Source organism: Kitasatospora phosalacinea (assembly GCF_000717185.1).
Classification (GTDB): Bacteria; Actinomycetota; Actinomycetes; order Streptomycetales; family Streptomycetaceae; genus Kitasatospora; species Kitasatospora phosalacinea_A.
In genome coordinates this window covers 1-57,671 of the sequence record NZ_JNYE01000035.1, presented here as the reverse complement: position 1 = coordinate 57,671, position 57,671 = coordinate 1, and the positions used below count along the sequence as shown (strand labels likewise).

Sequence of the window (57,671 nt, the reverse complement as noted above, 5' to 3'; positions counted from 1 at the left end):
CGACGGGGGAATCGGCGTACACCCGGGCGATGTCCGCCTCGATCGCGTCCTGCAGCAGGCGCAGCGGGCGCCACAGGCTCTGCTCGGTGGGGTCGGGGGTGGGGGCGTCAGTGTCAGTGTCAGTGTCAGGGACGGGGACGGGGACGGGGACGGGGGGCAGGGTCGGCTCGGTCACGGGGGCGATCGTAACAGTGCTTGTATAAGTGCTGTTGCGTTTCGTCTCAGGGGGAGGCGGCCGGGCGGGGCGGATCGGCGCCGTCCCCGGGGAGGGGGCTGCCGGTGCGGACCAAGGTGGTGTAGGGGGCGGTGGCGATGCGGGCACCGGGAGGGAAGGGGACGGGCTGGTCGGGGACCAGGTCCTGCCAGGTGGCGGTGTCGGCGGGCCGGTGGCGGGCGCCGATGTCGGTGGCCCGGACGGTGACGGTGCCGTCCCGGAAGGAGACCACCAGGGGGACGCTGTCGGGGGAGAGGGCGAGCGGGAACGAGGCGCCCTCCTCGACGGTGAACTGGGCCGAGCAGAACTGCTGGGCGACGGCCTTGAGGTGGGCGAGGAGCGGACGGGGGCCGACCGGGGTCAGCGGGGTGCGGTGCTCGGCGCAGACGGCGGCTCCCGTCGGGCCGATGCCCGGCAGCGGCGGCGGCGTGGGGCCGGTCGCGTAGCGGGTGCAGAGCGGGATCGGGCACCGCCAGTGGCGCCGGGCGAGGTGGTCGGGGGAACCGCCGAGGAAGGCGGGCCGCTCGACGGCGGGCCGCGGCACGAGTCGGACGATCCGGTCGGGGTCGCTGCGGGGTTCGAGGCGGGAGACCCACGGGGGGACGCGGGGGCCGGTGGGGGTCGGGGCCGGTGAGATCAGCGGTAGGTCGAGGAGGGCGGCGAGTTCGGCCAGGCGTTCCTCGGGGGAGTCGGAGGTCTCGACCAGCTCGTTGTCGATCCAGCTGCGGACGGCCGCGCGGTCCCGCCGGTTCAGGGCGTCCAGGGAGGAGGGGTCGATGACCGCGTGGACGCCGGTGGCCGGGTTCTCGCGGTGGGCGATCAGGGCCCGGAGCGTCGCGTAGACCTGTGCGACGAAGTCGGGCGGGCGGGAGCGGACCAGGGCGGAGAGGTCGAGCAGGGCGTCGGCGGCGCCCGGGACGGTGCTCAGGGCGGCCTGGACCCGGTCCAGCTGGGTCGGGTACGGGGTGGAGCGCGGGGCGCCGAGCCGGTCCAGCGCGGCGGTCGCCGCGACCGACCACCAGCGGCTGCCCGCGGTCAGGGCGAGGTCCAGGACGAGGCGGTAGGCGTCGGCGGCCCGGGAACGGTCGCTCTCCTCGAAGGACGCGCCCTCCTCGGCGGCCTCCAGGATCTCCGCCTCGTTCCGGCCGGGGTGGAGCCGGACCGTGTCGTCCGGCGAGAAGGAGAGCGTCCTGACCAGCAGGACGCGGGCCCGGGCGGCGACGAGGGTGCGGAGGAAGTCGTCGGGCAGCGGTCGACGGGAGAGCAGGACCAGGAGCAGGCGGTCGCGCTGCTCGGACAGGCGGTCCAGGGTGCTGTCGTGCGTGCGGGAGCCCAACAGCACGCTGAGCCTTCCCCACAGCTGGTCGGGGTGCAGGCCGTCGGTCTCGACGACGACCGGCCGGATGTCGACGGCGAGCCACTGGAAGCAGCGCAGCAGCGTGGCCAGTCGCAACTGCGGGGTCCGGGCGACCTCCCGGGGGAGGTCGTCCCTGCTGCCGTGGCCGAGCCAGGACATCAACTCGTCCAGCAGGAAGGAAGGTTCGCGGACCAGCGTCTCGGGGGCGAAGAACGGCAGGACCTGCTCCGCGGCGTCCGCCGGGAGGCCCTCCCCGGGCGGCGGGTCGAGGGAGTCCAGCAGGTCGGCCTTGGTGACGGGCGGGGCGGCGCCGTCGGCGATCCCGGCGATCCGGGCGGCCAGCGCGTGGACGAAGCTCCGGCCGGAGGGGCCGCGGCGGAACAGGAGGGTCAGCAGCGGGCGCCCCGGCGGCGGGGCGGGCGGTTCGGTGCGGAGCGGCTGCTGGTCGACGATCAGGAGCAGGCGGCCGAGGCGGCCGAAGGCGCGGCGGAACTCCTGGAGGGGGACGGGGCGCACCTGGCGGCCGCGGACCGCGGCGAGGCCGTCCGGGAGCAGCAGTTCGGCCTGCTGGCCGAAGGCCGCCATGGAGTGGCCGGTCAGGTAGACCACCACCAGGTCGTCGGGGCCGAGCCGGACGTCCTGCGCCCAGCCGCGCAGCAGCTGCACCGCCTGCTGGTCGCCGCTCAACTCGGGCTGCCGGTAGCCGAGTCGGCCGAACGCGTGGGCCAGCAGGGCGACCCGCTCGAACAGGACCGCGGAGTGGGGCTCGTCCCCGAGGGAGACGGCGACGCCGACGACCGACAGGAAGAAGCGGCGTCCGGCGGTGGTGGACCCGGCCCGTGCCGGGACGGTCGTGCGGGCCCAGGGGCGGGTGTCGGCGGGGAGGGCGAGCGGGCCCGCCGGGTCCGGGAAGGCCGCGGTGAAGCGGGAGCCGACCTCCGGGCGCCGGGTCGCGAGGTGGGCGGAGACGGTCGCGACGACCTGCTCGGCCTCGTCGCGGCGCAGGGTGGCCAGCAGGCGCTCCCGGACGCCGGGCGCGAACTCGTAGGCGCGCTCCAGGGGTTCGGCGGCGGACCGGCCGGGGACGGCGTGCAGGATGCCGCTGAAGACGATCTCGGCGAGGTCGGCGGGCGGGCTGTCCGGCAGCATCGCGGACTGCACCAGCCGCATCACGCCGAAGTTGAGCGGCACGGTCGCCAGCAGCGCGGCGAGCCGGAAGACCCGGGGCTGCGCCTGGGCCAGGAAGGAGTCGAAGTCGCCGACGGGCAGCGCCAGTTGGTGCACCGCGCTCGGCCCGGGACGGCCGCCGGGGCGGCCGTCGGGGGCGAGCAGGACGGCGGGCGCGTCGTAGGCGTGCGGCCCGGCGACGGCGCGGGCCCAGGGGGCCAGCCACTCGGGGGTCAGGCCGAGCACGGGGACGGCGAGGGTGCCGGGCGGCTGCGGGGGCGGGGCCAGGGCGTACGGGGTGAACCGGGGGTGCGGATCGGCCGGGGCGGTGGTGCGGAAGCGGCCCGGCTCGGGGGCCAACGCGGTCTGCGACCACAGGTGTTCGGGCAGGGTGTGCAGCACGGCGGTCGGCCCGGCCAGGGCCCGGCGGCGCAGCGCGGCGCGCAGCCGCGGACCGGCCCAGTCGGGGTGGACGCCGTCGGTGAGGACGAAGGTGGCGGTGCGTCCGGGACGGGCGGTGCCGGAGCCGGTGCCCTCGCCCGGGAGGTCGGGGCCGGTGAGGTGGTGCAGCCGGACGTCCCGGAAGAGGCCGGAGGCGGCCAGCAGCGCGAACAGCTCGCGGGCCAGCGGCTCCCAGAGCGCCGCGCTGTCGCCGCGCGCGTCCACGACCAGTCGCGCGCCGAGCCAGCGGTCCAGGTCGGGCACCAGGACGGGCCACCAGCGCGGGTCGCGGGAGAGCAGCTCGGCGGTCGCCTCCTCGTCCAGCACGGTGCGGTCGGCGGACGGCACCCGGCGCTTCAACGGCCGCAGCGCGCGCGTGAGTTCGCGGCGGCGGGGCAGTGCGTGGGCGGTGCCGACCCGGATCGGCGCGGCGGGGAGCGGCGGGGCCGGTGGCGGAGTGCGCGGGGTGCGCGGGGCGTCCCGGCCGGTCGTCCGGCGGGAGTCCGGGGTGGAGTTCGAGGCGGGGGCCGGGTCGGGGTTCGGGGCGGGCAGGTGGAGCGGGCGGTCGCGGGTGGGCGGCGGGTTGCGCTCCGGGGCCGGGCCGGGCGGGGCGGGGGTGTGCGGCGGGCGGGCGGAGCCCTCGGCGTCCGCGGGGGTGCGGAGGAGCGGCGGCCCGTCCGGTCCGGAGCGGGGCGGTCCGTCCAACTCAGCGTACAGCCAGAGCAGTTCGGCCAGTTCGCGTCCGGTCGGGGCGGGGTCGTCGGTGAGGTCGGTGAGGTCGGTGAGCAGCGCGGCCAGTCGGCGGACGGCGTCCCGCTCCGGGCCGGGGGTGCGGGCGGTGGTCACGGCCGACCGGGCGCGGAGTCGTTGAGGTGCTGCATGACCAGGTCGACCAGACGTTCCCGGTCGGCTCCGGCGGCACCGCCGGACGGGCTCAACAGATAGACGGCGTTGAGGAGTTGGTCGGTGGAGAGCTCGCCCGTCGCGGCCCGGGCGAGGAACGCCCCGACGGCGGCCTCGGCGGCCGCGCCCGCACCCGGCAGGTGGGCCTCGACGATCGCGCGCAGCCGCTCGCCGTCCTGGTGCGCGGACGGCAGGTGCAGCCGGATGCAGCGGCGCAGGAACGCGGGCGGGAACTCCCGCTCCCCGTTGCTGGTGAGGATCACGAACGGGAAGGCCCGGCACTGCACCGACCCGCGGGTCACCGACACGGCCGCCCCGCCGTCGTGCGGGCGCACCGCGACGGTCGGCTGCTGGTCGGCGGCCCGGGTCAGCTCCGGGATCTCGAAACCGCCCTCCTCGAACACGTCGAGCAGGTCGTTGGGCAGGTCCAGGTCGCCCTTGTCGATCTCGTCGATCAGCAGCACCCGGGGCAGCGCGTACGGGGCGAGCGCGGTGCCGAGCGGGCCCAGGCTGACGTACCGCCCGAGATCGGCGAAGGGGGCGGACGGGGCGGGCGGGGGCGCGCCGGGGTCGGAGGTTGCGGCGGCGGGCGTTCCGGGGACGGGCGCTCCGGCGAGGGCGCCGGCGGGGGGGTGGTGGCGGGCCAGGCCGGCGTCCTCCAGGCGGCCGAGCGAGTCGTACCGGTACAGGCCGTCGCGCAGCGTGGTGCGGCTGTTGACGGACCAGCGCAGCACCGGCCCCAGGCGCAGCTCGCGGGCCACCGCGTCGGCCAGGGTGGACTTGCCGACGCCCGGATCACCGCTGACCAGCAGCGGACGGCGCAGGTACAGCGCGGTGTTGACGGCGTCGACGGTGCGCTCGTCGGCCCGGTACGCGGCCCGCCGGGGCAGGCGCCGACGGCCGCCGCCGACCGCGTCGCGGTCCACCCGGGCCAGGGCGCCGTCCGCGCCGCCGTCGAACTCCCGCCAGGGCGGCGGGGGCGGCAGGTCGGCGATCCGGTCGTGGGGTTCGTCCACGCCCTGGTAGATGCGCCAGAGGGTCATCGGGGAAGTCCTTCCTGGGTGCGGGGAGAGGGGACGGAAGGCGGCCCTTCCACGGTGGTGGGCGGGACAGTGGCGGCGGGTTGAGCGGTGGTGGGCGGGACGGTGCTGGCGGGTTGAGCGGTGGTGGCGGCGGGTTGAGCGGTGGTGTCGGCGGGTTGAGCGGTGGTGGTGGCGGCAGGGGCGAGGCGGGTGCGCGGCAGTTGGCGGGCCGGGTCGTCCCAGAGCAGGACCACCTGGTGGCCGAGCGGGGCGTCCTGACCGTCCGGGGCGGCCTGACCGTTCGGGGCGGCCGCGTGCTCGGGTTCGTGCAGTTCGGCCTCGTTGCGCAGGTCGTACACCCGGTCGGGGAGGGAGTCCCGGTGGGTGCCGGTGAGCGCCTTGCGGGCCGCGCGCAGGAAGCGGCCGTCCGGGCAGTCGCCCCGTCCGGGGGCGGCGCAGCCGGTGGTGCAGGCGTCCTGGTCGAGCGGGCGCGGGTCGCGACCGCGCTCCCACAGCATCACCGGCACGCCGGAGGCCACCGCCACCCGGAACGCCCGGGACAGCGCCTCGCCGCGCGGGGCCCCGGCCAGGGCCAGTGCGGTCAGCCCCGGGTCGGTGTTGAACGCGGCGTCCAGCGCCCGGGGGTGCTGGCGGCCGCGCCCGCACACGCACACCAGCGTCCGCTCCAGCGGTTGGACGTCCAGCCGCTCCCAGCGCCTGCGCCAGGCGTGGTGCAGCCGGGGCTCCTGGTGGCGCTCCAGCGGGCGGACCACCAACTGGTGCTTGCGCCCCAGCGTCCACCAGTCCAGCCCCGGCCACAGCCGCCAGTCCGCGTAGTCCTCGTCCAGCGCCTCGTGCGGCAGGACGAGTTCCACCAGCGCGGCCCGCTCGGTCCCGTCCAGCGCCTCCACCACCTCGATCTGCGGCGGCAGCAACTCGGCCAGCAGGGACAGCGCCTGAGGGAGCGTCAGCTCCCCGGACTCGGCCCCGGCCGGGACGATCTCCTCGGCGCTGCGGAACTGCCACACCATCACGTGGTACCGGGTGCGGTCGCGCAGCGAGTGCCGGACCCGGCCGATCACCGAGGGGCGCACCGGGCCGCCCGCCGCACCTGCTCCGACGGCCGCTCCGGTGGGCGTCGCACCGCGCGGGTCCTCGTCGATCCGCTGCCGGGCCGCCTCGCCCCGGCCGGTCTCGCCGGCCCGGATCAGCAGCCGGTCGCGCAGCCCCCGGGCCACCGGCAGCTGGGGCGGCAGGGAGCACACCAGGTCGGCGCAGTAGGCGAGTTCGGGCGTCAGCCGGTCGCCGCCGAGGACGATCCGGGCGGCCAGCTCCAGGTACGCGTCCCGGCGGTCCAGCAGCGGCAGGTCCGGCTCCGGGGTGCCCGGCGGGGCGGCGCGCAGGAACGCGGCCCGCAGCTCGGCGGAGGTGTCCGCGGGCAGCTCGGTGAGCAGCGCCAGGAACGCCCGGTCCGCGGAGCGTTCCGCGCCCGCGCCCGCCCGCTGCCCCTCGGCCAGCGCGTCGGCGAGCGAACGCCACCGGTCGTCGGCGGCGTGGAAGCGGTCGTGCGCGCCCAGCACCCGCCGGTACACCACCGGATCGAGCAGCCGCAGCGCCGACACCGGCACCCCGTAGCCGCCCATCGCGCTGTCCTCCTGCCGGGTGGCCTTCACCACCGCGGCCACCCCGCCCGACCGGTGGCTGAGCACCGGCCCGCCCGACAGGCCCCGGTTGACCTCGCCCGCCACCAGCTCCAGCAGCGCCCGCCCGAACGGACCGGTCCGCCCGCCGGTGTCCAGCACCGCCGTCCGGGGCCCCAGGTCGAGGGTGAAACCGGTGGCCGTCACCTTCGTCCCGGAGGACGGCGACTCCGGATCCAGCCACACGCACGGGTGCCCTACCGGCGGGTCGTCCACCTCCAGCAGCGCCAGGTCCGGGTACGGGTACAGCGCGTACGGGGAACGGTCGGCCGCGGACTCGTCCGGCGCGGCCGCCAGCACCGTCGCGCCGTACGCCGCCGCCCCGTGCTCGACCCGCACCCGCGCACCCGCCGTGCCGCCCGCCACGTGCGCGCAGGACAGCACGTAGCCGGGCGCGACGAAGAAACCGCTGCCGTCCGTCCGGCCGCTCACCCGGACCCGGCAGTGCTCCAGCAGCGCCTGCAGGGCGGTCAGCGGATCGCTGGAGTGCCGCATCACGTGCGCGGGGCCCGCCGCGCTCAGGCCCCGGCGGCCGGGTCGGCGGGGGTGGGGGCGTCGGCGGTGGACTCCCCAGCGGTGGACTCCCCGGCGGTCGGTTCCCCCTCGGTCGGTTCCTCGGCGGCGGGCTCCCCGGCGGGCGGCTGTTCGGCGGACGGGCCGTCGGCGGTCCACTTCAGGGCGACCTTGAAGGTGGCCTTCCCGCCGACACCGGTCAGCGCGGCCACCACCCCGCCGCGCCCGGCGGCCAGCTCCAGCCCGAACTCCACCGACACCTCGTCGGGCCGGACCGCCGCGACGGCGCTGCGCACGTTGGCGGCGACGGCGTGCAGCGATTCCTGCAACCCCTCCAGCCGGGTGGCGAGTTGGTCGCCCAGCCCGCTGTCGCGCGGCCCCGACGGGCCGTCCACCAGCGCCCAGACCGTCTGCCCGTCCGGCATCGCCAACTCGATCAGCTGCTGCTGCATCTCCCCGCCCTCCCCAGGTCGCCGCTCCCCACGGCGGCCCCCATGCTAGAGCGTCCGGCCGGTCGATCCGGGCCGACCGGCCGGAATTCGTCCTGCCGGGTACGGAGGGGCGGGTTCGTGCGGTCGGGACGGCGCGGTCGGGGCGGCGCGGTCGCGCAGCGGGGCCGCGGCGTAGCGGAGCCGACCGGGCGGTCAACTCCCTTCGGGCGGAAGGCCGGAGGGGGCGCGGCGGTGCGACCCCGGGGCCCGGCCGCGGGCGCTCGGAAGACAGCTGCGAAGGCGAACCCGGAGGCGTGGCCGGGGCGGGCGGCGACGGTGTGCAGCGGGGCGCCGGTCTCCCGGAGCGGGCGGGCCGCGCTGGTCATCCGCCACCAGGTCAGGTGGCGCAGCGGCGGCAGCGCGGGCGATCTCCGCGGTGGTGCCGGGGGGCGAGGCGCTGCTCGTGGTGTCGCCCACGGTTCGTGGTCGGGCCATGGCGGCGGCGCCGCGGATCGGGCGGCCCGCCCGGGCGGAGTCCCCCCGGGGGCGCGGCCCCGCCCCCGGGGGAAGTGCGAACGGGCTTCAGGAGAGCGGGAGTTCGGCCTCTCTGGTGCCCGCGGGGAAGGAGTGCAGGCGGCCCGCGTGCCGGAGGTTCCAGGGCTTGGGGCTGTCGGTGGAGACGAGCAGGCGCCCGCCCTCGCGGCGGACGGTGAACCGGGCGGCGGTGCCGGTGCCGGAGCTCTCCGGGACGGCCACCTCGCGCACGGCGCCGTCGGCGAAGGCGTGCACCAGCAGGGTGACGCCGTCGGCCCAGTCGGAGACCGGGCGGGTCTCGTCGGCGGCGAGCGGGACCACCGAGTCGGGGCGGGCCAGCAGCGGGAGGGTGTCGAAGCCGTGCCGCTCGCGGACCCAGCGCGGGCCGGTCACCTCGTCCCCGGTCAGCACGTTCGTCCAGACGCCCTCGGGGACGTAGTACTCCACGGTGCCGTCCTCGGTGAACACCGGCGCCACCAGCAGGTCCCCGCCGAGCAGGTACTGCCGGTCCAGCGGGGCGACCGCCGGGTCGCCGGGGAACTCCAGCAGCATCGCCCGCATCACCGGCGTGCCGTGCAGGTGGGCCTGCTGGGCGGCGTGCTGGAGGTAGGGGGCGAGGCGGTGCTTGAGCCGGGTGAAGGCGCGGGTGACGTCCACCGCCTCCTCGCCGTAGTCCCACGGCACCCGGTACGACTTGGAGCCGTGCAGGCGGCTGTGCGAGGAGAGCAGGCCGAACTGCACCCAGCGCTTGAACACCGCCTCGGTCGGGGTGCCCTCGAAGCCGCCGATGTCGTGGCTCCAGAAGCCGAAGCCGGACAGGCCCAGCGACAGGCCGCCGCGCAGCGACTCCGCCATCGCCGTGAACGTCGACTCGCAGTCGCCGCCCCAGTGCACCGGGAACTGCTGCCCGCCCGCCGTCGCCGACCGGGCGAACAGCACCGCCTCGCCCTCGCCGCGCTCCTCCCGCAGCAGCTCGAACACGGCCTCGTTGTACCGCTGGGTGTACAGGTTGTGCATCTGCTCCGGGTCGCTGCCGTCGTGCCACACCACGTCGGTGGGGATCCGCTCGCCGAAGTCCGTCTTGAAGCAGTCCACGCCCTGGTGGAGCAGGCGGCGCAGCCGCTCGGTGAACCAGGCGGTCGCCGCCGGGTTGGTGAAGTCGACCAGCGCCATGCCCGGCTGCCACAGGTCCCACTGCCAGACCGTGCCGTCGGTGCGCCGGACCAGGTAGCCCTCGCGCAGGCCCTCCTCGAACAGCTCGGAGCGCTGCGCCAGGTACGGGTTGATCCACACGCACAGCTTCAGGCCCTGCTCCTTGAGCCGGGCCAGCATGCCCGCCGGGTCCGGGAAGGTGTCCGGGTCCCAGACGAAGTCGCTCCAGTGGTAGCCGCGCATCCAGAAGCAGTCGAAGTGGAAGACGCTCAGCGGGATGCCGCGCTCGGCCATGCCCCGGGTGAACCGGGTGACCGTCGCCTCGTCGTAGTCGGTGGTGAAGGAGGTCGACAGCCACAGGCCCAGCGCCCACGCGGGCGGCAGCGCGGGACGGCCGAGCAGGCCGGTGTAGCGCGCCAGCACCTCCTTGGGGGTGGGGCCCTGGAAGACCAGGAACTCCATCGACTGGTCCTCGACGCTGAACTGCACCTGTCCGACGGCCTCCGAGGCCACCTCGTACGAGACCCGCCCGGGGTGGTTCACCAGCACGCCGTAGCCGCGGCTGCTCAGGTGGAACGGGACGTTCTTGTACGCCTGTTCGCTGCTGGTGCCGCCGTCGGCCTGCCAGATGTCCACGGTCTGGCCGTTCTTGACGAACGGGGTGAACCGCTCGCCGAGGCCGTACACCGACTCGCCCACGCCCAGGGCGAGTTGGGCCACCATGTGGTGCCTGTCCTCGGCGTCGACGGCGAAGCCGAGGCCGCGGCCGCCCAGTTCGGTGAGCACCTCGCCGTCGGACAGGAACTGCGCCTTCCACGGGCCCTCGGTGTCCACCCGCAACGTCAGCGAGCCGGAACGGAGTTCGACCGCCGAGCCGTCCCGGACGACCTTCCCGGCGCCGTCCGTGCGGCCCACCAGCTCGAACCCGCCGCCGGGGCGCACCGATCCGGCGTGGTGGGTGAACCGGACGGCGATCACGCCCTCCGCGGGGGAGTGGCAGTCCACGGTCAGCAGCGGGGAGTTGAGCGTGTCGGCCCGGTTGGTGACCCGGCGCAGCGGCGCCCAGAGGGTGAACCGGTCCGGCTCGGTGCGGACGTCGGCGACCTCGGCGGCGTAGCGGTTGGTCACGCCCGGGCGCATCAGCCAGTAGCCGTCGGTGAACTTCATCGGGGATCTCCAAGCGGAAGGGCGGGAAGCGGGGGCGGCAGGAGGCGGGGTGCGGCAGGAGGCGGGGGCGGCAGAAGACGGGGTGCAGCGGGAAGCGGGTGCGGCGGGGCCGCGTCCACGGCGGTCAGGTGCCGTGGACGCGGCCCCGCCCGGCCCCGGGCGTGCGACCCCGGGGCGGCGGGCGGCCGTCGCTCAGGCGACGGTGAAGGCGGCGAGCCGGACCGGCCCGCGCAGGACGACCCGCAGGTCGTGCACGCCCTCCGGCGCGCCGGACAGCGCGGCCGCGACGCCCTCCCAGGCGTACCGGCTGCCGGTGGACGGGACGGCGAGGACGGCGAGCACCTTCCCGTCCACCGAGAACTCCAGCTCGGCGGCGTCCGGGCCCTCCAGGGCGACCTCCGCCGAGACCTCCGCGGCGCCGGTCAACTCGACGGCGCAGAAGAGGAGTTCGGCATCCTGGCCGGCGGGGGTGACGGCGTCGCCGCTCTCCCGGGTGGCGTCGACCAGGGCGATGCCCCGGTGCGCGTCGAAGTCCGCGGCCGCGGTGCGCCGGCCGAGGACGGTGCGGGGCGCGGGGGCCGCACCCTCGACGGTCAGCTCGGCGGTGGCGCGGACGTCCTCGGCGGAGGCCGCGGCGAGCAGCTGGTAGCGGCCCGGGTCGACGGTGAACGCGCCGGTGGCGACGTCCCAGTGCGCCAGGTGCGCGGCGGCCGGGAGGTCGAAGACCAGGCGGCGGCTCTGCCCGGGCGCCAGGGTGATCTTCCGGAAGTCGGCGAGCCGGCGGCGCGGCGCCTGGTAGCGGGCCTCCAGCGGGCGCACGTACAGCTGCACCACCTCGGTGCCGCCGCGGGTGCCGGTGTTGCTGACCGTCAGCGCGGCCCGCACCGTGCCGTCCTGGCCGAGGACGCTCTCCTCGACCTCCAACTCGCCGTAGGCGAAGGTGCCGTAGGACAGGCCGTGGCCGAACGGGTAGCGCGGTGCGGCCTCGTGGTACTGGTACGTCCAGCCGGCCTGGATGATGTCGTAGTCCAGCGGGTGCGGCAGCTCGTCGTCGCCGCGGTACCAGGTCTGCGGGAGCCGCCCGGCCGGGTCGGCGTCGCCGAACAGCACGTCGGCGAGGGCGTGGCCGGTCTCCTGGCCGCCGTGCGAGCTCCACAGGACGGCGGGCAGGTGCTCGTCGGCCCAGTCGACGGCGTACGGGTAGCTGCTCATCACGATCAGCGCGGTGTCCGGGCGGACGGCGGCGACCGCCTTGAGCAGGTCCTCCTGGGCGGGCGGCAGGGCCAGGCCCCGGCGGTCCACGGTCTCGCGGCCGTGGATCAGCGGGTGGTTGCCGAGCACGACCACGGCGAGGTCGGCCGCGGCGGCCGCGGCGACGGCCTCCGCCCGGCCGTCGCGCAGCAGTTCGCGGGTGAAGCGCTCGGCGTCGGCGGCGTCCTCGGCGGTGACCGCGAGGGTGCCGGCGGCCGCGTACCGGCCGGTCAGCACGGACTGCAGCAGCACGGTGCCGCCCTCGGCCCCGCCCCCGCCCTCGGCCTCGACCAGGCGGAAGGTCTCGTGCACGTCCCAGCTCTTGATCACGGCCTGGTCGGCGAGCAGCGAGCCGTCCTCCTTGACGGAGAGGAACAGCCCGTTGTCGACGGCGCGCAGGGTGAGCACGCCCAGGCCCCAGTCGCCGAGGTCGAAGGCGGTGCCGTTCAGCGGCTCGCCGGTGGAGGCGGCCCGCAGCAGGACCCGGTCGATGCCCTCGTGCACCGTCAACTCGCCGCCCGCGGGGGCGAGTCGGGCGCGCAGGCCGTCGGCGACGGTGACCGCGTAGGGCAGCGTGCCGGAGTACCAGTCCTCGAACAGCGCGTCGCCGTGCGGGCCGATCACGGCGATCTTCTTCGTCGGGTCGGTGAGCGGCAGCAGGCCGCTGTTCTTCAGCAGGACGGTCGACTCGGCGGCGGCCCGGCGGGCCAGCGCGCGGTGCGGGGCGCTGTCGACGACCTCGGCGCCGATCTGCGCGTACGGGTCCAGCTCGGGGTCGAACTCGCCCATCCGGAAGCGGAGTTCGAACTGGCGGCGGACGGCGAGGTCGATGTCCTCCTGGTCGATCAGGCCGCGCTCGCGGGCGTCCCGCAGCCGGCCGATGACGGTCTCGCTGTCCTCGCCGTGGTCGGTGAAGGAGTCGATGCCGGCCTTCAGCGCGGCCGCGTGGCCCTCGGCGTGGTCGTCGAAGTAGAGCTCCGGGTCGACCAGGTTGGAGGGGGCCTCGGCGTCGGAGACCACGAACAGCTCCCGGCCGGTCGGCTCGGCCCAGCGGCGCAGCTCGGTCTCCAGCAGCGGCGAGACGTGGCAGGGGCGGCCGTTGACCAGGTTGTACGCGGCCATCACCCCGGTGGCCGCGCCGGAGGCGACCGCGGGCCGGAACGCGGCCAGGTCGTACTCGTGCAGGACGCGCGGGCGCAGGCCGGAGGAGCTGGTGCAGCGGTCGTCCTCGTTGTTGTACGCGAGGAAGTGCTTGAGCACCGGGGCGGCCCGCAGGTAGGTGGGGTCGTCGCCCGCGAGGCCGCGGCAGAACGCCTCGCCGAGGCGGGCGGTGTGCACCGGGTCCTCGGAGTAGCCCTCCTCGTTGCGGCCCCAGCGCGGGTCGCGCAGCAGGTTCAGCACCGGGGCCCAGGCCTGCAGGCTGTTCGGGCCGCGGTCGGGGGCGATGGCGGGGGAGCGGTGGTGGTGGAAGGCCCGCAGTTCGATCGAGGTCGCCTCGGCGACCGCGCGGACCAGTTCCTCGTCCCAGCTCGCGCCGAGGCCGACGGCCTGCGGGAACGCGGTGGCGACGCCCAGCCAGGAGACGCCGTGCAGGGCCTCCGCGCCGGTGCGGAACGCGCCGATGCCCAGGCGGGGCACGGCGGGGGCGTACTGGTGGAGCATCGACAGGCGCTCGTCGGGGGAGAGCCTGGACAGCAGGTCGTCGACGCGCTTGTCCAAAGGAAGCGCGGAATCGCGGAACGGGTACCGCTCGGCCGGGGTCTCGGCGGCGGACGGGGACGGGGAACTCAACGGGCTCACCCCAGGATGATGGTGCGGTGCGGTCGGTCGTCGAAGCGAATCGACGCTGACACGAAGCGACGGGTGTGTCAACTCCCGCTAGCCATGGGGAAAACGAATTTGTCCAGGCACTTGTCTAACCGGAAACGTGTCGTTAGTGTCGCCGCAACATCAAGCGCTTCGACAGTCAAGCGCTTCGACAGCGCCCCGTGCAGGGCGCCGCGGAAGGGCCTCCCCACCATGAGAACCGAGCTGAACCGCAGATCCTTCGTCACCGCCGCCGTCTCCGTCGCCGGAGCCGCAGTGATGACCCCCCTGCTGGCCGCCTGCGGGGGCGGCGGCTCGAAGCACAAGACCGGCGCCAACTCCGCCGACGGCGTCAAGTCGGCCCTGCCGGCCTTCGCCTCCAGCACCTCGGTGAAGCCGGACATCCCCTCGGTCTCCGGCGCGGACGGCGCGGTCACCGACCCCGGGTTCCTCACCTACCCGGCCAGCCCGGTCGCCACCGTCACCGGCGCGCCCGGCAAGGGCGGCAAGTACACGGCCGTCACCCCGCTGTGGGGCACCGTCCCGCCCTCGGACAACTCGTTCTACGCCGCGATGAACAAGGCCCTCGGCACCACCATCGAGATGAAGCCGGCCGACGGCAACAACTACGACACGATCATCCCCACCATGACCGCGGCCAAGAAGCTGCCGGACTGGATCCAGCTCCCGACCTGGTGGAACCCGAACTTCAACGTCGGAGAGCTCGCCGCCACCCAGTTCGCCGACCTCACCCCCTACCTGGCCGGCGACAAGGTCAACAAGTACCCGAACCTGGCCGCCATCCCCACCGGCGCCTGGCAGGCGGGCATCTGGGGCGACAAGCTCTACGGCCTCCCCTCCTTCTCCACCGGCTTCTCCATCGCGGGCACCACCTTCTACCGCCGTGACCTCTTCGAGGCCAAGGGGATCACCGCGGACCAGGTCAAGACCCTCGACGACCTGATGAACCTGGGCAAGGAGTTCACCGACGAGAAGGCCGGCACCTGGGCCTTCGACGACGTGTGGACCTACCTCTTCCCGTTCTTCGACGTCCCCAACAAGTGGAAGCTCGTCGACGGCAAGCTCGTCCACAAGTACGAGACCCCGGAGCTGCTGGAAGCCCTCGACTGGCACTACAAGCTCGCCACCTCCGGCTACCTGCACCCCGACGCGATCGCGGGCAACAACGCCGACGCCAACACCCGCTTCTACGCGGGCAAGACCGTCATCCAGGGCGGCGGCACCGGCGCCTGGAACCTCGCCGACAACCTCTCCGGCACCGCCGCGACCCCCGGCTACCGCCGCGGCTCCTTCGACTTCCTCACCGCCAAGGCCGGCGCCACGCCCAAGCTGTTCATGGGCTCCTCCACCAGCATGATGAGCTACCTCAACGCCAAGCTGAAGCCCGAGCAGATCGAGGAGCTCCTCGCCGTCGCCAACTACCTGGCCGCGCCGTATGGCTCCGCCGAGTACACGATGGTCAACTTCGGCGTCGAGGGCACCCACCACACCCGGGTCAACGGCGTGCCGACCTTCAACGACGAGGGCAAGAAGGACGTCCAGGCGCAGACCTACCCGTTCCTGGCCACCTGCTCCTCGGTGATCTCCAACCCCGGCGCCGACCAGGTCACCAAGGACATCGCCGCCTTCCAGGCCGCGAACGTCAAGTACCTCTACAAGCCGCTGTTCTGGAACATGAACATCTCGATGCCGCAGAACATCGCGACCGCCGACGCCGGGCAGGCCGTCGAGGACACCATCAAGGACTGCTACCACGGCAAGAAGAAGGTCTCCGACGTCCAGGCCGCCATCTCGACCTGGAAGTCCGGCGGCGGCGACCGCCTCAAGCAGTGGATGACCGACAACGTCCTGAGCAAGTACGGAACGGGTCAGTGAGCACGGCGCGATCGGAGCGGGGCAAGAGCACCACCCGGAAGAACGGTGCCGTCCGGCTGAACTGGCGGGTCAGGCTGCGGCGGGACAGGACGCTGCTGCTGATGACCGTCCCGGCCGTGGTCCTGCTGCTGATCTTCAACTACGCGCCGCTGTTCGGCCTGGTCACTGCGTTCCAGTACTACGACCCGCTGATCGGCGTGCGCGACAGCGAGTGGGCCGGCCTCGCGCAGTTCCAGCAGCTCTTCCACGACCCGCTGTTCTGGGGGGCGCTGAAGAACACCCTCTGGCTCAGCCTGGTCCAGCTGGTGCTGTTCTTCCCCGTTCCGATCGCGCTGGCCCTACTGCTCAACACGGTGCTCAGCGAACGGCTGCGCAACTTCATCCAGTCCGTGGTCTACCTGCCGCACTTCTTCTCCTGGGTGCTGACCATCACGATCTTCCAGCAGATGTTCGGCGGCGCGGGAGTCCTCAACCACTTCCTGCGGCAGAACGACATCGCCCCCTGGGACATCACCACCAACCCGCACACCTTCGCCCTCCTGGTCACCTCGCAGGCGATCTGGAAGGAAGCCGGCTGGGGCATCATCGTCTTCCTCGCCGCCCTGGCCGCCGTCAACACCGACCTGTACGAGGCGGCCGCCGTCGACGGCGCCGGACGCTGGCGCCGGATGTGGCACATCACCCTGCCCGGCCTGCGCGGCGTGATCGTGCTGATGCTGGTGCTGCGCCTGGGCAACGCCCTGACCGTGGGCTTCGAGCAGTTCCTGATCCAACGCCAGGCGGTCGGCCACGAAGCCGCCGACGTACTCGACACCTTCTCCTTCTACTACGGCATCGCCACCGGCAACTACAGCTTCGGCGCCGCGGCCGGCCTCTTCAAGAGCGTCATCTCGCTGCTGCTGATCTGGGGCGCCAACAAGCTGGCACACGCCTTCGGCGAGGACGGGTTGTACCGCAGATGAGCCAGACACCCACCACCGTCCGCGAGGACGCCGCGACGACGGCGACCGCCGCGGCCAAGCCCCGCCCGGCCCGGACCGGCCGCCCCCGCGCCCGGGCCGGGCGGGCCCCCTGGGAAGAGCCGCCCACCGTCATCGGCCAGGGCGCCAAGGGCCTCACCCTGGCCGGCGTGATCGCCGCCGTCGCCGTCCCGCTCTGGATCATCGGACTGACCAGCATCTCCACCCCCGGCGCCGTCAACCGGGCCGGCGGGCTGGTGATCTGGCCCGACGGCGTCACCTTCGACGCCTACCAGCAGATGCTCAGCGACGGCACCGTCCGCACCGCCCTGATGGTCAGCTTCGCGATCACCATCGTCGGAACCCTGGTGTCCATGATCGTCTCGGTGACGGCGGCCTACGGCCTCTCCCGCTCCGAGTCCTTCGCGCACCGCCCGATCCTGACCCTGCTGATCGTCACCATGTTCGTCAGCGGCGGCCTGATCCCGACCTTCCTGGTGGTCACCGGCCTCGGCGGCTACGACCAGTGGTGGGCGCTGATCCTGCCCAGTGCCGTCTCGGTGTTCAACATCCTGGTGCTGCGCTCGTTCTACTCCACCACCTCCGCCGACCTGATCGACGCCGCCCGGCTCGACGGCGCCGGCGACTGGCGGATCCTGTGGTCCGTGGTGCTGCCCACCTCCCGGGCCGTCACCGCGGTGATCGCCCTGTTCTACGCGGTCGGCTACTGGAACTCGTTCTTCAACGTGATGCTCTACATGCCGACCTCGGCCGAGAAGTGGCCGCTGCAGTACGTGCTGCTGACCTACGTCAACCGCGGCAACGGCCTGCCCGGGTCCCTCAACTCCGGCTTCGGCGCGGCCAACGCGCAGACCGCACCGCTCACCCTCCAGATGGCGGTGGTCGTCCTCACCCTGGTGCCGCTCCTCATGGTCTACCCCTTCATGCAGAAGCACTTCCGCACCGGCGTCCTCACCGGCGCCATCAAGGGCTGACCGCAGCGGGAACCGCGCACGACCCGGCGTCAGTAGTCTGGCGCCGCACGGGGCCGCACACCCCACCGACCAGGAAAGCAGGAACCGCACCCATGGTGACTCTCGCCGACGTGGCCCGGCACGCGGGCGTCTCGCCCAGCACCGTCAGCTACGTGCTCAGCGGCAAGCGCTCGATCTCGGAGGCCACCCGCCGCCGCGTCCAGCACGCCGTCGAGGAGCTCGGCTACCACCCGAACGCCGGAGCCCGGGCGCTCGCCGGACGGCGCTCCCACATCATCGCGCTCGTCGTGCCGCTGCGCACCGACGTGTACGTGCCGATCATGATGGAGATCGCCGTCTCGGTCACCATGGCGGCCCGCCAGCACGGCTACGACGTGCTGCTGATCACCAACGACGAAGGCCCCGACGGGGTCCGCCGGGTCGCCGCCAGCGGCCTGGCGGACGGGGTCATCCTGATGGACGTCGAACTCGACGACGAGCGCATCCCCGTCCTGCGCGAACAGGGCATCCAGGCCTCCATGATCGGCCTGCCCGCCGACAGCACCGGCCTGTCCTGCGTCGACCACGACTTCGCCGCGGCCGGCGCCCAGTGCGCCGACCACCTCGCCGACCTCGGCCACCGGGAGGTCGCCTTCATCGGCTACGCCCCCGCCGTCTACCACCGCCACGCCGGCTACGCCGAACGCACCCTGACCGGATTCCGGGAGCGCGCCCTCGAACGCGGCCTGAGATTCCTCCACCGCCCCTGCGAGGGCACCTACGAATCCACGGCCGGCACCCTGGCCCGGATCCTCGCCGACCGCCCCGACACCACCGGCTTCGTGGTGCAGAACGAGAACGCCATCGGCCCGCTGCTGCAACTGCTGCCCACCAGCGGACGCACCGTCCCCGAGGACGCCTCGGTGGTCGCGCTCTGCCCCGAACAGCTCGCCGAGCAGTACGCCCCCGGCCTGACCGCCGTCACCGGACCCGCCCAGGAACTCGGCCGGGTCGCCGTCGACCAGGTGATGCGCCGGATCGCCGCCGCCGAACGCGGCACCGACCCCGAGGACGAACTCGTCCTGCTCGCGCCCGTCCTGACCCCCCGCCAGAGCAGCGGCCCGCTGCTCGCCCCCGTCCCGCCCGCCCGAAGGAGGTAGCGCCGCCCGTGACGGCCAGCCGACTCCGCAACCCGGTGGTCCCCGGCTTCCACCCCGACCCGAGCGTCTGCCGGGTCGGCGAGGACTACTACCTGGCCTGCTCCAGCTTCGAGTACCACCCCGGCGTGCCGATCCTGCACAGCCGCGACCTGGTGCACTGGCGGCAGGTCGGCAACGCCCTCGCCGACCTGCCGCTGCCGCCCGGCACCCCCTCCTCCGGCGGCGTCTACGCCCCCACCCTGCGCCACCACGGCGGCCGGTTCCACCTGATCACCACCGAGGTCGGCACCGGCAACCTGCTGGTCACCGCCGAGGACCCGGCCGGGCCCTGGTCCGCCCCCGTCCGGCTGCCCGACGTCCCCGGCATCGACCCCGACCTCGCCTGGGACGAGGACGGCACCTGCTGGTGCACCGTCGCCGGCGTCGCCCAGCTGCGGATCGACCCGGCCACCGGCAAGGCCCTGGAGGCCCCCCGCCCGCTGTGGTCCGGCACCCGGCAGGCCCCCGAGGCCCCGCACCTGTACCGGATCGGCGACTGGTGGTACCTGATGATCGCCGAGGGCGGCACCGAACGCGCCCACAGCGTCTCGATCGCCCGCTCCCGCCGCCCCGACGGCCCCTTCGAGGCCTGCCCCGACAACCCGCTGCTCACCCACGCCGGAAGCCACAGCCCGATCCAGAACACCGGCCACGCCGACCTGGTCCAGGGCCCCGACGGCAGCTGGTGGGCCCTGCTGCTCGGCGTCCGCCCCCGCGGCGGCACCCCCGGCTGGCACCCGCTCGGCCGCGAGACCTACCTGACCCCGGTCAGCTGGGTCGACGACTGGCCCGTCATCGCCGAGGTGCCCGTCGAACTCCCCGCACTGCCATGGCCGTTGCACCCCTGGCCGGCCGAGCCGACCCGCGAGGACTTCGACGGCCCGCTGCCCCCGCAGTGGCTCTCCGTCCGCGACCGCCCCGCCGCCCGCGTCACCACCGACCGGCGCCCCGGCTGGCTCACCCTGCAGGCCCGCGACGGCCACTTCGACGGCACCTTCACCGGCCTCCGCCAGCAGCACCACGCCGTCCGCGCCCGCACCCGGCTCGACACCACCGACGGCACCGGCGGCCTCGCCGTCCGCCTCGACGACGAGCACGCCTACACCGTCGAGGCCGACGGCCGCCACGTCCGGGTCCGCAGCCACCTCGGCGGACAGGCCACCGTCGTCGCCGAACGCGAACTCCCGCACCACGACGTGGTGCTGCGCATCGAGACCGCCCCCGCCGCCGAGCGCGGCCCGCGCACCGGCCCCGACGCCGTCGCCCTCGGCCACGAACGGCCCGACGGCACCTTCGCCGCGCTCGCCACCCTGGACGGCCGCTACCTCACCACCGAGGTGGCCGGCGGCTTCACCGGCCGCGTCATCGGCCTCTACGCCGCCGACGGCACCGCGCACTTCGACTGGTTCGAACTCCGGCCCACCGGCCAGGACGACTGAACGACGGGAACACCCCCATGCCCGACCTGAACGACGCCACCCGCGGCCGCATCCTCTACGGCGGCGACTACAACCCCGAGCAGTGGCCCGAGGAGACCTGGCAGGAGGACGTCCGCCTGATGCGGCAGGCCGGCGTCACCAGCGTCACCGTCGGCGTCTTCTCCTGGGCCCGCCTCGAACCCGCCCCCGGCGCCTACGACTTCGACTGGCTCGACCGCCTGCTCGACCTGCTGCACGCGCACGGCATCGGCGTCGTGCTGGCCACCCCCACCGCCTCCCCACCCCCGTGGCTCGGCCACCGCCACCCCGAGACCCTCCCGCAGGCCGAGAACGGCACCACCGTCTGGTACGGCTCCCGCAACCAGTTCTGCGCCTCCTCCCCGGAGTACCGCCGCCGCGCCGCCGCGATCACCGAACGGCTCGCCGCCCGCTACGGCGCCCACCCCGCGCTCACCATGTGGCACGTCAACAACGAGTACGGCACCCACTGCTGGTGCGACGAGACCGCCGCGCACTTCCGGCGCTGGCTGCAGCACCGCCACGGCACCCTGGAAGAACTCAACTCCGCCTGGGGCACCGCCTTCTGGAGCCAGCACTACGCCGAGTGGGACGAGATCCTGCCGCCCCGCCAGGCCCAGTACATCCGCAACCCCGCCCAACTGCTCGACTTCGCCCGGTTCACCTCCGACGCCCTGCTGGAGTGCTACACCGCCGAGCACGCCATCGTCGCCCGGCACAGCCCCGCGATCCCCGTCACCACCAACCACATGCCGTTCTGGCGCGGCCAGGACGGCTGGGCCTGGGCGAAGCAGCAGGACGCCGTCGCCCTCGACATCTACCCCGACCCCGACCACGCCCTCGGCGCCCAGCACGGCGCCCTCGTCCAGGACCTCGCCCGCTCGCTGGCCGGCGGCCCCTGGATGCTGATGGAACAGGCCACCGGCGCCGTCAACTGGCGCCCCGTCAACCGCCCCAAGCCGCACGGCCTGACCCGGCTCTGGTCGCTGCAGGCCGTCGCCCGCGGCGCCGACGCGATCTGCTTCTTCCAGTGGCGCCAGTCCCGGCAGGGCGCCGAGAAGTTCCACTCCGCGATGCTCCCGCACTCCGGCCCCGGCCACCGCACCTTCCGCGAGGTCACCGAACTCGGCGCCGACCTCGACCGGCTCGGCCCCGCCGTCTCCGGCACCCCCGTCGCCGCCGACACCGCCCTGCTGCACGACTGGGACGCCTGGTGGGCGAGCGAACAGCCCGGCCGCCCCTCCGAACTGCTCGACTACCAGGAGAACGTCACCGCCTGGCACCGCGCCCTGTGGGAGGCCAACCACACCACCGACCTCGCCCACCCCGCCGCCGACCTGACGCCCTACCGCCTCGTCGTCATCCCCTCGCTGTACCTGCTCACCGACGCCGCCCTCGACAACCTCGCCGCCTACGTCCGCACCGGCGGCACCCTGGTGGCGGGCTACTTCACCGGCGTCGCCGACCACCAGGACCGGATCCGCCCCGGCGGCGTCGACGCCCGGCTGCGCGAGGTCCTCGGCCTCGCCGCCGTCCACCAGTGGTGGCCGCTGAACGCCGACGAGACCCTGCACTGCACCACCGCGGACGGCGACACCTTCGAAAGCACCCTGTGGGCCGAGGAGTTGGAGACCGCGGGGGCCGAGACCGTGGCCCGCTACCGCGACGGCGAACTCGCCGGACAGCCCGCCGTCACCCGCCACGCCCACGGCGAGGGCACCGCCTGGTACCTCTCCACCCGCCCCGCCCCCGACGCCCTGCGCGCCCTGCTCACCCGCGCCGCCCGCGAAGCCGGGATCCGCCCGGCCGCCGAGCACCTGCCCGCGGGCGTCGAGGCGGTCCGCCGCGGCGACCTGCTGTTCCTGCTCAACCACGGCCCCCAGCAGGTCAGTTGCGACCTGCCCGGCCGCTGGGAGGACCTGCTGACCGGCAAGTCCGGCACCGGCACCGTCACCCTGGAGCGCCACGGCGCCGCCGTCCTGCGCCCGACCGTCCAGGGCCCGGCGGCTCCGAGCCCGGCTGCCCAGGGCCCGGCTGCCCAGTGGCCGGTCGTTCAGGGCCCGGCTGCCCGGTGAACGCGCAGCGCCCACGAGGCAGTTGGGAACCCGCCCCGGCCGCCCGCTGGGAGGACGCCTTCCTCACCGGCAACGGCACCCACGGCGCCATGGTGCACGGCCGCACCGACGACGAACTGATCGTCGTCAACCACCACCTGCTGGTGTGCCCCAACGGGGGCGAGGACGCCCTCGCCCCCGACCTGGCCGCCGAACTGGAGCAGCTGCGGGACGCCGTCCTGGCCGGCCGCGCCCGCGAGGCCGTCGCCCGCCACGTCACCGGCCCGCTCCAGTGGGTCCGCCCCTTCCACCCCGCCCTCGCCCTCCGGCTGCGCCGCCCCGCCGCCCCCGTCGGCGACTACCGCCGCGAGGTCGACCACCGCACCGGCCGGGTCACCACCCGCTGGGACGGCCGCCGCGCCGAAACCTTCGCCTCACGCGCCGACGACCTGGTCGTCCACCGCGAAGTCCGCACCGGCACCGTCGAGTTGACCCACCACTGGCAACTCGACGGCGCCCCGGCCGACTCGGCCGTCCGCACCACCGCGAGCAGCGAACCCGGCGGCGCCGTGCTGCGCACCGACGTCCGCTACCCCGGCGGCTCCGGCCACGGCTACACCTGCTGGACGCACGTCCGCACCACCGGCGGCACCCTGCGCACCGCGGACGCCGCCGTGCACGCCGAGGGCTGCGCCGAAGTCCTGCTGCTCACCCGCGTCCACCCCTGGGAGGACCCGCAGCCGCCCGCCCTCCCCGACCGCCCGTACCCCGAACTGCTGGAACGCCACCTCGCCCGGCACACCCCCGCCTACGACCGGGTCGCCCTCGACCTCGGCGCCCCCGAGGAGCACCGCGCGCTGCCCGGCTCCGCGCTGCTCGCCGACCCCGCCGCGCACCGACCCGCCCTGCTGGAGCGGCTGTTCGACGCCGGGCGCTACCACCTGCTCAGCTCCGCGGGCGTCCTGCCGCCCCGGCTCACCGGCCTGTGGACCGGCTCCTGGGACACCGCCTGGAGCGGCGCCCTGACCTGCGACGCCAACCTCAACCTCCAGGTCTCCTCCGCCGCCGCGGCCGCCCTCCCCGAAGTCAGCCACGCCCACGCCGCCTTCGTCGCACGCCAGTTGGACGACTGGCGGAGCAACGCCCGCCGCCTGTTCGGTCTGCCCGGCATCGTCGCCCCCGCCCACACCGACGGCCGCTCCGGCCACGCCTACCACTACAGCGAGGACTACCCGCTGCACCTGTGGACCGCCGGTGCCCACTGGCTGCTGCAACCCCTGCTCGACCACGTCGACACCACCGGCGACACCGCCACGGCCGACACCCTGACCGGCCCCGCCCTCGCCGAGGCCGCCGACTTCTACCGCGCCTTCCTCACCCGCACCGGCCCCGACGGCCGCCTGCAGTACGTCCCCTCCTACTCGCCCGAGAACACCCCCCTCGGCGCCGACAGCCCGATCAGCGTCAACGCCGCCATGGACCTCGCCGCCGCCCGCCACACCCTCACCGCCACCGGCCACCACCGGCTCGCCGACCGGCTGCCCCCCTACCTGCTCAACTCCGAAGGCGCACTGGCCGAATGGGCCTGGCCCGCCGCCCCCGACGACCAGGAGCACCGGCACCTCAGCCACCTCCACCCGGTCTGGCCGCTCGGCGAGGTCAACCCCCTCGACACCCCCGGACTCGCCACCGCCGCCCACCGCGCCCTCCAACTGCGCGGCAGCGAGAACCACTCCGCCCACGGCCACCTGCACCGCGCCCTGATCGCCGCCCGGCTCGGCGACGCCGACCTGCTCGGCGAGGCCCTCGACGCCGTCCTGCACGGGCAGTTCTTCCACGCCGCGCTGATGAGCTCGCACTACCCGCGCCTCGACGTCTACAACGCCGACGCCGCCCACACCCTCCCCGGCGTGCTGATCGAAGCTCTCCTGCACTCCACCCCCGAACGCATCGTCCTGCTCCCCGCCCCGCCCGCCCACCTGCCCCGCGGGACCGTCCGCGGCCTGCGCACCCGCTGCCGGACCACGCTGACCACGCTCAGCTGGGACACCGCCGAGGGCCGGGTCGACGCCGTCCTGACCGCCGACACCGACCGCACCGTCACCGTCCACCTCGGCACCGACCCCGAGCGCCCCCCGCTGAGCGTCCACCTGCGCGCCGGGCACCCCACCCCCCTGCACCTCGAACACCACCGGAGCTGAACCGCCGTGCCGCTCACCGACATCGACCTCGACGACCTCCGGGCCTACCGCCCCGCCCTCACCGCCCCCGCCGACTTCGACGCCTTCTGGGCCGACACCCTCGCCACCGCCCGCGCCGCCGGCGGCACCGTCACCGCCGAACTGCGCACCGACACCCGGCTCACCGCCTTCGACGTCCACGACGTCCGCTTCCCCGGCTGGAACGGCGAACCCGTCGCCGCCTGGCTGCTGCTGCCCCGCGGCGCCACCGCACCGCTGCCCGTCGTCGTCAAGTACATCGGCTACAGCGGCGGCCGCGCCCTGCCCGGCGAACACCTGCTGCCGCCCGCCGCCGGCTACGCCCACCTGGTCGTCGACAGCCGCGGCCAGGGCCACGACACCCCCGACCGCGGCGAGGGCGACGGCACCCAGTGGGCCGAGGGCTTCATGACCCGCGGCATCGACTCCCCGGCGAACTACTACTACCGCCGCCTGATCACCGACTGCGTCCGCGCCCTCGACGCTCTCCCGCACCTGCCCGGCACCGACCCGGCCCGCGCGGTCGTCTCCGGCTCCAGCCAGGGCGGCGGCCTCGCCCTCGCCGTGGCCGCCCTCGCCCCCGACCGGGTCGCCGCCCTGCTCAGCGACGTCCCGTTCCTGTGCCACTTCCGGCGCGCCGTGCAGATCTCCGGCGACGGCCCCTACCCCGAGATCGCCAAGTACCTGCGCTGGCACAGCCGCGAGAAGGAGGAGCAGACCCTCGCCACCCTCGACTACTTCGACGGCGTCCACTTCGCCCCCCGCGCCACCGCCCCCGCCCTGTTCAGCGTCGGCCTGATGGACCCGGTCTGCCCGCCCTCCACCGTCTACGCCGCCTACAACCGCTACGGCGGCCCCGCCGCCATCGAGGCCTGGCGCTTCGCCGACCACGGCGGCGGCTACGGCTCCACCCCCGTCAGGCAGCTCGCCTGGCTCGCCGACCAGGGGCTCGCCCCGGAGCCCACCGGCTGAGCCCCGCCGCGCCCGGCCGGGCCCCCGCGCCCCAGCGCCCGGCCGCCCCTCACCGCTCGACCAGCCGCAGCCGCAGCCGCAACCGGCGCGGACGCAGCACGGTCGCCAGCGGAACGGGACGCAGGTCGGCGCCCGGCTCCGGGACGAGCCGCCAGCGCGACAGCAGCGCCGCCAGGACGAGGGTGCACTCGGCGCGGGCGAACAGGTCGCCGACGCACTTGCGGGCCCCCGTGCCGAACGGCAGGAACCCCTGCCGGGCGGCCGGGGTGACCCGCTCCGGCCGCCAGCGGTCCGGGTCGAACACGGCGGGGGAGCGGTGCGCGGCCGGGTGCCGGGAGACCGCCGCGGGCGAGAACACCAGCGTGCTGCCGGTCGGCAGCGGACGCCCGGCCAGCTCGGTCGGGGCGGTGGTGATCCGGGTGAACAGCCAGCCCGGCGGGTGCAGCCGCAGCGTCTCCGACACCACCCGGTCGACCGCGGCCAGCCGGGGCAGGTCCTCCGGCCGCGGCGCCCGCCCGTGCGGCAGCACCGCGTCCAGCTCGGCCCGCACCTGCTCGGCCGCCGCCGGGTGGAGCGACAGCCGCCACAGCGTCCAGGTCAGCGTCGCCGCGACGGTCTCGGTGCCCGCCGCCAGCAGCGTGACCACCTGGTCGTGCACCTCGGCGTCGCTCAGCCCGGCCCCGCCCGCGCCGCCCTCGTCCTCGTCGGCGGCGGCCAGCAGCGCCGAGAGCAGGTCGCCGTCCCCGCCGGCCTCCCCGCTCCGGTGGGCGGCGACCAGCTGCCGGGTGGCGGCGTGCAGGTAGGCCAGCGCCCGGCGGTAGCGCAGGTTCGCGGGCAGCGGCAGGCGGCGCACCGGGGCGGGCAGGAACATCTGCCGGAACAGCCCGTTCAGCACGGTGTCGAAGGCCCGCTCCACCCCCGTCGCCAGTTCGGCGTCGATCGCGGTCGAGTACAGCGTCCGGGCCAGGGTGCGCAGCGCGATCCCGTAGAACAGCGGGAACGCGTCCACCACCAGCCCCGGCCGCCAGTCCGCGGCGGCCGCGTCCACCTCGGCCCGCACCGCGCCCGCGTGGTGCGCCAACTGCGGGCGCCGGAACGCCGACTGGACGAGCCGGCGCTGCCGCCGGTGGTCCCGGTGCGGGCAGGTCACCAGCCCGTTCCCCGCCACGTCGCGCGCCCGGTCGTAGAACACCCCGCCCTTGTCGAACAGCCGGTCGTCCTCCAGCACCTGGGCCAACAACGCCGGATGGCACGGTACTTGGGCCGTCGTTGGCCCCAGTCGCACCGCCACCAGATCGCCGTGCTCGTGCAGCGAGGACAGGAACCCGACCGGCCCGCGCAGCAGCCGCAGCCCGTGCCCCAGCACCGGCAGGGCACCCGGCGCGGTCGCGGCGGTGAAGACGGGCACGGCGGGGATCGACGACATCCCCCCACCGTAGGCCCGCCCGATCGGGCCCGAACCACCGCGCCGCGCGCCCCGGTTCACCGACCGGTCGGACGGGACAGCGGCGGGACAGCGGCGGAACGGCGGCGGAACGGCGGCGGAACGGCTGTTCGGCGGGTGAGGTCGGGCGCGGACGGTTGCCGCGCGGCGGAACGGACAGGCGTTCGTGGACGGCCTACGCTGGGACAGCACGGAAGGACGTGACGACGTGGCCCACCGGACGGACGGCAGCGCAGGGGAGGCCATCGCCGCGCGCCTGCGCACCCAGGCCGCCGAACTCGCCGCCCTCGAACCCGACGTCCGCGCCGACCGGCCCGACGCCGTCCACCGGATGCGCGTCGCCGCCCGCCGCCTGCGCAGCGCCCTGCGCACCCACCGCCGCCACCTGCGCGGCGACCACACCGCCACCGAGGACGAACTGCGCTGGCTCGGCCGGGCCCTCGGCCGCGCCCGCGACGCCGAAGTGCTCGGCGCCCGCCTGCTCGCCCAGGCCCGCGAGCTGCCCCCCGGCAGCGGGCGCGACCGCGTCCTCGGCGAACTCACCGCCTGGCACGCCCGCGAGACCGGCGACGCCCGCACCCGCGTCCTCGCCACCCTCGACACCGCACGCTTCCGCCGCCTGCTCGCCGCGCTCACCGCACTCGCCGCCGACCCGCCCCTCAACTCCCGCGCCGCGAAGCCCTACGGGCCCGAACTCACCCGCACCCTGCGCCGCGAGCACCGCCGCACCGCCGAACGCCTCGCCCTCGCCCGCCGCACCCCCGAGGGCCCCGCCCTCGAACGCGCCCTGCACGACGCCCGCAAGGCCGCCAAGCGCGCCCGCTACGCCGGCGAGACGGCCGGCCGCCCCGCCCGCGCCTTCACCCGCCGGATGAAGGCCCTCCAGGACGTCCTCGGCCGCCACCAGGACGCCGCCGTCGCCCGCGACGCCCTCCGCACCCTCTCCGACGGCAGCTTCGGCTACGGCGCGCTCTACGGCCGCCAGACCGCCGAGCTGGCCTTCGCCCGCGAACTGCTCCCGCAGGTCTGGGAACAGGCCGCCCGCCGACCGGGGAAGCTGCGCTGAGAGCCGGGAGAAGAGCCCCCCGCGGTGCTCAGGCCGGGTCCAGACCGGCCGCGACGGCCGCCGTGCGCAGCAGGTCGTCGACCATCGCGGGGGTGAGGCGGCCGGTGTAGGTGTTGCGGGGGCTGACGTGGAAGCAGCCGAAGAGGTGCAGTTCGGGGCCGCCGTCGGCGGCGGGGAGGACGGCGTGGGCGCCGTGGCCGAACACCGGCTTCGGGCGGGGCACCCGCCAGCCCGCGGCGGCCAGGACCGGCAGGACGGCCTGCCAGGCGAAGCCGCCGAGGGCGACCACGGCGCGGACGGTGGGGCGCATCTCCTCGAACTCGCGGACGATCCACGGGCGGCAGGTGTCGCGCTCGGCGTTGGTGGGCTTGTTCTCCGGCGGGGCGCACCGCACCGGGTCGGTGATCCGCACGCCGCGCAGCCGCAGGCCGTCGCCGCGCCAGGTGGATTCCGGCCGGTTGGCCAGGCCGAGCCGGTGCAGCGAGGCGTACAGCAGGTCGCCGGAGGGGTCGCCGGTGAAGATCCGGCCGGTGCGGTTGCCGCCGTGCGCGGCGGGGGCGAGGCCGACCAGCACCAGCTCGGCGTCGTACGGCCCGAAGCCGGGGATCGGCCGGGCCCAGTACTCCTGGTCCTGGAACGCCCTGCGCTTGACCAGCGCGGTCTCCTCGCGCCAGGCGACCAGCCGGGGGCAGGCCCGGCAGTGGACCACCAGTTCGTCCAGCTCGGCGATGCCCCGGGTCTGCGGGGCGAGGACGGCGGGGGCGGACTCGTGGGGCGGTTCCATGGACGGAATCCTACGTTCGGTGACCGCTCCGGGACGGGAGGCGGCGGAGTAGCGTGGAGGTGCGGGCCGGGGTGCGGCCCGGTTCCCCGGTTCCCCCCTCCCGGGTCGAGGTGACGGCGATGGTCGTGGTCGACGTGCTGATCGCGCTGCTGGTGCTGCTGGCGGTGTACGCCGGGTTGGGCGTGCGGATGGTGCAGCAGACCCAGCGCGGGGTGGTGTTCCGGTTCGGGCGGGTGCTGGACGGGGTGCGCGGGCCGGGGCTGGCCCGGATCCGGCCCGTCGCGGACCGGTTGCGCCGGGTGAACGTGCAGACCGTCACGATGCCGGTCCCCGCGCAGGAGGGCATCACCCGCGACAACGTGACCGTCCGGGTCGACGCGGTGGTGTACTTCAAGGTGGTCGACCCGGTGAAGGCGATCGTCGACGTCCAGGACTACGGCTTCGCGATGTCGCAGGTCGCGCAGACCTCGCTGCGGTCGATCATCGGCAAGAGCGAGCTGGACGACCTGCTGGCCAACCGGGAGCCGATCAACCAGGGGCTCGAACTGATGCTGGACAGCCCCGCGTTGGGCTGGGGCGTCCAGATCGACCGGGTCGAGATCAAGGACGTGGCGCTGCCCGAGTCGATGAAGCGCTCGATGGCCCGGCAGGCCGAGGCCGACCGGGAGCGGCGGGCCCGGATCATCACCGCCGACGGCGAGTTCCAGGCGTCCGCGCGGCTCTCGGAGGCCGCGAAGGTGATGGCCGAGACGCCCGCGGCGCTCCAACTGCGGCTGCTGCAGACCGTGGTGGAGGTCGCCGCGGAGAAGAACTCGACCCTGGTGCTGCCGTTCCCGGTCGAGCTGCTGCGCTTCCTGGAGAGCTCCACCGAACGCGCCACCGCGCAGGCCACTGCGCAGGCCACCGCGCAGGCCGCCGGGGCGGCCCGGGCCGCCGGCGCGACCGGCCCGGCGGAGGGCGGTGGCGGCCCGGACGCCGATCCGGGCGTCGAGCAGCTGGAACTCCCGGAGGTCGCCGCGGCCGCCGAACGCGCCGACGGACAGGGCCAGTTGCGGATGGCGCCGCCGCACGCGGCCTGAGCGGCCGGCCCCAGCGGTGGCGGGCCGCCCCGACCCGGGGCGAGCATGGAGGGACGGACGTACCGTGCACGGGGCCGCCGTGCGCCAGCCACCTCGGGAGGTCCGGCCATGACCACCGCGAAAGAGATCATGCACCCCGGAGCGGAGTGCGTCACCGGCGGGCAGACCCTCGCCGAAGCCGCCCGGATCATGCGCGACCGCGGCGTCGGCGCGCTGCCGATCTGCGGCGAGGAGCAGAAGCTGCTGGGCATCCTCACCGACCGCGACATCGTCCTCAAGTGCGTCGCCGAGGGGCGCGACCCCGCGGCCGTCCGCTGCGTGGAGCTCGCGGTCGGGCGCCCGAGGGTGATCGAGGAGGACGAGGAGGCGGACCTCGTGCTGCAGGTGATGGAGGAGGAACGGGTGCGCCGCCTGCCGGTGATCAACCACCCGGACCACCAGCTCGTCGGCATGATCAGCGAGGCGGACATCGCCCGCCACCTCTCGCACGAGCGCCTCGCCGAGTTCGTCACCACCATCACCGCGCCCTGAACCCCGGCCCTCCGGCCGGGGCCGTCACCGCTTCGGGTACCGCGCGGGCAGCTCGGCCAGGAAGGCGTCCGCGATCACCTGGTAGCCCGCGTCGTTGGCGTGGATGTCGCCGCGCGCCATGTTGGTCCACTGCAGGATCCGGGCCACGTTCAGCGGCACCTGCTGCCCGCCCAGCGGCACCGTCGGCGCGAAGGCGTCGGTGGCGAAGGCACCCGCCACGTCGGCCGTCGGGACGCGGTGGCGGGCGTCCACCGACCCGATCACCCGGTTCAGCGAATCGCTCAACTGCACGGAGGCGGTGGCGAGTTCCCTGCCCCGGTCGCCGGTCACCCAGGCGGCCAGGAACGGGTCGTACAGGTTCATCCCGACGATCCGGGTGTGCGGGCCCGCCGCGGCCCGCAGCTCGCCCAGGATCCGGTCGAGCCCGGTGCGGACCTGCTCGATGCCGTTCAGCGCGCACGGCAGGTCCAGCGTCCCGCCCGCGGCGCAGCGCTGCACGTCGTTGGCGCCGATGTCGATGGTCACCAGCACCTCGTCCTTCCGGTGCGCCTCCAAGTAGGCGACGGCGGCCTCCAGTTGGGAGCCGGCGAAGGAGTGCGGGTACGGGCAGCCGCCGTCCGCCATGGTGCCGGTGGTCTCGCCCGGGCAGCCCAGGTCGGTGAACTCGAACGGGCGGCGCTCCTGCGCGGCCCGCGCGCCCAGCGTCCGGGCCAGGTCCTGCGCGTAGCCGCGGCCCACCACGTGCCCGCCGGTCGGCGTCGACTGGTAGCCCGCCGCCAGCGAGTCCCCGACCGCCAGGTAGTACGCGGGGCGGTGCGGGCCGCCCCGCCCGCCGTTCCCGTCCGGCCCGTGCGGCCCGCCCGGCGCGGCGGCGGCGGGGACGGTGCCCGCCGCGGCGAGCACCAGGGCGGCGAGAGCGGTGGCAACGAGCGTGCGGCGGCGCGCGATCGGGCGCACGGGACCTCCAGCGGTGGGTCGCGATCGGATCGACCAGGGGAGGCTACTGCCCGGTAGCGCCGGTGGGTAGGGGTTCGGCGGGGCCGTTCGGCCGGGGTCCGCTCGGCCTGCCCAGCTCGCTCAGCCTGCCCAACCCGCTCGGCCGGGGAACCCGTTCGGCCCGCTCAGCCGGGGAAGGCGTAGACGGTGGTGGCGTGGGCGACCGGGTCGGACGGGGCGTCCGGGGTGGTCAGGGTGATGTCGGCGAAGGCGACCCGGCGGCCCAGCTTGGTCAGGCGCGCGGTGACCAGCAGGTCGGTGCCGCGGGCCGGCCGCTGGAAGGTGGTGGACAGCTGGACGGTGGTCATCGGCGCGAAACCGCCCAGCGCCGCGGAGATCGCGATCACGGTGGCGGTGTCGGCCGCCGCCGTCATCGCCTGCCCGGACAGCCCGCCGCCCTCCCGGGCCAGCCGGTCCGACCAGGGCAGCCGGAGCACCGCGTGGCGCTCGCCCGTCTCCACGACGGACAGCCCCAGCTCCTGCACCCAGGGGGCGAAGTGCTCGGCGAGGATCCCGTCCGCCTCGGCGGGGGTGAGCTTGCGGCCAGCGCCGTCGTCGACGGGGGCGGGGGTGGGGGTGGTGGCCATGGAGCCGATGGTAGGGGGCGGTGGTGACGCAGCGCCATAGCCCGTGCGCGCAGCGTGCACCGGGTCGTGGGGGCGGCGGCCGCGGTGCATGGTGGTGGGGTGGGAGCGCGGCGGAGGCTGGTCGAACTGCTGGGCGAGTGGCGCACCGGACACCTGATGGTGCTGCTGCCGCTCGGCCTGATCGTGCTGATCTCCGCCGTCGACATCTCGATCTCCCCGAACATCCACCTCGGCCCGCTGCTGGTGGTCGCCCCCGCCATCACCCCCTCCTTCGCGGGCACCCGGCTGACCGTCCTGGTCGGCGTCCTCGCCCTGGCCGCCCAGGCCGTCATCGCGGTCCTGCACGGCGGCCTGTTCACCGCCAACCACCAGGCCCAGCTGCTCGCCCTCGCCGTGGTCACCGGCGTGATCGTCGGCTACACCCGCCTCCGCGAACGCCACGACCGCGAACTCGACCGGGTCCGCACCGTCTCCGACGCCGTCCAGCGCGTCCTGATGCGCCCGCTGCCCGACCGCGCCGGGCCGCTGCGGATCGCCACCCGCTACCTCGCCGCCGACGACGAGGCCCACGTCGGCGGCGACCTGTACGCCGCCGTCCGCACCCCGGACGCCACCCGCCTGCTGATCGGCGACGTCCGCGGCAAGGGCCTCGCCGCCGTCGGGGACGCCGCCGCGCTGCTCGCCGCGTTCCGCGAACTCGCCCACCGCCACGAGGACCCCGCGGCGCTGGCCGACGCCCTCGAAACCTCCTACCGCCGCCACCTCGCCGAACTCGCCGACAGCGGCCAGGACGTCCAGGAGAACTTCGTCACCGCCCTCGTCCTCGACCTCCCCGACCGCCGCCCCACCGCCCGGATCGCCAACTGCGGACACCCCCCGCCGCTGCTCCTCGCCCACGGCCGCGCCCGGCCGCTCCCGCTGCGCCGCACCGCCCCGCCGCTCGGCATGGGCGCCCTGGGCCCGGACGAGCGGCGCACCGAGGAGTTCGACTTCCCGCCCGGCGCCACCCTGCTCCTCCACACCGACGGCGCCACCGAGGCCCGGGACGCCGACGGCACCTTCTACCCCCTGCCCGACCGCGCCGCCGCGCTCCCCGCCGACAGCCCCCGCGCCCTGCTGGACGCCCTGCGCCTGGACCTCCTCGCCCACGTCGGCGGCCGCCTGCTGGACGACGCCGCGCTGGTCGCCGTCACCCGGCTGCGCTGAAGGGCGCCGGGCAGCGACCAGCCCGCGGACGGGGCTGTCCGTGCAGGTGGGGCGGTGGATAGGGTGGGGCCGCCCGCACCGTCGTCGGACCGGAGGAGCCTCCCGTGCAGCCGATCACTGACCGCCCGATCCGTTGGGGCGTCCTCGCCACCGGCGGGATCGCCACCTCCTTCGTGGAGGACCTGGCGGCCGTCCCCGGCGCCGAGGCGTTCGCCGTGGCCTCCCGGCGGGAGGAGACCGCCCGCGCCTTCGCCGACCGGCACGGCATCGCGCACGCGTACGGCAGCTGGCAGGAGCTGGCGGCCGACCCCGAGGTCGACGTCGTCTACGTGGCCACCCCGCACGCCGCGCACCACGCCGCGACCGCGCTGCTGCTGGAGGCGGGCAAGGCGGTGCTGTGCGAGAAGCCGTTCACGCTGAACGCCGGCCAGGCCGCCGAGCTGGTCGACCTCGCCCGCAAGCGCGAGGTCTTCCTGATGGAGGCGATGTGGACGTACCTCGACCCGACGGTGCGGCGGATCGCCGAGCTGGTCGCGGACGGCGCGATCGGTGAAGTCCGCTCCGTGCAGGCCGAGTTCGGCTTCCCCGCCGCGGAGGACCCGACCCACCGGCTGTGGGACCCGGCGGCGGGCGGCGGCGCCCTGCTCGACCTCGGGGTGTACCCCGTCGCGTTCGCCCACCTGCTGCTCGGCGCCCCCGAGTCGGTGCAGGCCTGGGCCCGGCTGACCGACCTCGGGGTGGACGCCCACACCGGCATCCTGCTCGGCCACGCCAGCGGTGCGACCGCCCTGCTGTCCTGCTCGCTGGACGTGCAGTGCGGCCAGCGGGCCTCGGTGCAGGGCAGCACCGGCCGGATCGAGATCGACCGGGACTTCTTCCACCCGGCCGGGTTCACCCTGCACCGGGACGGCGCCGAGCCCGAGGCCTTCACCGGCCCCGCGAAGGCCGGGCACGGCTACGGGCTGGAGGCCGCCGAGGTGGTGCGCTGCCTGCGGGCGGGCGAGACCGAGTCCCCGCTGGTGCCGCTGGACTCCACGCTGTCCGTGATGCGCACCCTGGACGCCGTCCGGGAACGGATCGGGGTCCGCTACCCGGGCGAGTGACCCTCACCCGGTCCGGCCTGCTCGAAGGCCCGCAGCAGCACCTCCGCCAGGTGCAACGGTCGCGCGCCGGGCTCCAGTTGGTTCAGCTGGGTGCGGCAGCTGAGCCCGTCGGCGAGCAGCAGCGTCCCCGGCGCGGCGGCCCGGACGGCGGGCAGCAGGGCGCGTTCGGCGGCGGCCACCGACACCTCCCAGTGGCCCCGCTCGAAGCCGAACGCGCCCGCCAACCCGCAGCAACCGGCGTCCAGTTGGCGGTTGTCCAGGCCCAGCCGGGCGGTGACCCGCCGGTCGGCGCCGGTGCCGAGGACGGCGTGCTGGTGGCAGTGCACCTGGGTCATCGCCGGTCCGGCCAACTCGGGCAGCTCGACCGCCCGTTCGTCCAGGAACTCGGCCAACGTGCGGATCCGGGACGGCAGTCCGGGGGCACTGTCGGGCAGCAGCCGCGCCCAGTCCGCCCGCACGGTGGCCGTGCAGGACGGCTCCAGGCCCACCACCGGGAGCCCGGGCGGCAGTTCGCCCAGGTTGCGCAGCGAAAGGGCCACCACCCGCCGGGCCAGGCCGAGTTGGCCGCTGGCGATCAGCGTCAGCCCGCAGCACACCGGGCCGGACGGCAGCACCACCCGGAAACCCAGCCGCTCCAGCACCAGCACGGCGGCCCGGGCCGGGGCCGGATCCAGCAGCTCGGACATCGAATCGGGCCACAGCAGCACCGCCGGGGCGTCCGCGGCCACCGGGTGCGCGGCCCGGTGGCCGCGGAACCAGGCGCTGAACCGCCGCTCCGGCAGCGCCGGGAGCGCGCGCCGCGGGTCGATCCCGCCGAGCCGCTTCAGCACCGGCGCGCTGAACCGGCCGCGCAGCGCGGCGTCGGCGGCGCGCGGCGCCAGGTGGGCCAGCCGCAGCCACAGCGGCAGCCAGCCGAAGGACAGGTGCGCGGCCGGGCGCGGCCGGAACCGGTAGTGGTGGTACAGGAACTCGGACCGGTAGGTGGCCATGTCCACGTGCACCGGGCAGTCGCTCGCGCAGCCCTTGCAGCCCAGGCACAGGTCCAGCGCCTCGCGCACCTCGGGCGAGCGCCAGCCGTCGACGACCAGTTCGCCGCGCAGCATCTCGCCCAGCAGCCGGGCCCGGCCCCGGGTCGAGTGCCGCTCCTCCCCGGTCACCATGTAGCTCGGGCACATCACCCCGGTCGTGGTGTCCACGCACTTGCCGACGCCCACGCAGCGGTGCACCGCCGACAGCAGGCTGCCGCCGTCCTCCGGGTAGGCCAGCGTCAGCGGCAACTCCCGCCCGGGGAAGCGCAGATCGGCGTCCAGCGGGCGCGGGTCGACCAGCAGGCCCGGGTTCAGCAGGCCCGCCGGGTCCCAGATCCGCTTGAACCGGGCGAACAGCCCGATCACCTCCGGCGGGAACATCCGCGGCAGCAGCTCCGCCCGGGCCTGCCCGTCGCCGTGCTCACCCGAGAGCGAACCCCCGTGCGCCACCACCAGGTCCGCCGCCTCCCACAGGAACTCCCGGAACGCCTCCGGCCGTTCGCGCAGCGGAAAGTCCAGCCGCAGGTGCACGCACCCCTCGCCGAAGTGCCCGTACGGCACCCCGCGCAGCCCGTGCCGCCCCAGCAGCGCCCGCAACTGCCGCAGGTACGAGCCCAGTTGCTCGACCGGGACGGCGGAGTCCTCCCAGCCCGGCCAGGCCGCGCCGCCCGGCCGCCCGTCCGGTCCCGGCGGCAGCCGGGTGACGATGCCCGCCCCCGCCTCCCGGATCGCCCACAGCGCCCGCTGCTCGCCCGGATCGGTCACCAGCGCGACCGTCGCCGCCCGCTCCCGCCGCACCGCGTCCGCCAACTGCCGCGCCCGGTCGGCCGCTTCGGCGGGCGTCGCGCCACCGGTCTCCAGGAACAGCCAGCACGCGCCGTCCGGCAGCCGGTCCAGCACCGGCGGGCGCGGACCGGCGGCCAGCAGCGCGGCCACCAGGTCGGCGGCCATCCCCTCGCAGGTCAACGGCGCCAGCGGCAGCAGCGCGGGCACCGCGTCTGCCGCCGCCGTCTCGTCCGGGTACCCGGCCACCACCAGCGCCCGGGCGGCCGGCTCCGGCACCAGCCGCACCGTCGCCCCCAGCAGCAGCGCGCACGTCCCCTCGGTGCCGGTCACCGCCCGCACCAGGTCGTAGCCGCGCTCCGGCAGCAGTGCGTCCAGCGGGTAGCCCGAACCGCGCCGCGGCAGCACCGGCATCGCCCGGCGCAGCAGTGCCAGGTTGTCCGCCGCCAGCGCCTGCAACTCCCGGTGCAGGCGGCCGATCCGGCCCGGGGCGGCGGCCAGCGCGGCCCGTTCGGCGGGCGGCAGCGGGCCGGTGACGGACAGCTCGGTGCCGTCGGACAGCAGCAGGTCCAGGCCGTGCAGGTTGTCGGAGGTGCGGCCCCAGGCGGGCGAGTGCGAACCGCAGGCGTCGTTGCCGACCATCCCGCCGATCGTGCACCGGCTGTGGGTGGACGGGTCCGGCCCGAAGCGCAGCCCGAACGGCCGCGCCGCGCGCTGGAGTTCGTCCAACACCGTCCCCGGCTCGACCCGGGCGGTGCGCCGCTCCGGATCCACCTCCAGCACCCGCCCGAGGTGCCGCCGGAAGTCCAGCACCACCGCCCCCGGCCCGATCGCCTGCCCGCCGATGCTCGTCCCCGCCCCGCGCGCCACCACCGGCACCCCGAACTCCCGGCACACCCGCACCGCCTCCCGCACGTCCTCCCGGTCCACGGGCTTCACCACCCCGCGCGGCACCTGCCGGTAGTTCGACGCGTCCTGCCCGTACACGGCACGCTCGGCGGTGTCGAAACGGACCTCGCCACGGACGGCGGCGGCGAGGGCACGGGCGAGATCGGAGGCCATGCCCCGATCATCCCAGGCGGGGCCGCGGCCTCCGTGCGCGACAGGCGGCGCTCCGGTCGCGACCCCGATCGTCGTCAGCGCGCGCTGCGACGGCGCGGCGCGGCAGGCCGTTCGCCGGAACGGGGCCGGGCTCAGGTGCCGTCGGGCGCGGTGGAGGGCTGCTGCGGGATCACCGGCTGGGCCGGGTCCGCGGGTTCCGGCAGGGGGAGGGCGGCGACCGGCGCCGTGGGGGCGGGAGTTGCGGGGGTGGGGGTGGCGGTGGCGGGGGAAGTCGGGGCGACGGGTTGGATCTTGTCGTCGCGTTCGTCGTCGCCCGCGCCGTCCCGGGTGGTCAGGACGGTGTCGAAGACCTCGCGGAGCTTGTCGGTGGCCTGCTTGGAGAACAGGCCGCACAGCCCGGCGATCCCGGCGAAGCCGTACGGGTTGGTGGCGGTGCCGTCGGTGCCGTTGGCGAACAGGCCGCCGCGCAGCAGGAAGTAGACCAGCAGGGCGAGCGCGCCGCCGATCGCGGTGCGCAGCAGGTACCAGGGCAGCCAGCTGGGCAGCAGTTGCCGGTTGCCCGCGTAGGTGGCGAAGGAGGTGGCGGCGTGCACGAAGCTGCCGAGGCCGCTGGCGGCGAGCACGGCCAGCAGCATGGCGGTGTTGGAGGTCAGATGCCAGGGGCCGAGGCCGAGCACCGTCCAGGGCAACGGGTCGCCGGTGGGGGCGTGTTCGGCGGTCAGCGTGGTGAGCGGCGTCCAGACGCTGATGAGCACGGCCATGCAGAGGAAGGCCTCGGCCAGCAGCAGCGCCCCCAGCAGCAGGAGCGTCCAGCCGGACAGCTGCTGCTGGGGCGGCAGTTGGCCGGACGGCCCCGGGGGCGGCCCGTCGGCGGTCTCGGTCGGGTCGGTGGCCGAGGGGTCGGCGGCCTGGTTCGGCGTCGGGCCCGGGGTCGGGGACGCCGACGGGGAAGCAGGGGAGGACATCGGGGAGTTCGCCTTCCGGTCCGGTGGTGCGTGCGTGCAGGGGTGCGTGCACGGAACTGGGCGCGGTGAGCAGAGCGCGGGCGGACTCGAACTGTCCGCGGGCACGGACTCTACCCCGCGGACCGGGCCGACGGGGCGTCAGGACACCGCCGCAGCCGTGTCGTCGGCGGGTCGCGCGGTGCGGCGCGGCGGGCGGCGCGGGGCGTGGAGCGGGGCGCCGTGCGGCGGGCGGTTCAGCGGCGCCCGCCCGCCAGCCGGGAGAACTTCGCGACCTCGAAGGTGGCGTACGAATTCGAGGCCAGCAGCGAGAACTTGATGCCCTCGCGGCCCTCGGGGCGCCGGTACCCGTTCGGCAGGAAGCGCTTGTAGTGCTCGGCGGCGCGCTGGAAGAACTGCGGGCGCTCGGCGCGGGTCAGGCACCCCGGCAGGTCGAAGACGAACAGGTAGTGCCGGATCATCCTGGTGAACAGGTGCGGGCGCACCGTGGCGGTGACCGGTTCGGCCTCGGCGGGCTGGGCGTCCAGCAGTTCGAAGGTGCTCTCGTAGCGGTCGAAGAGGTCGAAGTGGGTGGCGCCCTCGCTGCCCGCCGGGTGCAGGGTGTGGCGGCGGCGGATGGTGACGCACTCGCGGTCCAGCACCGCGACCCGGGTGGCGGCCAGCAGCGAGCGGTGCACCGCCGAGACCTCCTCGTAGAAGCCGTCCGGGAACGCCGGGATGGTCCCGCTGCGCATCAGCCGGTCCCAGGCGAGCGGCGGGGCGCCGAACAGCTCGGGGAGTTCGGCGGGGGAGAACACCCCGGGCCCGGTGGCGGCCAGCAGCTCGGCCGCGTTGCCCGGCCAGAGCTTGCCCCGGTACTCCCGGTTGTGGCCGAACAGCAGCACGTCGACCTCGCCGGTCTCGGCGAGCCGCGCGTCCATCGCCTCGAACGCGTCCTCCGGCAGCAGGTGGTCGGCGTCCAGGAACAGCAGGTACTGGCCGCGGGCGTGCGCCGCCCCGGCCATCCGGGCCCGCCCGATGCCGGTCTCGGCGTCCAGCCGCAGCACCCGCACCCGGGCGTCCCGCAGTTCGTAGGCCTCGACCAGCCGCTCGGGGCAGTGCTCGGACGGGGTCTGCACCACGATGACCTCGAACTCGCGGAAGGACTGTCCGAGCAGCGAGTCGAGACACTCCTTCAGTTGTCCTTGCTCGTCGTAGGCGAGCAGCACGACGGTGATCAGTGGTGGGGCCATGGCCGGGAGGCTAGGGGCGGGGACAGCCTCAGGCAAAGGTCGGAAGCCGCACCAAAGCGGTGATACCGGACACCGGCCACGGGACGTTCGCCGAATCTTCACCGAACGGACATGATTGTGCGATGAAATGTCCGGATAGAGGACGGAACGCCGTGACTTGCTGACGTATCGTCAGATGTACGCACGGTGGTGGAGCTGCGGAGACCCCGTGCGAGCGGCCCCCGCAGCCACCCCTCAGTACCAGTTGTGCGCCTGCCAGAACGACCACGCCGCGCACGGGCTGCCGTACGCCTCGTTCATGTACTCCAGGCCCCACTTGATCTGCGTCACCGGGTTGTCCCGCCAGTCCGCCCCCGCCGAAGCCATCTTCGACCCCGGCAGCGCCTGCATCAGCCCGTACGCGCCCGAGGACGCGTTGGTCGCGTGCACGTTCCAGCTGCTCTCGCGCTCCACGATGTTCGAGAAGCACTGCAGCTGCCCCGCCGGCACGATCTGCGCCGCGATCTGCTGCGGCGTGCCGCTGTACGCCGAGGACGAGGACGAGGACGAGGACGAGGAGGAGCCGGAGCCGGACGGGGAGGCGGTGGCGGCCAGCGACGGACGCTGCTGCGCCCGGGACGCCGCCGAGGCCGAAGCGGACGCGGACGCCCGGGCCTTCGCCTCCGCGGACGCCTTCGCCGCCGCCTCGGCCTTGGCCTTCGCCTTCGCGGCGGCCTCCGCCTTGGCACTGGCCGCCGCCTGCGCGGACGCCGAAGCGCTCGCACTGGCCTCCGCCGCCGCCTGCGCGGACGCCGACGCGGCCGCCTCCGCCTCCGCCTGGGCCGCGGCCGACGCCGATGCCGAGGCGGCCGCCTCCGCCTCCGCCCGGGCCTGCGCGGACGCGGAGGCCGCGGCAGAGGCGGAGGTGGAAGCGGAGTCCGGTGACCGGGAGGCGAAGGCGTCCGCGGACAGCTGCGGGCGGCCGGCCGGCACCGGGTCGGCGGCGGCGTCGGCCGGGGCCGCGTTCTGCGGCAGTGCGAGCGCCAGGGTGGCGGTGCCCGCGACGGCGAACGTGGCGATGCCGGTCACCAGGGCGACCCGGTGGCGGCGGAGCTTCTCCGAAAGGGTCAGGGTCCTGCGGTGGTGCATGGAGACCTCTCCTCGCGCGGGGCCGGACGGCCGGACGGACACGGTGGCCGCCGACCGGGACGCGGGGTGCGCCACGGGCCCGGCGGCCGGAGACCGGCCGGGGCGCACCCGGCGCACGCGGTGGCAGGGAGTCCGGCGGTCGAACCGGCCGGACTGCCTGGCGGATGGGGACATTCTTGGCAGACGCCGGACAACCGAACAATGGCCCTCGAAACTACGCACCGTAGTAGCGGCCCCGACCGCGGAGGCGCCGCGACCCGCACCCGACCGGACCGCGGGACCGCCCCTCCCGACCCCCTCGGCGTGCCCCCCGCGCCAGTGCTGACCTGGGTGTTCGCCCCCGTGCAGCCACCCGCTCCGGCCCCCGGGGCGCCCGCCGCCGCGGTCCGCCGCACACCAACTACCCGCAATCGTGGACGGCGACCCCGATGTGCGCGGCCTCACAGGGGGTGAACGGGAACCGAACCCGGACCGGCACCCACCGCGCCCGCCCGACCACCCACCGTCCACGCGGGGCCGCCCCGCCGACCGGTGCGCCCGGAGCGGCACCGATACTGGCCGAATGATGATCGCGGTGATGGCGGTGGCGGCCCTCGGAGTGCTCGGGCTGCTCGGGGTGGCGCACTGGTACCTGTGGCGGCGGCTGGTCCGCGACGTCTCCCGCCCCGGCGGCCGGTACCGGCGCACCGGCACCGGCCTGGCCTTCCTGCTGCCCGCCCTGATGCTGCTCGCGGCGGTCGGCGGCCGGGCCTTCCCGCTCGCCGTCGAGCGCTGGTTCGCCTGGCCCGGCTACCTCTGGATGGCCGTCAGCATCTACCTCCTGCTCGCCCTGCTGGCCGGCGAGGCCCTGCGCCCCCTGCTGCACCGCCTCCGCCCCCGCCGGACCCCGGCACCCGCAGAGGCGGCCGTGCCCGAGCCCGTCACCGTCCCGGCGACCCCGGCGACCCGGGTCGAGCCGACCGAGCCCGAAGGCCCCGCGGGCCCCGCAGGCGCTGCCGAGCCCGCCGGACCGGTCGCCGAGGCGTCCCGGCGGCTGTTCGTCTCCCGGCTGGTGGCCGGGGGCGCGGCGGCGGTGGCCGTCGGGGTGGTCGGCAACGGTGCGTACGGGGTGCTGCGCGGGCCGCGGCTCAAGCAGGTCACCGTGCCGCTGGCGAAGCTCCCGCGCGCCGCGCACGGCTACCGGATCGCGGTGGTCAGCGACATCCACCTGGGGCCGATCCTCGGCCGCTCGCACACCCGGCGGATCGTCGACACCATCAACGCCGTCCAGCCGGACCTGATCACCGTGGTCGGCGACCTGGTCGACGGCACCGTCCCCGAACTCGGCCCGGCCGCCCGCCCGTTGGCGGACCTGCGGGCCAAGGACGGGGCGTACTTCGTGACCGGCAACCACGAGTACTTCTCCGGTGCCGCGCCCTGGGTGGAGTTCGTCCGCGAGCTGGGCCTGCACCCGCTGGAGAACGACCGGGTCGAGCTGGCCCGGTTCGACCTGGCGGGCGTCAACGACATCGCGGGCACCGCGCACGGCCAGGGCCCCGACTACGCGAAGGCCCTGGGCGACCGCGACCGCAGCCGCGCCGCCGTGCTGATGGCCCACCAGCCGGTCACCATCCACGACAGCGTGCACCACGGCGTGGACCTCCAGCTCTCCGGCCACACCCACGGCGGACAGCTCTGGCCCGGCAACTACATCGCCGAACTGGCCAACCCCACCGTCGCGGGCCTGGAGCGCTACGGCGACACCCAGCTCTACGTCACCCGCGGCGCGGGCGCCTGGGGCCCGCCCGTCCGGGTCGGCGCCCCGTCCGACATCACGGTCGTCACCCTCGCCTCGCTACAGGCCTGAACCGGCGGTCGGCCCGGCGGCTCAGGGGTGCATCCTCGCCCCCTTGAGCACCTTGTCCACCGCGTTGCGCGGCCCGTGCAGCGCCAGGCCGACCAGGTCCAGTCCCGCCGTCGCCACGGCCCGGACCGCGGCCCGGTTGTCCCGGTCGTTGCCGGTGGCGAACAGGTCCGCGGTGAACACCGCCAGCGGCAGCCCCCGCGCCAGCGCCCGCCCGTGCGCCGTCGCCAGCAGTTCGCGCCCGCCCTCCAGGACCAGCACCGGCTGCCGGAACATCGGCAGGTAGCCGGCGCCGTCCGCGTCCGCGTACGGCTCGCCGATCAACTCCGGTACGGCGGTGCCCAGTCCGCTCACCAGGAAGGCCGTCACGTTCAGCCGCTGCCACGGCGCGAGGTCCTCCCGCAGCAGTACCGCGATCTTGCTGTCGAAGCGGGCGGGGACGGGGGCGGTTGCGGTTGCGGGGGCGGGGGCGGTCAGGGTGTTGTCCATGGACCGAGCGTGCCGCCCGCACCGCCGCCGGATCTTGTACGTTCTTTGCGTGCCCGCAACACCGCCGGAGGAGACCACCGCCTGGCGGCCGCGCGTCCCCGGCGTGGTCGAGGTGTTCCACGCGCACTTCACCGCGCACCGCTACCCCATGCACGTCCACGACTCCTGGACGCTGCTGATCGTCGACGACGGCGCCGTCCGCTACGACCTCGACCGCCACCACCGGGGCACCCCGCGCGACACCGTCAGCCTGCTGCCCCCGCACGTCCCGCACAACGGCTCACCGGCCACCGAGGACGGCTTCCGCAAACGCGTCGTCTACCTCGAACTCGACCGTCTCGGCAGCGAGTTGATCGGCCCCGCGGTCGACGGCCCCGACCTCGCCGACCCGCTGCTGCACCGCCGCGTCGGCCAACTGCACACCGTCCTCGGCGCCCCCGGCGAAGAGCTGGAGGCCGAGAGCCGCCTCGCCCTGATCGCCGAACGCCTCCACCGTCACCTGCGCCCCCGCGCGACCGCCGCACCGCCCGCGCCCGGCCTCGCCCAGGGCCTGCGCGACCTGCTCGACGCCCGCCTCACCGAACGCACCACCCTCGACGACGCCGCCCACCGCCTGCACGCCCACCCCGCCCACCTCGTCCGCACCTTCACCGCGGCGTTCGGCCTGCCCCCGCACCAGTACCTCACCGCCCGCCGCATCGACCGCGCCCGCCGCCTCCTCCTCGACGGCCACCCCCCGGCCGCCGTCGCCACCACCCTCGGCTTCCACGACCAGTCCCACCTGAACCGCCACTTCCGCCGCATCGTCGGCACCACCCCGGGACGCTTCGCCGGGCGGCGTCGGGGGTGAGCGCCGGGGCGGGGGATCGGGGCACCGCGGCAGCATGGGGCCCCGCGGGTTCAGGGGAGGGGGCGGAGCGGGCCCAGGGCGGCGAGCAGGGCCTCGTCCAGCGGGTGGTCCCAGGAGGCCACGCTGACGTGCGTGCGCTCCCAGTCGAAGACCAGCAGGGCCACCCGCGGGTCGGCCCAGTGGTGGCGGACCGCGGGCCGGGACACCCCGGTGACGGTGACCGCGGTCTCCTCCAGGTCGGGCGGCCCGAGCAGCCCGGCGTGCTCCGGGCGCCCGCGGCGGCCCAGCAGGTTGCGCAGCGCGGCCGCGCTCTGCTCCTGCACGGCCGACTGGGCGAACACCAGCAGCGGGGCGGAGCGGCGCCCGGCGGTCAGGTAGGAGTGGACCACCGAGTCGACCACGCGCGGCCCGCCGCCGCTGCTGCTCCCGCCGCCGCTCCCGCTCCCGCCGCTGCTGCTCCCGCCGACGACGGCCATGCCCCGGTGCCCGCTCCAGCCGGGGATCCCGAGGACCGGGAAGTCCGTCAACTCCGCCTCCACCGCTCGTGGACCGCACGCCCCGCCCCGTCCGGCCGGGGACGCCCCGCCGCCCACCGTACCCGTCCGCGCCCGGCTCGGCGGGGGTGAAAGTTTCACCGGGGGATGGGCCCGGTGACGGGTCCTGCTGCGGGTTCGGCGGGGCCGGGCGGGCGGGGCTTGACGGGGTGTCGCCGGGGCTGGCTGCATGGCGGCTCCGTTCGCCCACCCCTGACGGAGAGACCCGCCATGCGCCCACCCCACCCAGTCCGAGCCGCGGCCCCGCTGGCCGTGCTGCTCGCGTCCGGCCTCGGACTCGCCACCGCCGTCCCGGCCCAGGCCGCGCCCGCCGCGCCCGCCACCGCCGGGGCGCGGAGCCTCGGGCCGGACACCCGGTTCTACGTCGACCCGGCGAGCAAGGCCGCGCAGCAGGCGCTGGCCGACCTCAAGGCCCACGACCTGCCGGGCGCCCTGTCGATGGCCGAGCTGGCGTCCTGGCCGATCGCGCAGTGGTTCAACGGGACGGCCACCCCGCAGGAGACCACCGACGCGATGGCCGCGCTGCAGGCGAAGGCCGCCAAGGCCCGGCAGGTGCCGGTCACGGTGGCGTACAACGTGCCGGGCCGGGACTGCTCGCAGTACTCGTCGGGCGGCGCGTCCAACAGCAGCGAGTACGCGGCCTGGATCGACGCCCTGGCCCGCGGCATCGGCGACCGCAAGACCGTGGTCATCCTGGAGCCGGACGGCCTCGCCCTGTCGCCCGCGTTCTGCGGCGGCACCGCCGCCCAGCAGCAGGACCGCCTCGCCGAGATCTCCGGCGCGGTGGAGCGGCTGGAGCAGCAGCGCGGCGCGATCGTCTACCTGGACGCCGGGCACAGCAGCTGGCAGAACGTCGGCACCCAGGCGCAGCTGCTGATCGACGGCGGCGTCGCCGACGCGCAGGGCTTCTTCCTGAACGTGTCGAACTACCAGACCGACGCCTCGCTGACCCGCTACGGCACCCTGGTCTCCAAGTGCGTCTGGTACCTGCAGAACACCCCGGGCGCCACCGCCGACTCCTGCGCCAACCAGTACTGGCCCGCCGCGGACGCCGACGCCTGGTACGCCGAGCGCGTCCCGGCCGACGCGAAGCTCACCCACTTCGTGATCGACAGCAGCCGCAACGGCCAGGGCCCCTGGACGCCGGAGCCCGGCAAGTACACCGGCGACCCGCAGACCTGGTGCAACCCGCCCGGCCGCGGCCTGGGCGCCCGCCCCACCGCGAACACCGGCCAGCCGCTGCTGGACGCCTTCCTGTGGATCAAGGTCCCCGGCGAGTCCGACGGCAGCTGCACCCGCGGCACCGCGGGCCCGGCCGACCCCGAGTACGGCTCGGTCGACCCGATCGCGGGCGGCTGGTGGCCCGAGCAGGCGCACGCGCTCGCGCGCAGCGCCGCCCCGAAGCTGACCTTCAACACCGGTCTGCTGCCGCAGCACTGACCCCGCACCACCCACGGACGCCCGGGCGAGTGACCACTCGCCCGGGCGTCCGCCGTTCACGCGCCCGCGGTGCCGGAGTGCCGGGCGACGATCTCCCGCATCGCGGCCAGGAAGCCCTGCACGGTGGCCCGTTCGGCCGCCGACAGCCCGTCGACCAGCGCGACCGCGTCGCCGATCAGCGGCCCGAAGAAGCCCTGGCCGAGCGCCACCGCCCGCTCGGTGACCTCCAGCAGGACGCGCCGCCGGTCGTGCGGGTCGCGCGCGCGGCGGACGTGCCCCAGCCGCTCCAGCCGGTCCAGGACGGCGGTGGTGCCCGCCGAGTTGAGGCCCAGCTCGCGGCCGAGCCGGCCCGGGGTCGCGGGCGTGCCCTCCCGGGCGGCGTCCAGCAGGGCGATCAGCGCCCGCAGGTCGGTCGGGTGCAGGCCGTGGCGCTGGGCGAACGCGGCGGCCAGCAGGTCGAGTTCGACGGTCAGGGCGCGCAGTTGGTGCACGGCGCGCAGGCCGGGGCCCGGATCGTCCATCGGTTCATCCTCTCGTGGGGGTGGTTGTCCGCGGGAGTTCCGCCGTGCATATTATCTCGTTCAGCGAGAAGATTGCCGAGCGAGACACCTTCCGGGGAGAGCCAGCATGGGATTCGACCGGTCCGCCTTCCTGTCCGCCTACGACGCCCTGCTCGACCGCTGGCCCGTCCCGGTCGACACCCTCGACCTCGACACCCCCTGGGGCACCACCCGGGTCAACGCCGCCGGACCGCCCGACGCCCCGCCCCTGCTGCTGCTCCACGGCGGCGGCGCGACCGCCGCGAGCTGGTGGGCCAACGCCGCCGAACTCGCCCGCACCGCAAGGGTGTTCGCCGTCGACCGGATCGGCGAGGCGGGCCGCTCCGCGGCGGACGGCCGCACGCCCCCGCGCACCGTCGACGACCTGCACCGCTGGCTCGACACCGTCCTCGACGCGCTCGTCGCCGAACGCGTCGACCTGTGCGGCCACTCCTACGGCGGCTGGATCGCCCTGGGCCACGCGCTGCGCCGCCCCGACCGGGTCTCCCGGCTGGCCCTGATCGACCCCACCGGCTGCTTCACCGGCTACCGCCCCTCGTACCTGCTGCACGCCGCCCCGGTGCTGGCCCGCCCCAGCGAGCGCCGCGCCCGGGCCTTCCTCGCCTGGGAGACCGGCGGCGCCCCCCTCGACCCGGACTGGACCCGGCTGTACGGCCTCGCCGCGACCTTCCCCGCCACCCGCCCCGTCACCGGCCCCCGCCCCACCCCGGCGGCGCTCGCCGCCCTGGAGGCGCCCTGCCTGCTGCTGCCCGCCGCCGACAGCCGCACCCACCGCCCGGACACCCTCGCCGTCCGCGCCGCCGCACTCCTCCCGCGGGCCCGCGTCCGCACCCTGGCGGGCGTCTCCCACCACGGCCTCCCGTACCTGCGGCCCGCCGAGCTCAACGCCGAACTGACCGCCTTCCTGGGCCCCTCCTCCCCGGACCCCTCCTGCCCGGACCCCTCCCCGGCGCCCTGACGGCCCTGACGCCCCGGGCCGGTGCGGGCGGGGCCCGGGCCGCGGTCCATACTGGGGCGACCACTCGTCGAGAGGCGCCGCCCGGATGGCCGAGAACTCCCCCGCACCACGCGGAGCACTGCTGCAACTGACCGGGGTGAGCCGTTCGTACGGCGGCCGGGAGGTGCTGCACCCCGTCGACCTCGCACTGGCGGCCGGCGAGTGCGTGGCCCTGCTCGGGCACAACGGCTCCGGCAAGTCGACCCTGCTGCGGGTCGCGGCCGGACGCGACCTGCCGACCAGCGGCACGGTGCGCTTCGACGGCCTGACGATGGACGAGAACGACCCCCGGATCCGGGCCCGGGTCGCCGTCGTCGGCGACACCGTCGCCCACTACCCCGACCTCACGGTCCGCGAGCACCTGCTGCTGGTCGCCGTCGCGCACGGGGTCGCCGACGCCGCCGACTGGGTCGACCAGGTGCTGGAGGGCCGCTCGCTCACCGAACGGGCCGACGCGCTGCCCTCCGCCCTCTCCTCCGGCCAGTTGCAGGCCCTGCTGCTGGCCTGCGCCCTGGTCCGCCCCCGCGACCTGCTGCTGCTCGACGAACCCGAGCAGCGCCTCGACCCGGAGGCCCGCCGCCGGCTCGCCGAACTCCTGAAGGCCGAACTCGCCGACGGCGTCGCGGTGCTGCTGGTCACCCACCACACCGACCTCGCCCTGGAGGTCGCCGACCGGGCGGTCGTCCTGGAGGACGGCCGGATCCTCCGGCAGGGCCCGCCCGCCCGGGTCCTCGCCGCGGGCGCCCCCGCCCCCGGCGCCGGAACGGCCCGGCTCCGGTGAGCGCCCCGGACACCGCGGTCGGGGCCGGAACCGGGGCCGAGGATCAGGAACGGGACGAGGAACGAGGCACGACCGCCGCCGAGTGGACGGCGGACGACGACTGGACCGACGAGGCGCTCGCCCTGCTGCGCGCCCTGCGCGCCCCGCACCGGCGCAACCGGGCCAAGCAGGTCGCCTTCGCCCTCTACTGCACGGTGCTGATCCTGCTGGTCTGGGGCGGCGTCCCCAGCCTCGGCCTCTTCCTGCAGGCCTCGATGGGCGCCGACTACACCGGCTACGGCCCCGGCCTGCTCGCCGGCCTGCCCGGCGGCGCCGCCGCGGCCGGGCTCGCCGTCCTGCTGCTGGCCGTCCGCGACGGGCTGTGGCGCGGGCCGGTCGTCCCGCCCCGGGCCACCACCGACTGGCTGCTCGCGCACCCCGTCCGGCCCCGCCCGGTGCTGCGGCCCTGGTTCTGGCTCTCCTGCGGCCTGGCGCTCCTCCCCGGCCTGGTGGCGGCCCTCGGCGGCATGGTCGCGCTCGGCCTGACCGTGCGCACCGGCCTGCCCGCCGCCCTCGCCTGGTGCCTGGTCGGCGGGGCCTGCCTGCCGCTGCTGGGCGTCTGCGCGGGCCTGCTGGTGCAGCGCGACCCGCGGGCCGCCCGCTGGGCACGCCGCCTGAGCCCGTACGCGAGCGCGCTGGTCGTGGCGTTCGCCGTGCAGAGCGCGCTGGCCGTCGCCGGGCACCCCGTGCCCTGGCTGGAGCGGGTCGAGCTGTGGTCCGGCCCGTGGGGGTGGGCCGGGATCGCCGCGCTGGCCCCGACCCCCGCCGCCGTCCCCGGCGGGCCGCTCGCCGCCGCCCTGCTGGTCGTGCCGACCGTGCTGGGCCTGGTGCTCGCCGACCGGGCCGTCGCCACCGTGTCGCTCACCCTGCTGCGGGAGCGGGCCCGCACCGCCGCCGGGGTGCTGGCCGCGCTGCGGACGGTCGAACTGCGCGCCGCCCGGCTGGCCGTCTCCGGCGCCTCCGGGGACGGCGGCCGGTGGCAGGTCCGGCTGCCCGCGCCCCGGCGGCCCCGGCTGGTCCTGTACTGGCGCGACACCCTCTCCCTGCTCCGCACGCCCGCCCGGCTCGGCCGCGCGGCACTGCTGGCCGTGCCCGCCCTGCTCTGCGCCGTCCCCGCGCAGGACGCCCGGGGCCCGCTCTCCTGGGCGGTCACCGGGCTCGCGCTGCTCTTCGGCTACCAGGCCCTGGCCCAACTGCTGGAACCCGCCCGGATCGAGACCGACGACGTCCGCCGGGCCTCCTGGTCCCCGTACCCGTTCGCCGGGCTGATGCTGCGCCACGCGGTGGTGCCCACCGCCCTCGGCCTCCTGCTCGGGACGGCCGGGGCGGTGGCGGCGCTCGCCCTCGGCGGCGGCACGGCGGCCTGGCTCGCGCCGCTGGCCGTGCCGCCGCTGGTCGCCGCCGGACTGGTGAACGCCTGCCGCGGAGCGGCCCGCCGCGACCTGCTGTACCGCTCGCCGCAGCCCAGCGGCGGGAGCACCGGCGTCCTGATGTTCACCGCCTGGTACGCGGCCGGTCCGGCCGTGGCCGTGCCGCTGCTGGCCCTGCCGCTCTCGGCGGCGCTGCGCGGCGGGACGGCGGCCGGGCTGCTCCAGGCCGCCGCGTTCGGCCTGCTGCTGGCGGCCGCCCTGCTCCAGTGGGCCCGGCTCCGGGCCGCCGCCCTGCCCGCCCGGGCCCGCCGCACCTAGTGCCGCGTCATCCGCGTCGGCGCGCTGACCCACGGCGTGCCGAAGAAAGCCGGGCAGCGACTGTCCGCAGCCCTCCTCACTCCAGCCCGCGGCCTCGCCCACCGCCTGCACCGAGCACGGTCCCGCACCAGCCACCACCAACGACAGGCCGCCCAACAACCTTGAGGATCACGATCTTCAGCCGGAGTGCCAGGAGCTGACGGATGCTCCAACGCCGGTGCGCGGCAACGGTTTTCGAACACCCCGGGCGGTCGGTACGCTGCTCCGGCACCCACCTGCCGGGCTCGGGCCGGGAGCGGGCGCAGCGGCGCAGCGGCGGGAGCGAGCGGGGAAGGCCGGTAGCCATGGTCCTGGGCAGGCGGAAGCGGCGGGAAGCGGACGAGGCACGCGCGAAGTTCCTCGCCAACCGGGAGAGGGTCCGCTCGTGGACCGGGCGTTGGGACTGCCCCGAGGCGGTCTGGCCGGCCTTCGAGGAGGTCCCGGGCCCGTGGGTGGCCCTGCCGGGCGAACGCGACCGGTGGCTGGAGCTGCACGCGCCCTTCCTGGAGCGGTACGACTGGTTCCTCGAGGCCACGCCCGTGGTGGACGGCATCGACGAGCTGTGGGCGCTCTGGGAGTTCCGCGCGGGCCACGAACTCGAGCGCCTGACGATCCGCTTCGAGAGCGTCCACGACCCCGAGTACCTGGCCGAGCGGCTGGCCCTCGGCGTCGAGGCGGCGGCTTTCGAGGGCTGGCAGGACGGTGACGCGCAGAGCGTCCACGAGTGGTTGCTCGAGGGGATCGGCGGTGTCGACGGCCCCGGCCGCATGGTGCACGGAAAGCACCGCGCGGGCTTCGTGCTGCTGGAGATGAGCTGCGCGGTGGCCGGCAGCACCGACGTCACCACCGAACTGCGCGTCTCGCCCACCACCACCTCCCTGGACGGCAAGCCGTTGAAGCCGGACGGCCGCGACTAGCCCCGCCCGGCCGCCGCCGGTGCGCCCGGGGCTACCAGCCGGTGCGCAGGCGGTAGGAGGGGGCCAGGTCGCGGACCTCGGCCGAGCGGACCACCTCGCGGCCCAGCACCGGCCGCAGGTGCTTGTCCAGCAGCCGCAGCACCTCCTCGGAGAGGCGGGCCTTGAGGCCCTCCGGCCGCCCGGGCAGCAGGCCGATCGCGATGTGCACGAAGGCGACCAGCTGGCCGTCCGCGCTGTCGACCCAGGTCTCCGCGGCCGGACGGAAGAAGGTCTTGCACACGCCCCGGGAGGCCACCCACTCGCGCACCAGCGGATGCAGCTCGCGGACGAAACCGGGACGGTCGAAGGCGTCGGCGAGCTGCGGCGAGTAGTCGACGGTGATGTGGGGCATGACGGGAACCTCTTCGCGCAGATGCTTGGCTTCTACATCCGCCCATCCTCCCCCCGGCCCGCCCCGGCCCCGCGCCCGGGGTGCCCGCCCAGCGGACACCACCGAACGGACAGCGGTCACCAGCGCCCCCGCCACCCCGCGGCGGCGGATCCGCGGGCACCGCACTCCGGCACGGGCACCCGTTCCCCCTCGTCCTCATCCGTGCGGCCCAGTCCGCTCCCGCCCCGACCTCCTGCCAGGCGAACGAGGACCGGTCGGAACCGGCCCGCCGACCGGGAAATCCGGGCGCGGCCATTGGCCCGGTCCGAGCCGGGAGTGTAGGAATGGGCGTATGACCCGGTTTCGGGCAGCACCCGGTGGACGCAGCGTGGCGGACCAGGCCCCTCCGCGACAGCTGTCCATCCCCCCGCGTCCCGTCCCCGCCGCACCCCCGGCCCCCGTCCCCGCTCCCGCCGGACGGCCCGGATGACGGCCGCGGCGCACGGGACGGGACGGCACCGCGCACCCGAACCCGTCCTCGTCCGCGAAGGCGTCCTGCTGCTCGACGCCGACCTGCTGGTCCGCTACGCCAACGACGAGGCCCGCCGCCTGCTCGACCTGCCCGCCGACTGCGAGGGCCGCCCGCTGGGCGCACTCGGCCTGCCGGAGGCCTTCGCCGCGCTGCTGCACCGCGGCGGCGAGCTCACCGGCGCCCCCGCCGCCGTCCACGGCCGCACCCTCACCGTCGACCTGCACGCCGCCGACCGCACCGGCGGACCGCCCTGCCGGATCGCCACCCTGCGCGACAGCGCCCCGCTCGCCGGCCCCGACACCGCCCGGCTGCGCCTGGAACTGCTCTACCGGGCCGGGGCCTCGATCGGCACCACCCTCGACATCACCCGCACCTGCGAGGAACTCGCCGCGGCCCTCGTCCCCGCGTTCGCCGACTTCGCCAGCGTCGACCTGTACGAGGGCGTCCCGGCGGGCGGCGAGCCCCGCCCCGGGCAGAACCGCCCGCTGCGCCGCGCCGCGCTGGCGGGCGTCACCGACCTGCCGCCGCTGCTGGCGCCCGGCTCGCCCGTCCCGCTGATCCCCGGCACCCCCCGGGCCCGGGCCGTCGCCGGGCTGTGCTCGGTGGTCGAACCCGACCTGTCGGCCGCCCTCGCCGCCTGGGACGAGGTCAGCCCCGGCGCCGTCGGCGCGATGCGCGCGCAGCGGGTGCACACCCTGGTCACGGTGCCGCTGGCGGTCGGCGGGACGCTGCTGGGCGTGGCCACCTTCTGGCGGGCCCGCCCGCGCCCCGCCTTCGACGAGGAGGACCGCACCCTCGCCGAGGAGCTCACCGCCCGCGCCGCCGTCCTGGTCGAGAACGCCCGCCGCTACACCCGCGAGCACACCATGGCCGTCGCCCTCCAGCACAGCCTGCTGCCCGCCGGGCTCCCCGAGCAGCACGCCCTGGAGGTCGCCTCCCGCTACCTGCCCGCCCAGGCGGGCGTCGGCGGCGACTGGTTCGACGTCATCCCGCTCTCCGGCGCCCGGGTCGCCCTGGTCGTCGGCGACGTGGTCGGCCACGGCGTCCACGCGGTCGCCACCATGGGGCGGCTGCGCACCGCCGTGCACACCTTCTCCTCGCTCGACCTCGCCCCCGACGAACTGCTCGGCCACCTCGACGCCCTGGTCAACCGCCTCGACCAGGAACACCCCGCGGCCGACGGCGCCGAACGCCCGATCACCGGCGCGACCTGCCTGTACGCCGTCTACGACCCGGTCAGCCGCCGCTGCACGCTCGCCCGGGCCGGCCACCTGCCGCCCGCCGTGGTCCACCCCGACGGCCGGGCCGAGATCGTCGACCTGCCCGCCGGGCCGCCGCTCGGCGTCAGCGGCCTGCCCTACGAGACCGCCGAACTCGAACTCCCCGAGGGCAGCCGCCTGGTGCTCTACACCGACGGGCTGCTCGCCCCCCGCGGCCACGACCTCGACCACGGCCTGAAACTGCTGCGCGCCGCCCTCGCCCGCCCCGGCCGCGACCCCCGGCAGACCTGCGAGGACCTGCTCGCCGCCCTGCTGCCCGCCGACCCCGCCGACGACATCGCCCTGCTGGTCGCCCGGACCCGCGCACTGCCCGCCGACCACGTCGCCGACTGGGACGTCCCCGCCGACCCGGCCGCCGTCGCCCGGATCCGCGCCGCCGTCACCCGCCGGCTCGACGACTGGGGCCTGTCCGAGCAGGCCTTCGCCGCCGAGCTCGTGCTCAGCGAACTGATCACCAACGCGATCCGGTACGCCGCCCCGCCGATCCGGGTCCGGCTGCTCCGCGACCGGGCGCTGATCTGCGAGGTCTGGGACGGCTCGGCCACCTCCCCGCACCTGCGCTACGCCACCGACACCGACGAGGGCGGACGCGGCCTGTTCCTGGTCGCCCAGCTCGCCGAGCGCTGGGGCACCCGCTACCCCGCCAGCGGGAAGGTCATCTGGGCCGAACTCCCGCCGGGGGAGTGAATCCGGGGCCCGGCTGCACGGGGCTCACTCCTCGCAGAGCTGCTTGAACAGCTCCAGGTCGGCGCGCACCGCCTCCTCCACCGCCCGGCTCTGCGCGAAGCCGAGCGGGCCGCCCATCGCCCCGGCCAGCTCCTGCGGGTCGTACTCCAGGCGCAGCTGCACCCGGGTGTGCGAGGCGTCCAGCGGGCGCAGCGCGAAGGTGCCGCGCAGCGGCGGGCCGTCGACCGTCTCCCAGCTCATCACCCGGCCCCGCCCGTGGTCGGTCAGCTCCGCGTCCACCGCGTGCCGCTCGCCGCCGAACTCCACGTCCAGGTGCGCGTGGTGGCGGCCGTGCGCACTGGCCTGCACCACCCCGGCGACGAACAGCGGGTACTCCGCCACCCGGTGCAGCTGCGACCAGGCCGTCCCCACCGGAGCGGTCACCTCGATCTGCTCCTCCAGCGTCCGCATCGGCCGCACCTCCGCCTCGGTTCCGTCAGCGCGCTCCCTCCAGCCTGCCAGGGGCCGGGCCGGGCCACGACAGCACGCCGCCCCCGGCCGTTCGACGGCCGGGGGCGGGGAGGAGGGGGTCAGGCCTCGGGGAAGTCCCCGTCGAACGCCGCGGCCAGCCGCAGGTACGGGGCGGCCTCGGCGGCCCGGCCCTGGCGCTCCAGGACGCGGCCGAGCACCAGGTGCGCGTAGTGCTCCACCGGGTCGCGCCCGATCACCTCGCGCAGCTGCTCCTCGGCGCGGCGCAGCTGGGCCGAGTGGTAGTAGGCGCGGGCCAGCAGCAGGCGCGGGCCGACCTGCTCGGGCACCTCGGCGACGACCCCGGCGAGGATCAGGGCGGCGTCCGAGTACGCCTTGGAGTCGAAGAACAGCTGGGCCCGGGCCCAGCGCTCGGCGGTGCTCTCGTCCGGGGTCACCAGGGACGCGCTGCCGTGGCGGAGGTCGGTGGTCATGCCTGCTCCTTCCCGTTTCCGGGTCCTGCCGGGTCGTAGCGGCCCGGCAGTCGGTTGAACATTCACCTACCGAGGGGTATTCCGCGCCCGGCGGCCGCCCCGCCGCAGCCGCCCCGCCCCCGCGGCCGACCTGCCGCTCCGCCGCTCAGGACAGTGCCAGCAGCCGGTGCATGAACGGCACCGGCAGCGCCGGGTTCGCCGCCGCCGCCTCCGGCTGCGCGTCCGGCTCCAGCGCGCCCAGCAGCACCCGCAGCGGCAGCCGCGGATCACCCGCCGCCGCCCGCGCCACCACCGCGTCCCCGTCGGCCGCCAGCGCGGCCAGCACCCCGGGCTCCAGCTCCGGGTCGCGCAGCGCCGCCAGGCGCAGCGCGGGCTCCGGCCGGCCCGCCCAGCGGGCCAGGCCCGGCGCCGCGAACCGCGGGTCCGCCACCAGCGCGGCCGGACCGAGCAGCTGCTCGTACACCGAGCGCAGCAGGCCGCCCGGCGCGTCCGCGCAGTGCTCGGCCAGCGCCAGGCGCACCGCCAGCTCCCGGTCCGCGGCCAGCACCGCCACCACCTCGTCCGGCAGCCGCTCCAGCGAGGCCACCGCGCAGCGCACCAGCGGGTGCGCCGAACCCGCCAGCCGCAGCAGCTCCGCCGGATCGCCCGCCCGCTCCGCCACCCACGGCAGCACCGGCGGCGCGTCCGGCAGCCGGTACGCCACCGCGGAGCGCTGGGCCTCCGTCAGGTCCGCGCGCAGCGACACCGCCAGGCGCACCGCCTCGTGCGGGTCCGCCGCCAGGGCCAGCGCCAGGTCGGTGGGCAGCCGCGGATTGCCCGCCGCGGCGGTCCGGATCCGCGGGTCGTCGTCCAGCACCAGCCACTCGCCCAGCGCCCGCTCCAGCGCGGCCGAGGCCGCCGTCCGCTCCCGCCGCGCCGGGTCGCTCTCCGCGATGTACCCGGCCAGCGACACCGGCAGCTCGCGCTCCACCCGCAGCGCCCGCCGCACCGCGGCCCGCACCGCCTGGTCCCGGTCCGCCCGCAGCCCCGTGCGCACCGTCGGCGGCAGCTGCGGCCAGGACTCCGTCCGCACCGCCGCCGCCCGCACCAGCGCCGAGCCGTCCTGCGCCAGGCGCACCAGCAGCTCGGGCGGCAGGCCCGCGCAGCCCGGCACCCGGCGACGGGTGTCCGGGTCTCGGTCGGCGGCCAGCGCGGCCAGCACCTCCGGGGGCAGCGCCACCCGGTGCGCGGCCGAGGCGGCGGCCCGCCGCACCCGGCGCTCCCGGTCGCCCGCCAGCACCGCCAGCGCCTGCGCCGACAGGCCCGGGCGCTCGGCCAGCGCCGCCCGCACCTGCCACTGCGGGTGCCGCAGCGCGGCCTCCGCCACCGGCGCGGGCAGCTCCGCGCGCCGCGTCAGCCAGCCGGGCTCCGCGCCGTCCTCCAGCAGCCGCTCCAGCACCTCGACCGGCGCGTCCGGATTGGCCGCCAGGCCGCTGCGCCAGGCCCGCACCGGCGGGGGGCCGGACAACGGGTGCCAGACGGCAGCGGACTGATGTGCGCTCAGATCGAGCACGTGTGGATACCTCCCCCGGAACGACAAACGCCATCGACCCTACCCGCGCGGCGGCGGTGCGTGCACCGGTTCCCGCCAGGCAGGCACGGACGGTGCACGGGATGTCGGAAGTGTGCGCACGACGCGGACGTCCGAAGGAGGAGCGCCCCCGGCGGGTGGCACTCGGTGCCATCTGCCGGGGGCGCGGACCGGGCGCCGGTGGGGCGGCGGCCCGGTGGTCGGGGTGGGGCGGGGGCTGGGACGGGGCCGGCGGGCGGGGGTCAGGGCCGGGGCGCGAGGCGGAAGGTCAGCACCCGGCCGCCCTCCTCGCTGGTCACCAGGTGCACCCGGGCGCCGATCGGCACCGCGCCCGGCAGCCCGCCGAGCACCGAGGCCTGCACGGTGAACCCCTCGTCCAGCACGATCAGGTACGGCCGCCCCGGGTGCGCGCCGCGGCGGGTCGGGCGCAGCAGGCGCTGCACCGTGCCCTGGCCGCCGGCCCGCGCGGGCGCCAGGTCCGCCGAGCCGCACACCGGGCACAGCAGGCAGGTCGCCGCGCTGGCCGAGTGGCACCAGCGGCAGCGCCGGTAGTCGAGCTCCGCCTCGCCCGGCGCGAGCATCATGAGGGTCATGGCCGTCTCCTCCCTGGGCCTGGGTGCGCCGCCGTACCGCCGCCCGGGGGCGGGCGTGCGGTCGGGGCGTCTGCCAGAAGGAAGGTATGGCACTCAGTGCCTCGTGTAAAGGTACGGAGTGCCAGTCATATCGGCCGATCTTCGACGGATCGTCAGATCCGCAGGTCGGCGGGCGGACGGGGGAGGGGGTCAGCTCTCCAGCGCCGCCTCGACGCCCTGCAGCACCCGCCACATCGGCGTCCCCCGCCGGGCCACCATCACCACCACCTCGTCGTCCTGCGAAGCCCCGCCGGAGCCCCCCGCGGCGTCGTCGCCCCAGGTGTCGGCCACGAGCTGGAGCGCCTCGTCGACCGCCGCCCCCACGTCGCCCTCGCCGCCCGAGCGCAGCCAGGACCGCAACGCGAAGTTGTGCGCCGCGACCACCGCCGCCGCGATCACGTCCGCCCGCAGCGCGCCGTCCGAGCGGGCCGCGTACCGGGCGCGCAGGTGGCCCGCCAGGGTGCGCTCGTAGCGCCAGACCACCGACAGTTCGTGGATCCGCAGGGTGGGCACCTGCTTGGTCAGCCGGTAGCGGCCCACCGAGAACGCCGGGTTGCCCGCGTACATCCGCAGCACCAGCCGGGCCGCGTCGCACACCTGCCCCACCGGGTCGCCCGTCGGGTCGGCCGCCGCCAGGAAGGCCGTCATGTCCGCCAGGCAGCCGTCGTGGTCGGGGAAGACCACCGCCTCCTTCGACGGGAAGTACCGGAAGAACGACCGCCGGCCGACCCCCGCCAGCGAGACGATGTCGTCGATCGTCGTCTGCTCGAAGCCCCGCTCCGAGAACAGCTCGAACGCGGCCTCCACCAGCGCGTCCCGCATCGTCGGCCGCGCCGTCCCGCCCCCGGTGGTCCGTTCCTGCCCTTGCACCTCGCTCATACCCGGACGGTAGCACCGACCCGGGTGTGCGGGCTGGGACGGACGACACTGAGTGTGCATAATCGGGGGTACTGAGTGCCACACCGAGGAGACTGCCATGACCCAGGACTTCGACCTCTACCGGCTCGGCGAGGAGCACGTGATGCTCCGGGAGTCGGTGCGTGCGCTGGCGGAGGCGAAGATCGCCCCGTTCGCGGCGGCGGT

46 protein-coding genes (1 of these 46 running past the window's edge) are annotated in these 57,671 nt (G+C 75.7%); 22 read left to right on the top strand and 24 right to left on the bottom strand.

The genetic code is table 11. From position 1 onward, the window contains the following. From OO57_RS17075 to OO57_RS17040, 7 genes are all read right to left on the bottom strand, one after another. Nucleotides 1-175, bottom strand: partial view of a MarR family winged helix-turn-helix transcriptional regulator gene (locus tag OO57_RS17075; RefSeq protein WP_234337371.1) — the 5' end (the start) only. It extends 386 nt beyond the left edge of the window; the window shows 175 of its 561 coding nt (coding positions 1-175); the start codon lies at nt 173-175; the stop codon falls past the left edge of the window. 46 nt (nt 176-221) lie between these two features. Then, nucleotides 222-4,025, bottom strand: a complete 3,804-nt coding sequence (locus OO57_RS39530; protein WP_051777805.1) for an SAV_2336 N-terminal domain-related protein — start codon at nt 4,023-4,025, stop codon at nt 222-224. Then, nucleotides 4,022-5,125 (bottom strand): AAA family ATPase, encoded by a 1,104-nt coding sequence (locus OO57_RS17060; protein ID WP_033253341.1) that lies wholly within the window; start codon nt 5,123-5,125, stop codon nt 4,022-4,024. Before OO57_RS17060 ends, OO57_RS39530 begins: the two co-directional genes overlap by 4 nt. Further along, on the bottom strand, nt 5,122-7,299 hold the full coding sequence (locus OO57_RS17055; protein ID WP_033253340.1) for a trypsin-like peptidase domain-containing protein: 2,178 nt from the start codon (nt 7,297-7,299) through the stop codon (nt 5,122-5,124). Before OO57_RS17055 ends, OO57_RS17060 begins: the two co-directional genes overlap by 4 nt. A gap of 23 nt (nt 7,300-7,322) precedes the next feature. Next, nucleotides 7,323-7,769 carry a CU044_2847 family protein gene (locus OO57_RS17050; protein ID WP_033253339.1) on the bottom strand — a complete coding sequence of 149 codons (447 nt, stop codon included), beginning with the start codon at nt 7,767-7,769 and terminating at the stop codon, nt 7,323-7,325. Between the two features lie 561 nt (nt 7,770-8,330). Continuing rightward, nucleotides 8,331-10,601, bottom strand: a complete 2,271-nt coding sequence (gene yicI, locus OO57_RS17045) for an alpha-xylosidase (protein WP_033253338.1) — start codon at nt 10,599-10,601, stop codon at nt 8,331-8,333. A gap of 192 nt (nt 10,602-10,793) precedes the next feature. Next, the gene (locus OO57_RS17040) at nt 10,794-13,643 is read right to left on the bottom strand and encodes a glycoside hydrolase family 3 protein (protein ID WP_033253337.1); all 2,850 of its coding nucleotides are present in this window, start codon (nt 13,641-13,643) and stop codon (nt 10,794-10,796) included. 228 nt (nt 13,644-13,871) lie between these two features. Here OO57_RS17040 and OO57_RS17030 point away from each other — a divergent pair, with 228 nt between their 5' ends. From OO57_RS17030 to OO57_RS16995, 8 genes are all read left to right on the top strand, one after another. Next, nucleotides 13,872-15,554 (top strand): ABC transporter substrate-binding protein, encoded by a 1,683-nt coding sequence (locus OO57_RS17030; RefSeq protein WP_063737581.1) that lies wholly within the window; start codon nt 13,872-13,874, stop codon nt 15,552-15,554. Then, nucleotides 15,551-16,516, top strand: a complete 966-nt coding sequence (locus tag OO57_RS17025) for an ABC transporter permease (protein WP_051777802.1) — start codon at nt 15,551-15,553, stop codon at nt 16,514-16,516. Before OO57_RS17030 ends, OO57_RS17025 begins: the two co-directional genes overlap by 4 nt. Continuing rightward, nucleotides 16,513-17,508 (top strand): carbohydrate ABC transporter permease, encoded by a 996-nt coding sequence (locus tag OO57_RS17020; protein WP_033253334.1) that lies wholly within the window; start codon nt 16,513-16,515, stop codon nt 17,506-17,508. The genes OO57_RS17025 and OO57_RS17020 overlap by 4 nt, the downstream gene beginning before the upstream one ends. A gap of 92 nt (nt 17,509-17,600) precedes the next feature. Beyond that, nucleotides 17,601-18,647 (top strand): LacI family DNA-binding transcriptional regulator, encoded by a 1,047-nt coding sequence (locus OO57_RS17015; RefSeq protein ID WP_033253333.1) that lies wholly within the window; start codon nt 17,601-17,603, stop codon nt 18,645-18,647. A gap of 8 nt (nt 18,648-18,655) precedes the next feature. Further along, on the top strand, nt 18,656-20,125 hold the full coding sequence (locus OO57_RS17010) for a glycoside hydrolase family 43 protein (protein WP_033253332.1): 1,470 nt from the start codon (nt 18,656-18,658) through the stop codon (nt 20,123-20,125). Between the two features lie 17 nt (nt 20,126-20,142). Continuing rightward, nucleotides 20,143-22,218 (top strand): beta-galactosidase, encoded by a 2,076-nt coding sequence (locus OO57_RS17005; RefSeq protein WP_063737580.1) that lies wholly within the window; start codon nt 20,143-20,145, stop codon nt 22,216-22,218. Further along, a complete protein-coding gene (locus OO57_RS46805) occupies nt 22,215-24,398 on the top strand; it encodes a glycosyl hydrolase family 95 catalytic domain-containing protein (protein ID WP_051777800.1) in 2,184 nt (727 codons plus the stop codon). The genes OO57_RS17005 and OO57_RS46805 overlap by 4 nt, the downstream gene beginning before the upstream one ends. Before the next feature lie 6 nt (nt 24,399-24,404). Further along, nucleotides 24,405-25,388, top strand: a complete 984-nt coding sequence (locus OO57_RS16995; protein ID WP_033253331.1) for an acetylxylan esterase — start codon at nt 24,405-24,407, stop codon at nt 25,386-25,388. 49 nt (nt 25,389-25,437) lie between these two features. Here OO57_RS16995 and OO57_RS16990 read toward each other — a convergent pair whose 3' ends face one another. Then, nucleotides 25,438-26,814 (bottom strand): cytochrome P450, encoded by a 1,377-nt coding sequence (locus OO57_RS16990; RefSeq protein ID WP_033253330.1) that lies wholly within the window; start codon nt 26,812-26,814, stop codon nt 25,438-25,440. 226 nt (nt 26,815-27,040) lie between these two features. On the opposite strand from OO57_RS16990, the gene OO57_RS16985 reads away from it, so the two are divergent. Next, the gene (locus tag OO57_RS16985) at nt 27,041-27,898 is read left to right on the top strand and encodes a CHAD domain-containing protein (RefSeq protein WP_051777798.1); all 858 of its coding nucleotides are present in this window, start codon (nt 27,041-27,043) and stop codon (nt 27,896-27,898) included. A gap of 28 nt (nt 27,899-27,926) precedes the next feature. Here the strand turns inward: OO57_RS16985 and OO57_RS16980 are convergent, their stop codons facing one another. Continuing rightward, on the bottom strand, nt 27,927-28,682 hold the full coding sequence (locus OO57_RS16980) for a uracil-DNA glycosylase (RefSeq protein WP_106974014.1): 756 nt from the start codon (nt 28,680-28,682) through the stop codon (nt 27,927-27,929). Nucleotides 28,683-28,801: 119 nt separating this feature from the next. On the opposite strand from OO57_RS16980, the gene OO57_RS16975 reads away from it, so the two are divergent. After that, nucleotides 28,802-29,761 (top strand): slipin family protein, encoded by a 960-nt coding sequence (locus OO57_RS16975; protein ID WP_033253352.1) that lies wholly within the window; start codon nt 28,802-28,804, stop codon nt 29,759-29,761. Between the two features lie 108 nt (nt 29,762-29,869). Continuing rightward, nucleotides 29,870-30,292, top strand: coding sequence for a CBS domain-containing protein (locus OO57_RS16970; protein ID WP_033253328.1), 423 nt, complete (start codon nt 29,870-29,872; stop codon nt 30,290-30,292). Nucleotides 30,293-30,316: 24 nt separating this feature from the next. Here OO57_RS16970 and OO57_RS39525 read toward each other — a convergent pair whose 3' ends face one another. Both OO57_RS39525 and OO57_RS16960 read right to left on the bottom strand, forming a co-directional pair. Further along, nucleotides 30,317-31,249 carry an SGNH/GDSL hydrolase family protein gene (locus OO57_RS39525; protein WP_051777797.1) on the bottom strand — a complete coding sequence of 311 codons (933 nt, stop codon included), beginning with the start codon at nt 31,247-31,249 and terminating at the stop codon, nt 30,317-30,319. Nucleotides 31,250-31,413: 164 nt separating this feature from the next. Beyond that, nucleotides 31,414-31,875 (bottom strand): PaaI family thioesterase, encoded by a 462-nt coding sequence (locus OO57_RS16960; protein WP_051777795.1) that lies wholly within the window; start codon nt 31,873-31,875, stop codon nt 31,414-31,416. Nucleotides 31,876-32,031: 156 nt separating this feature from the next. Between OO57_RS16960 and OO57_RS16955 the strand changes: the two genes are divergently transcribed. Further along, complete coding sequence (locus OO57_RS16955; RefSeq protein ID WP_081973736.1) at nt 32,032-33,081, top strand: PP2C family protein-serine/threonine phosphatase; 1,050 nt, start codon at nt 32,032-32,034, stop codon at nt 33,079-33,081. A 104-nt stretch (nt 33,082-33,185) separates the two neighbouring features. Next, complete coding sequence (locus OO57_RS16950) at nt 33,186-34,184, top strand: Gfo/Idh/MocA family protein (RefSeq protein ID WP_033253326.1); 999 nt, start codon at nt 33,186-33,188, stop codon at nt 34,182-34,184. On the opposite strand, the gene OO57_RS16945 is transcribed toward OO57_RS16950, so the two are convergent. The 4 genes from OO57_RS16945 to OO57_RS44745 form a co-directional block, all read right to left on the bottom strand. Continuing rightward, nucleotides 34,169-37,057, bottom strand: a complete 2,889-nt coding sequence (locus OO57_RS16945) for an FAD-binding and (Fe-S)-binding domain-containing protein (RefSeq protein ID WP_033253325.1) — start codon at nt 37,055-37,057, stop codon at nt 34,169-34,171. The two genes, OO57_RS16950 and OO57_RS16945, sit on opposite strands and share 16 nt — an antisense overlap. 131 nt (nt 37,058-37,188) lie before the next feature. Beyond that, on the bottom strand, nt 37,189-38,022 hold the full coding sequence (locus OO57_RS44750) for a hypothetical protein (protein WP_051777792.1): 834 nt from the start codon (nt 38,020-38,022) through the stop codon (nt 37,189-37,191). A 233-nt stretch (nt 38,023-38,255) separates the two neighbouring features. Beyond that, nucleotides 38,256-39,251 carry a glycosyltransferase family 2 protein gene (locus tag OO57_RS16935; RefSeq protein ID WP_051777790.1) on the bottom strand — a complete coding sequence of 332 codons (996 nt, stop codon included), beginning with the start codon at nt 39,249-39,251 and terminating at the stop codon, nt 38,256-38,258. 234 nt (nt 39,252-39,485) lie between these two features. Beyond that, on the bottom strand, nt 39,486-40,379 hold the full coding sequence (locus OO57_RS44745) for a lytic transglycosylase domain-containing protein (protein WP_199811273.1): 894 nt from the start codon (nt 40,377-40,379) through the stop codon (nt 39,486-39,488). Nucleotides 40,380-40,941: 562 nt separating this feature from the next. On the opposite strand from OO57_RS44745, the gene OO57_RS16925 reads away from it, so the two are divergent. After that, complete coding sequence (locus OO57_RS16925; protein WP_033253324.1) at nt 40,942-42,225, top strand: metallophosphoesterase; 1,284 nt, start codon at nt 40,942-40,944, stop codon at nt 42,223-42,225. Between the two features lie 21 nt (nt 42,226-42,246). Here OO57_RS16925 and OO57_RS16920 read toward each other — a convergent pair whose 3' ends face one another. Further along, nucleotides 42,247-42,711, bottom strand: coding sequence for a DUF2000 domain-containing protein (locus OO57_RS16920; RefSeq protein WP_051777788.1), 465 nt, complete (start codon nt 42,709-42,711; stop codon nt 42,247-42,249). Here OO57_RS16920 and OO57_RS16915 point away from each other — a divergent pair. Beyond that, a complete protein-coding gene (locus tag OO57_RS16915) occupies nt 42,710-43,561 on the top strand; it encodes an AraC family transcriptional regulator (protein WP_081973733.1) in 852 nt (283 codons plus the stop codon). The genes OO57_RS16920 and OO57_RS16915 overlap by 2 nt on opposite strands. Before the next feature lie 50 nt (nt 43,562-43,611). On the opposite strand, the gene OO57_RS16910 is transcribed toward OO57_RS16915, so the two are convergent. Further along, nucleotides 43,612-44,088, bottom strand: coding sequence for a hypothetical protein (locus tag OO57_RS16910; protein WP_158715144.1), 477 nt, complete (start codon nt 44,086-44,088; stop codon nt 43,612-43,614). Between the two features lie 237 nt (nt 44,089-44,325). Here OO57_RS16910 and OO57_RS16905 point away from each other — a divergent pair, with 237 nt between their 5' ends. Then, nucleotides 44,326-45,555: a glycoside hydrolase family 6 protein gene (locus OO57_RS16905; protein ID WP_033253321.1), complete on the top strand. Its 1,230-nt coding sequence runs from the start codon at nt 44,326-44,328 to the stop codon at nt 45,553-45,555. A gap of 56 nt (nt 45,556-45,611) precedes the next feature. On the opposite strand, the gene OO57_RS16900 is transcribed toward OO57_RS16905, so the two are convergent. Continuing rightward, nucleotides 45,612-46,076 carry a MarR family winged helix-turn-helix transcriptional regulator gene (locus tag OO57_RS16900; protein ID WP_033253320.1) on the bottom strand — a complete coding sequence of 155 codons (465 nt, stop codon included), beginning with the start codon at nt 46,074-46,076 and terminating at the stop codon, nt 45,612-45,614. A 106-nt stretch (nt 46,077-46,182) separates the two neighbouring features. Here OO57_RS16900 and OO57_RS16895 point away from each other — a divergent pair, with 106 nt between their 5' ends. From OO57_RS16895 to OO57_RS16880, 4 genes are all read left to right on the top strand, one after another. Continuing rightward, nucleotides 46,183-47,073 carry an alpha/beta fold hydrolase gene (locus OO57_RS16895; RefSeq protein ID WP_051777786.1) on the top strand — a complete coding sequence of 297 codons (891 nt, stop codon included), beginning with the start codon at nt 46,183-46,185 and terminating at the stop codon, nt 47,071-47,073. A gap of 85 nt (nt 47,074-47,158) precedes the next feature. Next, a complete protein-coding gene (locus tag OO57_RS16890) occupies nt 47,159-47,893 on the top strand; it encodes an ABC transporter ATP-binding protein (protein WP_033253319.1) in 735 nt (244 codons plus the stop codon). Continuing rightward, on the top strand, nt 47,890-49,620 hold the full coding sequence (locus OO57_RS16885) for a hypothetical protein (protein WP_033253318.1): 1,731 nt from the start codon (nt 47,890-47,892) through the stop codon (nt 49,618-49,620). Before OO57_RS16890 ends, OO57_RS16885 begins: the two co-directional genes overlap by 4 nt. A 344-nt stretch (nt 49,621-49,964) precedes the next feature. Next, the gene (locus OO57_RS16880) at nt 49,965-50,576 is read left to right on the top strand and encodes a hypothetical protein (protein WP_033253317.1); all 612 of its coding nucleotides are present in this window, start codon (nt 49,965-49,967) and stop codon (nt 50,574-50,576) included. A gap of 31 nt (nt 50,577-50,607) precedes the next feature. Here the strand turns inward: OO57_RS16880 and OO57_RS16875 are convergent, their stop codons facing one another. Continuing rightward, nucleotides 50,608-50,967 (bottom strand): 5-carboxymethyl-2-hydroxymuconate Delta-isomerase, encoded by a 360-nt coding sequence (locus OO57_RS16875; protein WP_033253316.1) that lies wholly within the window; start codon nt 50,965-50,967, stop codon nt 50,608-50,610. A 465-nt stretch (nt 50,968-51,432) separates the two neighbouring features. On the opposite strand from OO57_RS16875, the gene OO57_RS16870 reads away from it, so the two are divergent. Further along, nucleotides 51,433-53,445 (top strand): SpoIIE family protein phosphatase, encoded by a 2,013-nt coding sequence (locus tag OO57_RS16870; protein WP_033253315.1) that lies wholly within the window; start codon nt 51,433-51,435, stop codon nt 53,443-53,445. A gap of 24 nt (nt 53,446-53,469) precedes the next feature. Here the strand turns inward: OO57_RS16870 and OO57_RS16865 are convergent, their stop codons facing one another. The 5 genes from OO57_RS16865 to OO57_RS16845 form a co-directional block, all read right to left on the bottom strand. Then, on the bottom strand, nt 53,470-53,895 hold the full coding sequence (locus OO57_RS16865; RefSeq protein WP_033253314.1) for an SRPBCC family protein: 426 nt from the start codon (nt 53,893-53,895) through the stop codon (nt 53,470-53,472). A 119-nt stretch (nt 53,896-54,014) separates the two neighbouring features. Then, nucleotides 54,015-54,386 carry a tetratricopeptide repeat protein gene (locus OO57_RS16860; protein WP_051777784.1) on the bottom strand — a complete coding sequence of 124 codons (372 nt, stop codon included), beginning with the start codon at nt 54,384-54,386 and terminating at the stop codon, nt 54,015-54,017. Nucleotides 54,387-54,531: 145 nt separating this feature from the next. Beyond that, nucleotides 54,532-55,938, bottom strand: a complete 1,407-nt coding sequence (locus OO57_RS44740) for a hypothetical protein (RefSeq protein ID WP_199811272.1) — start codon at nt 55,936-55,938, stop codon at nt 54,532-54,534. Between the two features lie 260 nt (nt 55,939-56,198). Then, complete coding sequence (locus OO57_RS16850) at nt 56,199-56,549, bottom strand: Zn-ribbon domain-containing OB-fold protein (RefSeq protein ID WP_051777782.1); 351 nt, start codon at nt 56,547-56,549, stop codon at nt 56,199-56,201. A gap of 189 nt (nt 56,550-56,738) precedes the next feature. Further along, nucleotides 56,739-57,467 carry a TetR family transcriptional regulator gene (locus OO57_RS16845; RefSeq protein ID WP_051777780.1) on the bottom strand — a complete coding sequence of 243 codons (729 nt, stop codon included), beginning with the start codon at nt 57,465-57,467 and terminating at the stop codon, nt 56,739-56,741. A gap of 97 nt (nt 57,468-57,564) precedes the next feature. Here OO57_RS16845 and OO57_RS45580 point away from each other — a divergent pair. Beyond that, a partial coding sequence (locus tag OO57_RS45580; RefSeq protein ID WP_234337372.1) for an acyl-CoA dehydrogenase family protein occupies nt 57,565-57,671 on the top strand: 107 nt, incomplete at its 3' end.

Excerpts from the sequence above, each read along its gene's own strand:
- OO57_RS17060 (WP_033253341.1), bottom strand. The coding sequence starts at position 5,125 with ATGACCCTCTGGCGCATCTACCAGGGCGTGGACGAACCCCACGACCGG.
- OO57_RS17055 (WP_033253340.1), bottom strand. The coding sequence starts at position 7,299 with ATGCGGCACTCCAGCGATCCGCTGACCGCCCTGCAGGCGCTGCTGGAG.
- OO57_RS17050 (WP_033253339.1), bottom strand. The coding sequence starts at position 7,769 with ATGCAGCAGCAGCTGATCGAGTTGGCGATGCCGGACGGGCAGACGGTC.
- yicI (WP_033253338.1), bottom strand. The coding sequence starts at position 10,601 with ATGAAGTTCACCGACGGCTACTGGCTGATGCGCCCGGGCGTGACCAAC.
- OO57_RS17030 (WP_063737581.1), top strand. The coding sequence starts at position 13,872 with ATGAGAACCGAGCTGAACCGCAGATCCTTCGTCACCGCCGCCGTCTCC.
- OO57_RS17020 (WP_033253334.1), top strand. The coding sequence starts at position 16,513 with ATGAGCCAGACACCCACCACCGTCCGCGAGGACGCCGCGACGACGGCG.
- OO57_RS17015 (WP_033253333.1), top strand. The coding sequence starts at position 17,601 with ATGGTGACTCTCGCCGACGTGGCCCGGCACGCGGGCGTCTCGCCCAGC.
- OO57_RS17005 (WP_063737580.1), top strand. The coding sequence starts at position 20,143 with ATGCCCGACCTGAACGACGCCACCCGCGGCCGCATCCTCTACGGCGGC.
- OO57_RS16990 (WP_033253330.1), bottom strand. The coding sequence starts at position 26,814 with ATGTCGTCGATCCCCGCCGTGCCCGTCTTCACCGCCGCGACCGCGCCG.
- OO57_RS16980 (WP_106974014.1), bottom strand. The coding sequence starts at position 28,682 with ATGGAACCGCCCCACGAGTCCGCCCCCGCCGTCCTCGCCCCGCAGACC.
- OO57_RS16975 (WP_033253352.1), top strand. The coding sequence starts at position 28,802 with ATGGTCGTGGTCGACGTGCTGATCGCGCTGCTGGTGCTGCTGGCGGTG.
- OO57_RS16970 (WP_033253328.1), top strand. The coding sequence starts at position 29,870 with ATGACCACCGCGAAAGAGATCATGCACCCCGGAGCGGAGTGCGTCACC.
- OO57_RS16960 (WP_051777795.1), bottom strand. The coding sequence starts at position 31,875 with ATGGCCACCACCCCCACCCCCGCCCCCGTCGACGACGGCGCTGGCCGC.
- OO57_RS16955 (WP_081973736.1), top strand. The coding sequence starts at position 32,032 with ATGGTGCTGCTGCCGCTCGGCCTGATCGTGCTGATCTCCGCCGTCGAC.
- OO57_RS16945 (WP_033253325.1), bottom strand. The coding sequence starts at position 37,057 with ATGGCCTCCGATCTCGCCCGTGCCCTCGCCGCCGCCGTCCGTGGCGAG.
- OO57_RS44750 (WP_051777792.1), bottom strand. The coding sequence starts at position 38,022 with ATGTCCTCCCCTGCTTCCCCGTCGGCGTCCCCGACCCCGGGCCCGACG.
- OO57_RS16935 (WP_051777790.1), bottom strand. The coding sequence starts at position 39,251 with ATGGCCCCACCACTGATCACCGTCGTGCTGCTCGCCTACGACGAGCAA.
- OO57_RS44745 (WP_199811273.1), bottom strand. The coding sequence starts at position 40,379 with ATGCACCACCGCAGGACCCTGACCCTTTCGGAGAAGCTCCGCCGCCAC.
- OO57_RS16925 (WP_033253324.1), top strand. The coding sequence starts at position 40,942 with ATGATGATCGCGGTGATGGCGGTGGCGGCCCTCGGAGTGCTCGGGCTG.
- OO57_RS16915 (WP_081973733.1), top strand. The coding sequence starts at position 42,710 with ATGGACCGAGCGTGCCGCCCGCACCGCCGCCGGATCTTGTACGTTCTT.
- OO57_RS16920 (WP_051777788.1), bottom strand. The coding sequence starts at position 42,711 with ATGGACAACACCCTGACCGCCCCCGCCCCCGCAACCGCAACCGCCCCC.
- OO57_RS16905 (WP_033253321.1), top strand. The coding sequence starts at position 44,326 with ATGCGCCCACCCCACCCAGTCCGAGCCGCGGCCCCGCTGGCCGTGCTG.
- OO57_RS16900 (WP_033253320.1), bottom strand. The coding sequence starts at position 46,076 with ATGGACGATCCGGGCCCCGGCCTGCGCGCCGTGCACCAACTGCGCGCC.
- OO57_RS16895 (WP_051777786.1), top strand. The coding sequence starts at position 46,183 with ATGGGATTCGACCGGTCCGCCTTCCTGTCCGCCTACGACGCCCTGCTC.
- OO57_RS16890 (WP_033253319.1), top strand. The coding sequence starts at position 47,159 with ATGGCCGAGAACTCCCCCGCACCACGCGGAGCACTGCTGCAACTGACC.
- OO57_RS16880 (WP_033253317.1), top strand. The coding sequence starts at position 49,965 with ATGGTCCTGGGCAGGCGGAAGCGGCGGGAAGCGGACGAGGCACGCGCG.
- OO57_RS16875 (WP_033253316.1), bottom strand. The coding sequence starts at position 50,967 with ATGCCCCACATCACCGTCGACTACTCGCCGCAGCTCGCCGACGCCTTC.
- OO57_RS16870 (WP_033253315.1), top strand. The coding sequence starts at position 51,433 with ATGACGGCCGCGGCGCACGGGACGGGACGGCACCGCGCACCCGAACCC.
- OO57_RS16865 (WP_033253314.1), bottom strand. The coding sequence starts at position 53,895 with ATGCGGACGCTGGAGGAGCAGATCGAGGTGACCGCTCCGGTGGGGACG.
- OO57_RS16860 (WP_051777784.1), bottom strand. The coding sequence starts at position 54,386 with ATGACCACCGACCTCCGCCACGGCAGCGCGTCCCTGGTGACCCCGGAC.
- OO57_RS16850 (WP_051777782.1), bottom strand. The coding sequence starts at position 56,549 with ATGACCCTCATGATGCTCGCGCCGGGCGAGGCGGAGCTCGACTACCGG.
- OO57_RS16845 (WP_051777780.1), bottom strand. The coding sequence starts at position 57,467 with ATGAGCGAGGTGCAAGGGCAGGAACGGACCACCGGGGGCGGGACGGCG.